The following is a 55,497-nucleotide window of genomic DNA, read 5'->3' on the forward strand; positions in this document are numbered from 1 at the left end:
GCCGTGCCCGGTCGCGCCGTACTCCTCGCCCAACACCGCGTCGCGCGGCCGCGCACGGCCCAGTTGCGCGCGGATCAGCTCCTCGGCGGCTTTGTCCGCGTCGCTGACCGGCGTCATGTCCGGCTTCGTCTCGACCTTCAGGTCCAGCGACTTGAACCGGTCAAGCGTGGTCGCGTCCGCGGCGTCCGCGAGAACGTGGGCAAAACGCAGATCGTCGTCGTAGCCGGGCATGCCGCGAACACTAGCCCCTCGGACACCGCCCCTGCCACGCGACAATCAGCCGACCACCCACTGCGGCCACGTCTTTCCGACAAGTGCAGCGCCGATGTTCCGGCGGTGCCGTGGGGTCGCAGGGGCGGGGCGCGGTGTGGACGCGATGGGCGGGGCCCGGTCGGGGGAGATGGGGTCGGGCGGAGCCGGTCGGTTTCGGCCGCACCGGCATTCAGCGCGCGACCCCGATTGCTTCCCGTTCGCTGCTCAGCGCCGTCCTTCCGGGGGCGCCGTGGGGGTCGCCGGGCGGGTGGGGCGGGGCGGGATCACCGGGGCTGCGGGCGGGGGGCCGACGGAGGGAGGGGGCGTCGGGGGTGGGGCTGTGGGCTTGGGGGGTATGGGCGGGGATGGCTCTTCTGCGGCCGAAGGCTCGTCGCGTGCCGGGAGTTCTGGCTTGGGGGCGACATCTGGTTCCGGGGTGAGGATGCCGCGGGTGAACTCCGGTACCGGTACCGGTACCGGTACCGGTGCGCGTGCCGGTTCGGGGGCGGCGGGGAGGGCCAACTGTTCGCCGGGTGGTTCGAAGTCCGGCGCCGGGGCGTCCGGGGGTGGGGTGCCGAGGCGTTTGCGGAGGCGTTGGCGGCGGCGGCCGAGTGTGCGGGTCTCGGACGGGTTGGCGTCGCGTATATGCGGCGGCAGCGTGAAGTACGCGTCCAGCACCGCGAGTGCCTGCGGGCGTTCGCCGCCCTTTTCGAGCAGGTCGGCGGCCCGCTCGTAGGTGTACGGGGTCTCCATCCCCGCACTCACCCCATGCATGAGCGTCGCGAGCTCGCGCAACTCCTCGCGCCCGAACCGGAACGCGAGCGGCGTCCCGTCGAGCGTCCAGCCGTCCAGGCTCCGGCGCGGTGCGAGCACCACGGGCCCGGGGACCGCCTCCTTGTCGCGCGCTCTGCCCCGCCCGACGCCGAACACTGCCATTCCGGCTCCCGAACCTCCACCAAAACCGGTGGCTCCGTTCCCGCGAACGGCGCGGCCGTAGGCGCGGATACCCCGCGCGACCGGCGCCGCCGTCCCTGTGCACCCGAAGCGTACGAGGCGTGCCGGACGCCGCGAAAGAGAATCACGAATGGGCGCCCGCCGGCCCCGCATACGCCGCCTGCCGCGACGCCCTTGACGGGCCCCGGACACCGGGTGATCCTGATTTGACACAGGAGCCATCGGTGTAAAGCTCGGGACCATCGGGAGCCCCCGTTGTCCGTACGCGAAGCTCTTCTCGACGCCGCCCGCGACGCCGCCGTCGCCGGTGCGTGGGCCACCACGCGCATGGCCGACGTGGCCGCCGCGGCCGGCGTGTCGCGCCAGACCCTCTACAACGAGTTCGGGAACAAGGACGCGCTGGCCCAAGCACTGGCCCACCGCGAGGCCGAGCGCTTCCTGGCCGGGACCGCCGAGGTGTGCCGCAACTCCCCCGGGGACGCCGGGGATTGCGTCCGGGCCGGCACCGTCTGGGCGCTGACCGAGGCACGCCACAACCTGCTGGTGAAGGCCGCGCTCACCGACGAGTCGGCCGGACTGCTGCCCACGCTGACCACCCGCTCGGCCGGGCTCCTCGCGCTGTTCCGCGACAACGCCGCGGCGGTGATCCTCGAACGCTGGCCGCACCTCGACCCCGCCGAGGTGGCCTGGGTGGCCGAACTGGCCGTCCGCCTCACGGTTTCCCACCTGGTCGTGCCCACCGAAGCGGTCGACGTGACCGCCGACCACATAGCGCTGCTGGTCAGACGGCTGCTCGCCACCCCCTCCGACCGCAAGGAGTCCGCTCGTGTCGACCTTTGACCTGTACGCCCTCCCGGCCGAAATGACCGTCTGGGAGGTCCCCGCCTCCGGCGCCGCGCGCTTCAACTGGGAGTACGACGAGGGCCGCGAGCGGCTTCTCGCGCTGTACGCCAAGGGCAAGGACAAGCAGTGGGACGCGGCCAAGCGCATCGACTGGAGCCTCCCCGTCGACCCCGTGAAGCCGCTCGGCCTCCCCGAGGAGACCCACGCGCTCTACGGCACCCCGAGCTGGAACCGCATGTCGCAGAAGGAGCGGGACGAGCTCGGCCGTCACAGCATCGCCTGGCAGTTCAGCCAGTTCCTGCACGGCGAGCAGGGTGCCCTGGTGTGCAGCGCGCGCATCGCGGAGTCGGTGCCCGACCTCGACTCCAAGTTCTACGCCGCGACACAGGTCATGGACGAGGCCCGGCACGCGGAGACGTACGCGCGCTTCCTGAAGGAGAAGGTCGGCCTCTACTACCCGATCAACCCGCAGCTCAAGGAACTTCTGGACGACACCCTCTCGGACTCCCGCTGGGACATGCCCTACCTCGGCATGCAGGTCCTGATCGAGGGCCTGGCCCTGGCGGCGTTCGGCATGCTGCGCGACCTCACGCCGGTCGAACTGCCCAAGCAGATCCTCGCGTATGTCATGCAGGACGAGGCCCGGCACGTCGCCTTCGGTCGTCTCGCGCTGCGCGACTACTACCGCGAGCTGAGCGACGCGGAGCTTGCCGAGCGCGAGGAATTCGTCGTCCACGGCTGCTACCTGATGCGCAACCGGCTGCGCGGCGAAGAGGTCTGGGAGAACTTCGACATCGACAAGGCGGAGGCCACCGAGGCCACCGCCAACTCCGAATACCTGGCCGGTTTCCGCAAGTTGCTCTTCAGCCGTATCGCGCCGACGATCAAGGACATCGGGCTGTGGGGGCCGAAGGTGCGGGCGGCGTTCGAGGACATGGGCGTCCTCGACCTGGCCGGCACGGATGTCGAGGTGCTGATGCGGTCCGACGAGGACACCGCCGAGGAGCTGGACCGCAAGCGCCGGTTCGCCGCCGAGGAGAAGGCCCGGGCGGACGAGATCGACGCGATGGTCCGGCTCGGCGTGGAGCAGTAGCCGCCGCGTGCGCGGGGCATAGATTGGCGGCATGAGCGAGCGAAGCGAGCGAATCAACAGGGGGATGCGTATCGCGAATGCGGCCGCCGAGCGTAGCGAGGTGGCGGCATGAGCGATCTCGTCCGTCCGCCTTCGCCCGCATTTGTCTTCGACCTCGACGGAACCCTCGTCGACAGCGTCTACCAGCACGTCATCTCGTGGCAGGAGGCCCTGGCCGAGGCCGGGATCAAGCTCGCGACCTGGCGGATCCACCGCAAGATCGGCATGAGCGGCGGGTTGTTCGTGCGGGGCGTGCAGCGCGAGACCGGCATCGCGCTCAGCCCGGACGAGGTCGAGCGGCTCCAGGACGCGCACGGGCGGCGTTATGCCGCCCGGGTGGCGGAGGTCCAGCCGCTGCCGGGCGCGCCCGAGCTGCTGCGCTACCTGACCGACGCCGGCATCAAGTGGACGATCGCCACCAGCGGCCGCCGCTCGGGCGCCGAACCCATGCTCGCCAAGCTGGGCGCGCCCGCCGACCTGCCGATGGTCACCCGCGACGAGGTGGCGCGCGCCAAGCCCGACCCCGACCTGTTCCTGGCCGGGGCCGCCAAGCTCGGCGTCGATCCGCGCGACTGCGTCGTGGTCGGCGACAGCATCTGGGACCTGCTGGCCGCACGCCGTGCCGGTTCGCTCGGCGTCGGCCTGCTGTCCGGCGGCTACGGCGAGGAGGAGCTCCAGCGCGCCCAGGCGTTCCGCGTCTACGAGGAGCCCGGGGATCTGCTCACCCATATCGACGAGCTGGGCGTACGCGGGGCCGGGGCCTGACCCCGGCCTGACCCCGACCTGACCCCGACCTGACCGGGGACTCCTTCCGACGTTACGGCGCCGGAACGGCCGCCCCGCCCGCGGGCGGCCACGGGGCCGCTTGGTCCGGGACGATGTAGCCGCGCAGCGAACCGTTGTCGGACGACAGGTTGATCGTGTACGGGGAGTCCGGCACCGCCAATTGGTTCTCGAAGTCCTGGACGTTCTTCGACCCGTTGTCGGAATCGGCCGTCAGCTTGTAGTTGCGGTCGCCGGTCGGCAGCGTCAGGCGCAGGCTCCCGTTGTCCGAGGACGCCTTCACCGCCGACGGCTCGTTCCGCAGCGTCAGCTTCATGCTGCCGTTGTCGGACGAGGCGTCGATGCGGTCCGCGAGCGACCGGTCGACGTTGATCGAGCCGTTGTCGCTGGACATCTTGAGCAGGCCGGTGACCGAGGAGTCGCGGACCTTGATCGAGCCGTTGTCGCTCTCCAGGTCGAACGCGTCCACCTGCATCTCGTCGACGGTCACCGACCCGTTGCTGTTGCGCACCGTCACGCTTTTGACCTCGGCCGGGATGGTGACCTTGTAGTCGCCGTCGCAGTTCACGCTGTACATCACCGGACAGTTGGTGTCGAGCCGCAGCTTGCTCTCGGACTGGTCGAGGTCCCACTCGGGGTCCGCGCCCCAGATGCTCTCCGTGACCGTGCGGTCCACGGCAACCACCCCCGCGGCGCCGGTCCGCAGGTGCACGCCGCCGCCGTCGCTCGTGATGGTGAGGTGGTCGCCCGCGAACTCGAACCGCTCGTTCGCCTTCACGTCGTGGCTCGACAGCAGGACCAGCCCGGTGATCGCCACCGAGCCGACACCGAAGGCCAGCACCGCACCGCCGACGGTGAAGAGGGTGACGCGCGCGGCGCTCGGCATGGGGACTCCTTGGGCAGTGGCGGTGCGTGCGGCCCGGTTCGGCGTGGTTCGAGCCGGTACCCCGACACTAGGAGCCGGCGCGGCCCCGACGGCATCCGGTGCTCTCCCCGAAACGGGGTAGGGACAGCCCTACCCCCGGCCCCACCCGTACGGCTCGCCCGATAGTTCGCGGATCGTCGAACCGGGGAAGTCTCCCGCACGTGCAGATCGGTGCCGGGACCGCCCCGGCCATCCGCCGAAGGAGCGAACACCCATGTTCGACACGGTGTCGGGCCTGCCGGTCCACGTCCTGGTGCTGCACGCGGCCGTGATCGGCGTGCCGGTCGCGGCGCTGGCGACGGTGGCGGTGGCCGTCCGGCCGCAGTGGCTGCCGCGCCTGGGCTGGTGGGTCGTCGGCCTCAACGCGCTGATCCTCGCCGTCGTCTACGTGACCAAGGAGAGCGGCCAGGAGTTCGTCGAGCGCCGCTACCCGGACCCCGCCAACCGGTCGCCCGACCTGCGCACCCACGTCTCGCGCGGCGAGGACATGATCTGGTACGCCGTCGCGCTGTTCGCGGTGTCGCTCATCCTCGTGCTGGTGGCCCGCCGGGTCGCGCAGAGCGCCTCGACGCCGAAGCCGCTGCCGCCGGTGGTCGTGCCGGTCGTCGGGGTCCTCGCGGTCGCGGCGGCCGTCCTTGCGACCGTGCAGGTCGTCCTGGTCGGCCACGCCGGTTCGGAGGCGGTGTGGAAGGGCTCGGTGGACGCCCGGGCCGCGGTGTCGGCTCCGCGCTGACGTCGGGGTCGCGCTGACGTCGGGGTCGCGCTGAGGTCGGACTTGCAGCCCGGCCGGCCCGGTCAGTCGCCCTCGGCCTGCTCCCGGGTCGCTAGAAGACGCCGCAGCGAGGCCAGGCGCGCGGGGTCGGCGTGGCCGTCCGCGACCCACGCGTCCAGCGCGCAGTCCGGCTCGTCGTGCGAGCAGTTGCGCGGGCAGTCCGCGGTGCCCGGCTCCAGGTCGGGGAACGCGTGGATGATGCGGCCCAGGTCGACGTGGTTGAGGCCGAACGAGCGCACGCCCGGGGTGTCCACCACCCATCCGGACTCGCGGTCCTCGCCGTACGGCGGCAGCCGCAGGGTCAGCGCCGACGTGGTGGTGTGCCGTCCGCGGCCGGTCACCACGTTGACGTGGCCGGTGGCCCGCTGCCGCTCCGGCACCAGGGCATTGACGAGCGTGGTCTTGCCGACCCCCGAGTGGCCGACGAAGACGGTGGTGAGCCCGGCGAGTTGGGCGCGGATCGGGTCGAGGTCCCAGTCGTCGTACGCGTCGCCGCCGCGCGTGACGACGTACGGCACGCCGAGCGCCCCGTACAGCTCCAACAACGACTCCGGCGGGACCAGGTCGGCCTTGGTCAGCACCAGCAGCGGCTGCATGCCCGCGTCGTAGGCGGCGACCAGGCAGCGGTCGATGAGCCGGGGGCGCGGCTCGGGGTCGGCCAGGGCGGTCACGATGGCGAGCTGGTCGGCGTTGGCCACGATGATGCGCTCGTACGGGTCGTCGTCGTCCGCGGTCCGGCGCAGCACCGAGCGGCGCTCCTCCACCCGCACGATGCGGGCCAGCGCACCCTTGTCGCCGCTGACGTCGCCGACGATCGCGACCCGGTCGCCGATCACCACGCCCTTGCGGCCCAGTTCGCGGGCCTTCATGGCGGTGACCTCGTGCTCGCGACGCGTGTCCTCGTCGACCAGGCAGGTGTAGCGGCCCCGGTCGACGGTCAGCACCCGGCCGGTCTCGGCGTCCTCGTGCTTGGGCCGAGTGCGGGTCCTCGGCCGCGAGCCGCGTCGGGAGGGACGGATGCGGACGTCGTCCTCGTCGAAGTCGTTGCGGCGCGTCGACCGGGTGTTCGCCATGGCCGCGGTCAGCTCGCCGTCGCCGCGTCCGGGCCGGCGGCCTGGCCCAGAAGGCCGGACCAGAGCAGCGGGAAGTCCGGCAGGGTCTTGGCGGTCGTCGCGATGTTCTCCACCTCGATCCCGGGCACGACGAGCCCGATCACGGCCGCGGCGGTGGCGATGCGGTGGTCGTCGTACGTCTGGAACGCCCCGGCGTGCAGCGGGCGCGGGCGGATCTCCAGGCCGTCGGCGGTGTCCGTGACGTCGCCGCCGAGGCCGTTGACCTCCTTGGCGAGCGCCGCCAACCGGTCGGTCTCGTGCAGGCGCAGGTGTGCGATGCCGGTGAGCGTGGACGGCGAGTCCGCCAGCGCGGCGACTGCCGCGATCGTCGGGGTCAGCTCGCCGACGTCGTGCAGGTCGGCGGTGATGCCGTGCACCTCGCCTGTGCCGGTGAAGCGCAGGCCCTCGTCGGTGAACTCGCACGCGCCGCCCATGCGCGTGAACAGGTCGCGCAGCCAGTCGCCCGGCTGCGTCGTCTCGCGGGGCCAGTCGCGGATGGTCACGGTGCCGCCCACGACGAGCGCGGCGGCGATGAAGGGGGCGGCGTTCGACAAGTCGGGCTCGACCACCATGTCGCGGGCGGCGAGCGGGCCGGGGGCCACGCGCCATACGTCCGGCTCCGAGTCGTCCACGCGGGCGCCCGCGGCGCGCAGCATGGCGACGGTCATCTCGATGTGCGGCATCGAGGGTACCGAGGTGCCGACGTGGCGGACCTCGACCCCGTTCGCGAAGCGCGCGCCGGACAGCAGCAGCGCGCTGACGAACTGCGAGGACGAGGACGCGTCGATCTCAACGATGCCGCCGCGTACCGCGCCGGTGCCGCGCACGGTCATCGGCAGGCGTCCGGCGCCGCCGTCGTCGATGTCCGCGCCGAGCTCGCGCAGCGCGAGGATGACGGCGTCGAGCGGGCGCTCGTACGCGCGCGGGTCGCCCTCGAAACGGATCGGACCCTCGGCCAGTGCGGAGAGCGGCGGCATGAAGCGCATAACCGTTCCGGCATTGCCGACGTCCACACGGGCGGGGCCGCGCAGCGGGGCGGGCACCACGTGCCAGTCGCCTTCGGCGGTGTCCTCGACCGCGACGCCCATCGCCCGCAGCCCGGCCGCCATCAGCGTGGTGTCGCGGCTGCGCAGCGGACGCCGCACATAGCCGGGACCGTCCGCGAGGGCCGCGAGGACGAGCGCGCGGTTGGTCACCGACTTGGAGCCGGGCAGCGCGACGACCGCGTCCACGGGAGCGGACGCGACGGGGGCGGGCCAGAGCGGAGGCGTCATGGGGAACCAGCCTATACGGGGGTCCGCGGCCCACTGCCGGGGATTTCCCCGCTTGTAGGCCGGACGTGCGAGGGTAGAGCGCATGTGCGGTCGGTATGCCTCCACGCAACAGCCCGACGACCTGATCGAGCTGTTCGAGATCGAGAAGATCAAAGACGACGTCCGGGAAGACGCGCTGCCTCCGGACTGGAACATCGCGCCGACCAAACAGGTCTACGCGGTGCTCGAACGCTCGGCGGAACGGGACGGTCCGCCGGTGCGGCAGCTCCGGACGCTGCGGTGGGGCCTCGTACCGTCGTGGGCGAAGTCGCCGGACACGGGCGCGAAGATGATCAACGCGCGGTCCGAGACCGTGTTCGAGAAGCCGGCGTACCGCAAGGCCTTCGCCTCCCGCCGCTGCCTCCTGCCGGCCGACGGCTATTACGAGTGGTACACCCCGGAGACCGCGCCGGACGGCCCCAAGGGCAAGTCCCGCAAGCAGCCGTTCTGGATCCACCCCGCCGACGACTCACCGATCGCCTTCGCGGGCCTCTACGAGTGGTGGCGCGACCGCACCCGCCCGGACGACGACCCCCTCGCGTGGCTGTGGACCTGCACCATCATCACCACCGACGCGGAACCCGAACTGGCCCGCATCCACCCCCGCATGCCCCTGGTCCTCGAAAAGGACCGCTGGGCCGCCTGGCTCGACCCCACCGTCACCAACACCGACGAAACCCGAGCCCTGCTGGCCCCACCCGCCCCCGGCCACATGGTGGCCTACCCGGTCTCCATAGAAGTCAACAGCGTGAAGAACAACGCCCCGCATCTCACCGACCCCCTCCCCCCGGAAGAAGTCCAAGCCGACGCGACGCTGTTCTGACGCTACTCGCCACCCGCCACCCGCCACCCGGACGCCGCACCACGCGTGAGCCGAGCGCACACACCTGCGAACCACCGCAACGGGACGCCGCACCACGGTTCAGCCGAGCGCACACCTGCGAACCACCCCGACGCCCGGCCGCGCCGCCGTCGCACGGTGTGGGTGCGGACCCGCAGGTCCTTCGGAGGGGGTGTGCCGCGTGGCGGGTGGCGGTTGGGGTGGGGGTGGGCAACGATCTTGGGGTGACGATGCTTTCGGCCGAGGCCTCCGGTGTTCCCGCGACGCGGCTCCTTCCCACGCCCTCCGGGGATGCGAGGGCTTCCATCTATCCCGCAGCGGGGGAGGTGCGGGGATGGTGTCTCGCGGGGCACGGGGCCGGAGGTGGGATCGAGGCCAGGGATCTGGTCGCCCTGGCGGCCGCGTTGCCCGCACTCGGGATCACCGTGGCGCTGATCGAGCAGCCGTGGCGGGTGGCCGGCAAGAAGCTCGCGCCGGCGCCGAAGAAGTTGGACGAGGGCTGGGTCCCCGCCGTCGAGGCGTTGGGCGCGGACATGGACGGGCTGCCGTTCGTCGCGTCGGGGCGGAGCGCCGGCGCGCGTGTGGCCTGCCGTACCGCGTCGGCGACCGGCGCCGCCGGGGTGGTGGCCCTCGCATTTCCACTGCATCCGCCCGGCAAGCCGAAGTCGTCGCGGGCCGAGGAGTTGTCGGGCGCGGGTGTGCCGACGCTGGTCCTGCAAGGAGAGCGCGACCCGTTCGGCGGCCCCGCGGAGTTCCCCGAGCCGGGGGAGCACTCGCAGCTCACCCCGGTGCCGTACGCCGACCACGGCTTCTCGGTCGGCAAGACCGCCCCGGTGACGCAGGAGGAGACACTTGCGGTCATCACCGGGACGGTCGGGGACTGGCTGACCTCGTTGTTCGCCTGAGGTGACGCCGCGGCGGCCCCGTCCGGGCCGGGAATGATCTGGTCGCACCCCGTGTTGCAGCCGGTACATCCTCGACCTGCGGGAGGCACTTCATGCTCACTGCCACGCCCTCGGTCGGCCGTACCGAGGCCGGAGCCGACACGTCCATGTTGAAGTGGGCGGAGTGGGTGCCGGGCGGTGATCGCCGTCGACCGATATCGTCGTCGTCGGGCGGGTCCGTTGTGGTCCGCGAGGATCGGCAGGTTGAGGAGGTGGGTCCCGTAGCGGAGACAGAGACCCTGGAGCAGCGGGACGCGCGGTTCGAGCGCGACGCGCTGCCGTTTTTGGATCAGTTGTACTCGGCCGCGCTGCGGATGACGCGCAACCCCGCGGACGCCGAGGACCTCGTCCAGGAGACGTTCGCGAAGGCGTACGGGTCGTTCCACCAGTTCCGCGAGGGCACCAACCTCAAAGCCTGGCTCTACCGGATCCTCACCAACACGTTCATCAACAGCTACCGCAAGAAGCAGCGGGAGCCCCAGCAGAGCGCCACCGAGGAGATCGAGGACTGGCAGCTCGCGCGCGCCGAGTCGCACATGTCGACCGGTCTGCGCTCGGCGGAGGCCCAGGCCCTCGACCGGCTGCCGGACTCCGACGTGAAGGAGGCCCTCCAGGCCATTCCGGAGGAATTCCGCATCGCGGTGTACCTCGCGGACGTGGAGGGATTCCCGTACAAGGAGATCGCGGACATCATGGGGACCCCCATCGGTACGGTGATGTCCCGGCTCCACCGCGGACGCCGCCAGTTGCGCACCCTGCTGGAGGACTACGCCCGTGAGCGCGGGCTGGTTCCGGCCGGTTCGGGTCGGAAGGATTCGGTCTCATGAGCGAGCGCGGCGCGCGAGTCAAACCGCTGGACGCTTTGGGCGAACGCCTTGCCGGGCGAAGCGAGGTACGGGCATGAGCTGCGGCGACCACCACGAAGTGGACTGCTCGGAGATCCTCGGCCGCTTGTACGAGTACATCGACAACGAGCTGGCCGACGCGGACTGCGGGGACATCCGCACGCACCTGGACGAGTGCTCCCCCTGCCTGGAGAAGTACGGGTTGGAGCAGCACGTCAAGGCGCTCGTCCAGCGCTGCTGCGGCTGCGACGACGTGCCCGTGGACCTCCGCAGCAAGGTGCTGGCCCGGATCCGCGAGGTCAAGGTCCAGGTCGACACCGACGCGGACGGCTCGCAGGTCGTCGTCGAGCAGGTGACCGTCGACCAGTTCGTCGTCGACGGGGAGCGCCCCGGCGCGTAGTGCCCGGGTGGGCCGCGCCGGTCCCGGCGCACCTGCGGCGTGTGCGGCGCACAGGGGCGCATGATGCGACGAATGGCCTATTGCGCGCCCCCCGTTCGGGTTAATCCGGCGACTCTGGACGGAGTAAACCGGACAGAAGGCGCTCAGCGCCCTTAGCCCGTCCTATCCTCGGTTGGCGGTTGAATTCGCGACCGGAGCCGAGGAGGCAGTCGCATGGGAACGCTGCCGAATACCCCACCCGGACGGTCCGTCCGGGGCGCGGGGGCCGGCTTCGGGATCGCAGTCCAGGGTGCCGTGGTGGTGTCCGCGGCCTTGTTCTACCTGCGCCGGAACCTGGCGCGGGTGCGCGGCGAGGCCGCCCGCGACGCGTCGGTGCGCAGTCTGCTGCGGGCCGTCGAGGTCAAGGACGGCTACACCCGCGCGCACAGCGAACGCGTGGCGTACGCCGCGGTGTTGATCGCCCGTCAGATGGGCATGCCCAAGCAGCGCGTCACTCTGCTGCGGTACGCGGCGCTGCTGCACGACGTGGGCAAGCTCGGCGTGCCGACCCGGCTGCTCACGAAGTCCGGCCCGCTCGACGCCGACGAGCGCGAGACGATCCAGCGGCACCCGCAGTGCGGCGCCGACCTCGTCCGCGACCTCGACTTCCTGGGCGAGGGCCGGTACGGCATCCTGCACCACCACGAACGCATGGACGGGCGCGGGTATCCGTCGGGCCTCCGGGGCGACGCCATCCCGGAGTTCGCCCGCATCATCGCGGTCGCCGACGCGTTCGACGCCATGACCTCGACGCGGTCGTACCGCAGGTCGCGGCCCATCGAGGCGGCGCTCGCCGAGCTGCACCGGTGCAGCGGCGCGCAGTTCGACCCGCGCATGGTCGCGGCGCTGGAGACCGCGCTGCGGCGGCACGGGTGGCCGCTCGCCGAGCAGCCGACGCCCGTTCCGCACGGGTCGTCGCCGCTGCCGGTGCCGCGCCTGGGGTTCGGGGACACGCACAGCGTCGCCGGGGCGCTGGCCGCGGAGCGCGGGGATCCACGCTGAGCTGCGGTCGATTGCGTTGAGCTTGCGGTGAGCTGAGCCGACCTGGGGTGGCCCGCGTAACCCGATCGGGCGTCTGCCGCCAGGCGGCGGTCAGGCCGCCGTCATGCCGCGGTCAGGCCCTGAACCAGCCGGAGCCGCCGATCAGCTCGGTGAGCTGCGCCGCGGTGATGGGCGGCGCGTCCATCGCCGGCGGGTACGCGTCCGAGCCGGTGACCCCGGCCGCCGCGGTGATCTCCAGGCCGCGCCCGTCCGGGTAGTACAGCAGCGCGTGGTACGAGGGCCCCGACACGTGCCCGGCCCCGGGCTCCTGCTGGTTGCCCGGCCCGCGCCAGGTCTTGAAGATCCCGCCGTCGGTCTCCCCGTTCGAGGCGCAGTTCGTGTTGGGCGCGGTCACGCCGTTGTCGGCGCAGTAGTTGTGCGCGGCCACCTGCTCCACCGTCTGGCGGGGCTGGTCGGGGTTGACCTTCGGGTCGTACACGGTGATGTCGATCCAGCCCATGCGTCCGTTCTTGGTGACCAGGTAGCGCCCGGACAGCGGGTTCCTGGTGTACGACGGCGTGGCGGTGTCCGCCTCCTTGGTGACGGTCCCGATCCCGGACGGCAGCTTGCTCTTCACGAATTCCAGCGCACCCTTGCCCGCTGCGGCCGACATCGTCGGGCCCCCGGACGATTTGGTCGGCGCGCTCGTGCTGGGCGCCCGCGTGGTCGGCGTCGTCGTGGCGGTCCGGGTCGGGCTGGTCGCGGCGGACGAGGACGGTGGGGCCGGGGACGACGGACGCGGCCGGTTGCCGGGTGCGGAGGACGTCGCGGAGCCGGTCGGTTCCGCGGTGGGCGGCGGCGCGGACGTCGCGGGCTCGGTGCCCGGCGGCGTCGCGGGCGCGCTCCCCGCGATGTCGCCGCGCGGCGCGCCCACGCCCGGCTGCGGTAGAAGCGCGGTGCCGACCCCCACGGCGACGACGGCCGCGGCCGATCCCGCGGCCAGCATGATCCTGCGCCGCCGCCGAATGCGGTCGGCCTTCCGCATGATGTCGTCGACCACCGGATCGTCCGGCACTTCGATGCCCTGGGCGGCCAGCCCCAGGAGCTCCCGCACGCGCATGTCCTTCAAAGCCGGGCCTCCTCGGCGTCGGTGAGCCGGTCCGCGGCGTCCGGCAGCGCGTCGCCGAGTGCGGACCGCAGGGTCGCCAGGCCGCGTGCGCTCTGGCTCTTGACCGTCCCCGTGCTGACCCCCAGGATTTGCGCCGTTTCCTCGACGCTCAGGTCTTCCCAGTAGCGCAGTACGAGAACGGCGCGCTGCCGAGGCGGGACCTCGGCGAGAGCCGTGCGTACCGCGAGGCTCATGTCGAGGTCGCCGTGTGCGGCCTCGGTGGTGTCGGGTGGTGCGGCGTGCGGGTGTTCGCGGCGCCACAGGCGCCGTCGCGACGAGATGAACACACTCATCAGGGTCCTGCGCGTGTACGCCTCGATGTTGTCGATCCGGTCCAGGCGGCGTCCCGCCAGCACCACCTTGACCAGGGTCGACTGCACCAGGTCCTCCGCCTCGTGGACATCGCCGCACAGCAGGAACGCGCTCCGCAGGAGCGGGCCGCGCCGGGCCGCGATGAACTCGCGCAGGGCATCGTCGTGTCCCGCCAACGCCACACCCCCTCAGGGGCCCCCGGCCGGAAGGCCCTCATTTCGAAAGAGAGCGGGAACACGGGTTCGGTTGCGTCGCGCGGCAGGTAAGTCGAACGTGTTCGGTCGTGGTGGCGCGGCGGGTTTATTCGCCGGCGGCCGCGAGGGGTTCGGCGGCGGGCTCGGGCGCGGCCGATGACCGGAGCGGCGCGGCGGTCGGCGCGGTGTCCGGTTGCCCGGGGCCGGGTACGCGCCGCCGAGCGCTGTTGCGCAGCCCCGCAAGGGGCGGCGTACCGCGGTCGCGCAGCATGCCGCCGACGACGAGCAGCCCGACGCCGGCCGCCACGAGGATGTCGCCGGGGCTGTCCACCTCGGGAAGTACCGGGAGGGGGACGGGAATCGACTCGCCGAGCGCGTCCAGCCGGGTGTCCGGCCCGGCGACCACGCGCCCGGCCGCCGCGGCCGCGTCCGGCGGCACTCCGGCGCGCGCGGCGGCGTGCTCGGACAGCGGCATGCCGCCGTTGACCACGATCACCAGCGCGTTGAGCAGCAGTCCCGCGGCGGCGAGCGGGATGCCGACCAGGTGCAGGTTCCCGGCCGCGAAACGGGCGGCCAGCGCGGCCGACAGCAGCAGCGCGAGCGGGTGGACGGTGGGGTCCGAGACCAGCACCCCGACCAACTGGGCCGCGAACGCGCAGCCGAGCCACGGGAGATGGCGTACCGGAAGACGGGACAGGCCGGAGACCCGGCCGCCGAGCAGGGCACCGGCGCCGAGAGCGAGGACGAGGACGAGCACGGCCAGACCCACGCGGTCATTGTGGCTCCGGACGTCCGCTCCACAAAGATCCTCGGCGCGTGTTGTCGCGCGCACCACCCGGTGGGACGCGTCCCGCGCGGTTGGATTCCGGCAGGGAGCCTGTGCCGTGACCACAAGCCTTCACCGGTGAACCCGTAGGCCCGCCGGACCGGCCGCACCGCCGGATCGGGTCCCCTCCGACGAGCACGCGAAGGAAGCGCCGGGAGGTCCGAGGAGGTTCACGCGGAGATGGTGGCCATGTCGCGAAGATCGTGGTCGCAGAGGGCGAGGCGGTCGGTGCGGGGGCGACGCTCGTGATCCTGGAGCCCGTGAAGACGGAGAACCCGGTGCCGACCGAGGGCCCGGGCACCGTCGAGGTGATCACGGTCGCGGAGGGCGACCTGATCGCGGTCATCGCCTGACGAAGAACGCCGAACGCGCCCTCACACGCAGGATTCGCAACGCCCGCGGGCCGAACGCGCGACACACGCGCCGCGCGACGCCGAGACGGTCACTGCACCGCCGGTCTGGTCGCGACGATCGTGTGTGCCGCAGCCGCAGCCGCAGCCGCAGCCGCGGCCCCCGCAGGGCCCTGCCCCGTGTCGCGGTGGTTCAGCGACCAGCCTGCGTCAGGCGGTCAGGCGGTCAGGACTCCGTGTTCCACGCACTTTGCCGTCCAACCCCTTGGGGTCACCTGGACGACCATGCGGCGTCGGCAACTGCCGCAGTAGCGGGGCGGTTCCAGTTCGCGGCGGCGTGCGCAGGCTTCGTGTCCGGCTTCCGACGCTGCTTCGCCGCACTGGTCGCAGTAGAGGGACGCCGGAGCGGGGCCCGGCGATGCGTTCACGGTCGTGTTCACGGTCGTAGAGTACGGCTCCATGCCGCAGCAGCCCATTCCGGTGTCGCCCGGAACACACGCCGAACTGACCCACACCGTCACGGAGGCCGACACCGCCGCGGCGGTCGGCAGCGGCGACCTCGCGGTGCTCGGTACGCCCCGCCTCCTGGCCCTCGCCGAGGGGGCGACCGTGCGCGCGCTCGCCGACCTGCTCGGCCCCGACCGCACCTCGGTCGGCACGCGCGTGACCCTCGAACACCTGCTGCCCACCCCGGTCGGCGGAACCGTCACGGTCCGCGCCGAGGTCGTGTACGCCGACGGCCGCCTCGTCCGCTTCTCCGTCGCCGCCGAGGACTCCGCGCGGCGGCTCGTCGGGCAGGGCGAGGTCACGCGCGTGATCGTGGACCGCGAGCGGTTCCTCGCCCGCGTACCGCCCGCGGACGCGTAGCGGCCGTCCGCGCGGCCCGCGCGCACCGTCCGGCTCCCTCACACGCCGTTGGTGCTGCGCGGGTACACCGCCTCCGGATCCGTCAGCACGTTGACCAGGTACGGCACCTCCGACGCGAACGCCCGTCCCAGCGCCGCCCCGATGTCCTCCGCCCGCTCCACCGTCTCCCCGGCGCCCCCGAGTGCCCGCACGACCTCGTCGTACCGCGTCGCCGGGGCGAGGTCGGCCGCGACGTCGTAGCCGTACAGCTTGCGCATCGGGTGCTTCTCCAGGCCCCAGATGCCGTTGTTGCCGACCACCATGACGACCGGCAGCTTGTGGCGCACCAGCGTGTCCACGTCCATCAGCGAGAACCCGGCCGCACCGTCGCCGAGCAGCAGCACGATCTGCGCGTCGGGCCGGGCCAGCCGCGCGCCGATTGCGTAGCCGAGGCCGGTGCCCAGGCAGCCGTACGGGCCGGGGTCCAGCCAGCCCCCGGGACGGGCCGGCTCGACGTACTTCCCGGCGTACGACACGAAGTCGCCGCCGTCGCCGATCACCACGGCGTCGTCGTCGAGTACGCGGAGGAGTTCGCCGTACACCCGCACCGGGTGGATCGTGTCACCCGCGCCGCGCAGCAGCGCCCGGTCCGACTGCGCGGCCGTGCGCACCGCAGCCTGCACGTGTTCGCACCAGCGCTGGTACGCCGACGCCTTGCCCTTGCGCGTCCACGCCTCCACGACGTCGTCCAGCACCAGCGTCAGGTCCCCGCAGACGGACGCGGCCACCGGCGCGTTCCCGCCGAGCCGGCCAGGGGAGTCCACGAGGTGCACGACGCGCGCGGGCGGCGCGCCGTCGCGTCCGCCGAACACGCCGTATCCGAGCCGGAAGTCGAGCGGCGCGCCGATGACGACCACCAGGTCCGCCCCGCCGAGCGCGGTCGACCGGGCGCGGGTGACCAGCAGTTCGTGGCCGTTGGGCAGGATGCCGCGGCCCATGCCGTTGGCGACGACCGGGACGCCCATCGTCTCGGCGGCCCGGCGCGCGGCCTCCTCGGCACCGTCCATCCACACGTCCTGGCCGAACACCAGCACCGGACGCTGCGCCTCGGCCAGCAGGCCCGCGGCGGTGGCGACGGCGACCGGGTCGGGGACGCTCCGCACCGGCTCCTCGGCGACCGGAGCGGGCACCTCGGCGCGGTCGAACAGCACGTCCATGGGCACGTCGAGGAACACCGGTCCGCGGTGCGGCCGGGCGGCCAGGGCCACGGCGTCCGCCACCTCGGCCGCGATGCGGTCCGTCTCGTGCACGGTCGCGGCGCGCTTGGTGACCGGGGCCAGCAGCGGCGGGTGGTCGAGTTCCTGGAGCGCACCGGAGCCCCACCGGAAGGCCGGAGCCCGCCCGCCGATCACCAGCAGCGGGGAGCCGTTCATGTGCGCGGTGGTCACCGCGCTCACGCCGTTGGTCACCCCGGGGCCCGCGGTGAGCACCGCGAGCCCGGGGCGCCGGGTGAGCTTGGCGGTCGCCTCCGCGGCGAAGACGGCGGTCTGCTCGTGGCGGACGTCGACGATGCGCAGCGGCTCGGCCGCCTTGACCGCGCCGTCGTAGACCGGGAACACGTGTCCCCCGGACAGTGTGAACAGGGTGTCGATCCGATGGGCGCGGAGCGCCGCGACCACGAGGTCGCCGCCGTGTCCTTCGATCGTCCCCGGGGCGCGGTGCGGGTCCTGATCCCGCGTCCGGTCCGGGTGCTGGTCCGGGTGCTGGTCCTGGTCCTGCCGCTGGTCCTGGTCGTGCGCGTGCGAGCCCGACATGCCGACACCTCCGACATGAACGGTAGCCGCGCCGACACGTTGCGACACGCTTTCGGACTTTCCCGATCGGCGCGGACCGTGCGGAACGGGCAGGGCGGGTACGAGGGTTGCGCTCGTACCCGCCCCTTGCCTCGCAACGCGGCCTGCCCAGAGGCGCCGCCCCGCCTACAGCGTCTGGTTGAGCGCCTTCACCGGCATCTGGAGGTCGGCCAGCAGCTCCAGGTCGGATTCCGGCTTGCGGCCCAGCGTCGTCAGGTAGTTGCCGACGATGACCGCGTTGATGCCGCCCAGCAGACCCTTCTCGGTGCCCAGGTCGCCGAGGGCGATCTCGCGGCCGCCCGCGTACCGCAGGATCGTGCGCGGGAGCGCCAGCCGGAAGGCCCCGATGATCTTCAGCGCCTCGCGCGGCTCGATGACCGTCTGCTCCTCGAACGGCGTGCCGGGACGCGGGTTCAGGAAGTTGAGCGGCACCTCGTCCGGCTCCAGCTCGGCCAGCTGCCCCGCGAACTCGGCGCGCTGCTCGGCGGTCTCGCCCATCCCGACGATGCCGCCGCAGCACACCTCCATGCCCGCCGCGCGCACCATGCGCAGGGTGTCCCAGCGCTCCTCCCACGAGTGCGTCGTCACGACGTTCGGGAAGTAGGAGCGGGCGGTCTCCAGGTTGTGGTTGTAGCGGTGGATGCCCATCTCGGCGAGCTCGTCGACCTGCTCCTGGGTGAGCATGCCGAGGGACGCGGCGATGTTGATGTCGACGGCCTCGCGGATCGCCTTGACGCCCTCGCGCATCTGGTCCATGAGGCGCTTGTCGGGCCCGCGGACGGCGGCCACGATGCAGAACTCGGTGGCACCCGTGGCCGCGGTCTCCTCGGCGGCCTTGACCAGCGACGGGATGTCGAGCCACGCGGCGCGCACCGGCGACGGGAACAGGCCGGACTGCGAGCAGAAGTGGCAGTCCTCGGGGCAGCCGCCGGTCTTGACCGACACGATGCCCTCGACCTCGACCTCGGGGCCGCAGTGCCGCATGCGGACCTCGTGGGCGAGTTGCAGAAGCTCCTCCAGGCGCTCGTCGGGCAGGCCGAGCACCCGGAGCACCTGGTCCGCGTCGAGCCCGCGCCCCTGCTCCAGGACCTGCTCGCGCGCCACGGCGAGGATGTCGCCGTCCGCCGGGCCGCCGTCCCGGGCGCCCTGGTTCGTCACATCGAGCGTTTCCGTCACCGTTCACCTCGCGCTGGATCGTGGGCGGCGCGGAACGCGCCCGGGTCGAAGGTACCGCCCAGTGCCGGGGCGAGCCCCGCGCGGGCCGCCCCCAGGAACTCGGCGGGGTGCAGCACACCGGCCCCGGCACCGACGGCACCGGCGAGCGGGCGGGCCGCCAGGGTCTCCAGGTCGCGGATGTTGCTGCGCATCGCCAGGTCGGGTGTGTCGGGCCAGGAGCCGATCACCACGCCGGCCAGGTCGATGCCGCGGTGCGCCATCGCCTCCAGGGTCAGTGCGGTGTGGCCGAGCGTCCCGAGGTCGGGGCGGGCCACCACGAGGACCGGGGCGCCGAGCGTGTGCGCGAGATCGGCGATCGTGGTGCCCTCCTCGTCGAACCGGACCAGCAGGCCGCCGGCGCCCTCGACGATCACCAGGCGCCGGGTCTCGGCGAGTTCGCGCACGGTCGCCACGACCTCGTACAGGTTGACCGGCTGGCGGCCGCTCAGACGGGCCGCGGCGGCGGGCGACAGGGCGTCCGGGAAGCGGGCGTACTCGTGCAGGTCGGTGATGCCCGCGAGCCGCCCGACGTCGTCGAGGTCGCCCGGCTCGTCGGGGGCGACGCCGGTCTGCGCGGCCTTGACGACGGCCACCGAGGAGCCGCGCGTCGCGGCCAGCGCGGCGACGGCGGCGGTCACCACGGTCTTGCCCACACCGGTGTCGGTCCCGGAGACGACCAGAATGCTCACGTCGAGAGCCTAAGTCCCGGGCGGGAGTGCCCGGCACCAAGGTCCCGCCCGGGTGCCCCGGAGCCGGTCGGCCCCGCGTCGACCCGCACCGGCGTCGCGAACGACCCCCAGTGATACGCGTCACATGGCTTGATCGTCCCTTAAGCAGGACTTATGTCCGTTTGCGGTGATCGCGTGTCATCCTTGTGGGCGCTGCAAGCGCGCGACGAACTTGTAGCGGTCGCCTCGGTAGACCGAGCGGACCCACTCCACGGGCTCCCCGGACGTGTCGAAGCTGTGCCGCGACAGGAGCAGCAGCGGCATGCCGACGTCGGTGGAGAGCAGCCCCGCCTCACGGGGGTTGGCGAGGGCGGTCTCGATGGTCTCCTCCGCCTCGGCCAGGTGCACGTCGTACGCCTCGCCGAGTGCCGTGTACAGCGACGTGTACCGGTCAAGCGTGCGCCGCAGCGACGGGAAGCGCTTGGTCGACAGGTGCGTCGTCTCGATGGCCATGGGCTCCGCGTTGGCGAGCCGCAGGCGCTCGATGCGCAGCACCCGGTTGCCGGGCTTGATGGCGAGCCGTTCGGCCAACTGGTCGTCGGCCGAGACGTAGCCGACGTCGATCAGACGGGAGGTGGGCTCCAGACCCTGGGCCCGCATGTCCTCGGTGTACGAGGTGAGCTGGAGGCTCTGCGCGACCTTCGGCTTGGCGACGAACGTGCCGCGCCCCTGGACGCGTTCCAGGCGCCCCTCGATCACCAGCTCTTGGAGGGCCTGCCGGACCGTGGTCCGCGAGATGTCGAACTCCCCGGCCAGGGTGCGCTCCGGCGGCACCGGGGTGCCGGGAGGCTGCGTCTGGGTCAGCTCCTGAAGGTGCTTCTTGAGCCGGTAGTACTTCGGCTCGCGCGCGGCCCCCTCGGCTGCCGGGTCCCCGCCCGTCACGCTCTCCGGGTTGCCGGCGTCCTCTTCGTTCGGCGCCGCCGCCATCGCGGTCGCCCCTTGTTCCGCCGTCACCTGTGCCCTCCTGACACGTTCGGTCCCCATCGTGGCACGACCGGCCCGGCCCGGGTGACGGGCCGCACGGATCGGGGCGGACCGCGGCTCAGATGTCGGTCGGGTAACGGCTGCCCGCAGGACTTCTGCGGAACCTTGACACCCCAATTGGTCTATGCCAACCTCCGGAATGGTCTAAACCATTGGTGGTCACCGCGCAACCCTCGTCCCGGTTCGCAAAGCACCTTCCCCCCAGGCGGATCCTGAAGGCCCGGTCCCTCACGACGGGTCTGAAGCGGGGAAACGCGAAACCACGGCAAGCGGTACCAAGCATCCTGAGGAGGATGGTGTGAAGCGTCGTCTCTTCGTCGCGGCGGGTGTCGCGGCGGCGCTCACCGGCGTTGCCGCCTGCGGCAGCTCGGACAGCGGTGACAAGGACAAGCCGGCCGCGTCGGGCAGTGCCCCGGCGGCCGCGGGCAAGACCGGCAAGGTCACCATCTGGGTGATGAAGGGGTCGACGAACGACGAGTTCAACGCCGCCTTCAAGGCCAAGTTCGAGGCCGACCACCCGGGCTCCACCGTGGACATCCAGGTGCAGCAGTGGAACGGCATCGGTGAGAAGATCACCGCCGCCCTCGCGAGCAACGACGCACCGGACATCATCGAGGCCGGCAACACCAACATCGCGGGCTACGCGGCCTCCGGCGGTGTCATGGACCTCAGCGGCAAGGTCGACGAGCTGGGCGGCAAGGACTGGATCCCCGGTCTGGCCGGTCCCGGCAAGCTCGACGGCAAGCAGTACGGCATCCCGTTCTACGCCGCCAACCGCGTCGTGATCTACAACAAGGAGGCGTTCGCCGCCGCCGGCGTCCAGCCGCCGAAGACGCGCGCCGAGTGGCTGGAGATCAGCAAGAAGCTCAACACCGGCGACCAGCAGGGCATCTACCTGCCGGGCCAGAACTGGTACTTCTACGCGGGCCTCCTGAAGGACGAGGGCATCGACCTCACCACCAAGGACGGCGACAAGTGGAAGTCCAACATCGGCACGCCGCAGGGCGCCGCCGCGGTGAACTTCTACAAGGACCTCGCCGCCAACGGCAAGGGCCCGAAGGACGCGGACGAGCAGACGCAGCCCGAGACCGTCGCCAAGGCCGAGGGCAAGATCGCGCAGTTCATCGCGGTCCCCGGTGAGCTCGACACGGTCGTCAAGGCCAACCCGGCGCTGAAGGACAAGTACGACTTCTTCCCGATCCCGGGCAAGGACGCCTCGGCCCCCGGCGCCACCCTGACCGGCGGCTCGGACCTCTTCATCCCCGAGAAGTCCAAGAACAAGGAGCTGGCGTACGACGCCATCAAGCTGTTCAACAGCGACGAGATGCAGGTCAAGCTCGCCAAGGCGCTGACCTACGTGCCGAGCAAGACCACCCAGGTCACCGCGCTCGAGGGCGTCCCGGGTGCGCAGGCACAGGCGCTGGGCGCGCAGAAGGGCTTCGTCATCCCGGCCACCACGACCACCAACTGGGCCGCGGTCGAGGAGTCGAACCCGATCAAGGCGTACCTGACCGCGGTGCTGGTCGGCGGCAACCCGGACTCCGAGGGCAAGAAGGCCGACGAGGCCATCGCGAAGGTGCTCAACACCCCGAGCTGACCCGGTCCGACCGGGTCGCCCGCTGATCCGATCGACTGAACAGCACCATGCGGCCGGTCCCGCCGGGGATATCTCCGGCGGGACCGGCTCAGGCCCGATTACCCGACACCGAACGACGGGAAGGCACCTGTGTCAGCCTCGAAGGCCGACGCGGTGGTCGCGACGCCCACGCAGCCCCCGCGGACCGACGCACCGGCAGGTGGGTCAAGCTCCCACAAGCGCCCGCGCCGCAGACGCGGACCCCTTCAGCTCATCAGCCCGTACCTGATGGTCGCCCCGGCGATCCTCGGTGTCGTCTTCCTGCTCGCCTACCCGGTGGCGAAGAACGCGATCCTGGGCTTCAAGGAGTACGGCCGCCGCGACTTCACACTCGGCCTGTCGGGCAAGTGGATCGGGCTGGACAACTTCAAGGAGATCTTCCAGGACTCGGAGTTCTGGACGGTCACCTGGCGGAGCTTCTGGTTCACCGGCATCAACGTCGTCGCCATCATGGTGGCCGCCACGCTGATCGCCCTCATGCTGACCAAGCTCGGCCGCGTCATGCGCGTCACCGTGCTCATCGGCCTGGTGTGCGCGTGGGCCATGCCGATCATCGCGGCCACCACCGTCTTCAAGTGGATGTTCCGCTCGGACAACGGGGTCGCCAACTACCTGCTGGTCAAGCTCGGCTTCGACTCGTTCGAGGACTACACCTGGTTCGCCGACGGCAAGTCGACGATGACCGTGGTCATCCTGCTGATCGTGTGGCAGTCGATCCCGTTCGCGGCGCTGACCATCTACGCGGGCCTGACCACCGTGCCGGACGAGGTGTACGAGTCGGCGCGCCTGGACGGCGCCGGACCCGTGCGGATCTTCACCTCCATCACCTTCCCGATGCTGCGCCCGATCTTCCTCCTGGTCACCTCCCTGGAGGTGATCTGGATCTTCAAGTGCTTCGCGCAGATCTGGGCCATCGCCGGGCAGAACGGCCCGATCTCGGAGATCGCCACGCTGCCGGTGTACGCGTACCAGACCGGCATGCAGCTCAAGCGCTACGGCGTCGCGGGCGCGATCTCGACCGTCACGGTGCTGATCCTCGCGGCGATGCTCGTCTTCTACTTCCGTCAGTTGTTCAAGCAGGAGCGGGAGGCCGACAAGTGACGCCCCTGAAGTCGCGAGTCCTCAAGCGGGTCCCGCTCAACATCGCCGCGCTGATCGTCTTCGTGGTGATGATCTTCCCGGTCTACTGGATGGTGCTCACCGCCTTCCGGCCGGCCAAGGAGATCGGCGCGGAGACCCCGAAGTTCCTGCCCACCTCGGTGACCTTCGAGAACTTCAAGAACGCCGTCGACATCGACAACTTCTGGGAGTTCTGGCGCAACAGCCTGATGGTCGCCGTCGGCGGCGTCGGCCTGGCGCTGATCGTCGCGTGCTTCTCCGCCTTCGCCGTCGCGCGCATGCAGTGGAAGGGCCGCGCGCCCTTCATCCTCATGGTGTTCATCGCGCAGATGGCGCCGTGGGAGGCGCTGATCATCCCGATGTTCCTGATCGGCCGCGACCAGGAGCTGCTGAACTCGCTGCCCTTCCTGACCGCGATCTACTTCGTGATGACGCTGCCGTTCTCGATCGTGACGCTGCGCGGCTTCCTCGCGAACATCCCGGTCGAGCTGGAGGAGGCCGCGCGCGTCGACGGCTGTACGCGCTTCGGGGCGTTCCGCCGGGTCGTCTTCCCGCTGCTCGCCCCGGGCCTGCTGTCCACCTCGCTGTTCGGCTTCATCACCGCGTGGAACGAGTTCGCGTTCGCCAACACGCTGCTGTTCGCCGACCCCAAGCAGGACACCCTGCCGGCCTGGCTCAACGAGTTCAGCAACGGCCTGACCGTCGACTGGGGCGCCACCATGGCGGCGGCGACGCTGTTCATGCTGCCCGTCCTGCTGATCTTCCTGATCCTGCAAGGCAGAGTCACCGGCGGCCTGACGTCCGGTGCGGTGAAGGGCTGAGCGCACACCATGACTCACCAGTCCACGAGCCGGTCCACCCGCCGGTCCGATGATCTCGGCCGCCTCGCCCTGGCCGTACTGCAACCCGGCTTCGCCGGTCTGACCGCCCCCGACTGGCTGCGCCGCCACGTCGCCGACGGACTCGGCTCCGTCGGGCTGTTCGGCCGCAACGTCCAGTCGCCCGAACAGCTCGCGGCACTCACCGCGACGCTGCGCAAGGAACGCGACGACATCCTGGTCGCCATCGACGAGGAGGGCGGCGACGTCACCCGCCTCGAAGTGCGGCAGGGCAGCTCGTGGCCCGGCAACCTCGCCCTGGGCGCCGTCGACGACACCACCCTCACCAGGGCGGTGGCCACCGGCCTCGGGCGCGACCTGGCCCGCTGCGGCGTCAACTTCGACTGGGCGCCGGACGCGGACGTCAACGCCAACCCCGACAACCCGGTCATCGGCGTGCGCTCGTTCGGCGCCGACCCGGACCTGGTGGCCCGGCACACCGTCGCGTACGTCGAGGGCCTCCAGGCCACCGGTGTCGCCGCGTGCGTCAAGCACTTCCCGGGCCACGGCGACACCGCCGTCGACTCGCACCTCGGCCTTCCGCGCGTCGACGCGTCCCGCGAACTGCTCGCCGCCCGCGACCTGGTGCCGTTCCGCGCCGCGATCGCGGCCGGGGCCAAGGCGGTCATGTCGGCGCACATCGTGCTGCCGGCCTACGACGCCGAGTACCCCGCGACGCTGAGCAGGGCGATCCTGACCGGCCTGCTCCGCGAGGAGATGGGCTACCAGGGCCTGATCGTCACCGACGGCATCGAGATGGGCGCCATCGCCGACACCTACGGCATCGCCGACGGCACCGTGCGGGCGCTCGCCGCCGGGGTCGACGCGGTCTGCGTCGGCGGCGGGCTGTGCGACGAGGGCACCGTGCTGCTGCTGCGGGACGCGATCGTCGCGGCGGTCCGCGAGGGTCGGCTGTCCGAGGAGCGCCTCGCCGACGCCGCCGCGCGCGTCGCGGAACTCGCGGCCTGGACCCGCGAGAACGCCAACCGCGGCGGCGAGCCCGGGGACCACGCGGTCGGCCTGGAGGCCGCCCGGCGCGCGGTCCGGGTCGAGGGCCCGCTGACCCCGGTGACGGCCCCCGCGCACGTGCTGGAGCTGACGTCCCGGACCAACATCGCGGTGGGGGACGAGACGCCGTGGGGCGTCGGCGCGTACCTGGCCCAGGCGGTGCCCGGCACGACCGTGGCGCGGCCGGGCATGACCACGTTCGGCCTGGTCGACGCGCAGCTCGCGGCGGCGGACGGACGGCAGCTCGTGGTCGTCGTACGCGACCTGCACCGCAACGTCGCCGCCGCGGACATGCTGGCCGGAATAGTCGCGGTCCGGCCGGACACCGTCGTGGTGGAGATGGGGCTTCCGTACGGGGACGCGCAGGGACTCACCCGCATCGCCACGCACGGCGCCGCGCGGGTGTGCGGCATCGCCGCCGCGGAGACACTGACCGGGCGGGTCCTTGAGCCCGGCCCAGACCCGGCCGGCACCGCGTAGTCCAGCCGAGCTGTCCCACCGGGAACCAACGGAAGGCACCACACAGATGTCTGCGAGCACCGAAGCCGCGGCGCCGCGCGGCGGGATCATGTCCGCCGAGATGGCCGAGCAGCCGGAGGTACTGCGCCGGATCCTGACCGAGGGCGCGCCGCGCATCCGCGAGGCGGCCGCCGCCATCGCCGCCCGCAGCCCGAGATTCGTGCTGCTCACCGCGCGCGGCACCAGCGACAACGCCGCGCTGTACGCGAAGTACCTGGTCGAGGTGCTGCTCGGCAAGCCGGCCGGGCTCACCTCGATGTCCACCACGACGGCGTACGGCGCGGAGCCGGACCTGTCGGACTGCCTCGTCGTCACCGTCAGCCAGTCGGGCGGGTCGCCGGACCTGGTCGCCTCCACCGAGGCGGCCCGCAAGGCCGGGGCCATCACGCTCGCGGTCACCAACAACGCGGACTCGGCGCTCGCCGCGGTGTCCGAGTTCCACATCGACGTGCTGGCAGGGCCGGAGAAGGCGCTGCCGGCGACGAAGACCTACACCGCGGAACTGCTGGCCCTGTACCTCCTGGTCGAGGGGCTGCGCGGCGGCGACGGAGCGGACGCGGCGCGGCTGCCGGAGTACGCGGCGGAGATCCTCGCCCGCGGGTCGGAGGTCGCGGCGCTCGCCCAGCGCTACCGGTTCGCGCAGCGCCTCGTCATCACCTCGCGCGGCTACGGCTACCCGACCGCGCGCGAGGCGGCCCTGAAGATCATGGAGACGAGCTACATCCCCGCCCAGCCGTTCTCGGGCGCGGACCTCCTGCACGGGCCGCTGGCCATGGTCGACAACGTCAGCCCCGTCATCGCCGTCGTCCCGGACGGCCGCGGCGGCGAGGCCCTCCAACCGGTCCTCGAACGCCTTCGCGGCCGCGGCGCCGACCTCATGGTCGTCGGCACCGCCGACCAGGTCGCCGGCGCCAGCGCCGGCTTCGCCCTCCCGGCCGGGGTCCCGGAGGAGGTCCAGCCGATCCTCGAAATCCTCCCCCTGCAACTCCTGGCCTACGAGATCACCATGGCCCGAGGCCTGGACCCGGACGCCCCCCGAGCTTTGGCCAAGGTCACCGAGACCCACTGAACCCCGGCCGGGGCCCCGAGCCTTGGCCAAGGTCACCGAGACCCACTGAACCCCGGCCGGGGCCCCGAGCCTTGGCCAAGGTCACCGAGACCCAACGACTCCGTCGCCCGAGTGCCTCGCCCCTGACGCCCCCGAGCCATCGCCAGGTCACGAAACCCCGGCCCCGCCCCCGCCTCCCGAGGGCGGGGCCGCGGTGGTTCGACGGGGAGGGCGAGGTAAGGCCCGTGCGGTCGGCGGCGGCACGTTTGGCAGTGGTGAGACCGGGCGGGCGGCGCGGGGAGCGGGTTGTGTGCCTCCCCGGGTCGCCCCCAGGCTGCTCACCCGCTTGGTGCTTGCCTGGTCCCGCATCACCCGCTCCTCGCTCGGCCGCGCTGCCGGGGCCACGTGGCGCCCTTGCGGCTCCGGGGAAATGCCGGCGGTGGTGCGGGAAACCGCTCGCCGTGGATGGTGGGCGGCGTACTGGCTTCCTATATGCGTTCGGGGCTCAGGGACCGGTGTGGGTCAGGGCGTTGATGAAGTCTCGGATCACTGGGCGGTGGTCCTTTTGGGGCCAGGCCAGGGCCAGTTCGCAGGGGGACAGGTCGGTTACCGGGACGGTGGTGACGCCGGGGCGGCGGTAGATGGCGGCGTTGCCCTCGGCGAGGAGGACTATGCCGCTGCCCTCCTCGATGGCCGCGAAGGTCTCCTCCGCGTTGGCCACCGTCGCGCCGATGCGCGGTGGTCGGCCGTCGCGTTCGTCGACGGCGAGCCAGTAGTCGCGTAGCGGGCCCGCGGTGGCCGGGAGCGCGAGGAACGGTTCGTTCAGGAGCTCGCCGAAGGCCACCTTGTCGCGGGTCGCCAGCGGATGGTCGTCGCGCATGGCCACCCAGCGCGGCTCGGTGGCCAGTACGTACACGTTCAGGTCGTCCTGGCCCGGCACCGGCAGCCACAGGAGCGCGACGTCCACCTCGCCCGTGGCGAGGCCCGCGGTCGCGTCGTCCCAGTTGATCTGCCGCAGTTTGACGGTCCACCCCGGCCGCCGCTCCGCGAAGCGCTCGCGCGCCCGTTGCAGCAGGCCGCGGCCGACGCTGGTGGACAGGCCCACGGTGAGCACGGCGGCCTCCGCGGCCGCGGCGTCCGCGACGGTGCGCTGTGCCTCGTCCCAGTCCTGGAGCAGTGCCCGTGCGGCGGGCAGCAGCGCGGCGCCCGGGGCGGTCAGCGAGACGGCCCGCTTGTCGCGTTCGAACAGCCGTACCCGCAAATGGTCTTCGAGTTGGCGTATCTGTTTGCTCAGCGCGGGCTGCGAGACGAACAACCGCTCGGCCGCGCGCGTGAAGTTGAGCTCTTCGGCGGTCGCCACGAAGTAGCGCAGGTCGCGAAGGTGCACATCCATAACCGATGGCTATCACGACCGGTCTTGGACGCGCAGCCGAGATTCCCGCGAGGATCACCGGGACAGGTTCCGCCGCAGACGCGGGCCCGCCGCCCCGTTCGCACGACGCATCCACAGACGCACGGAGGAGTACCGGCTATGCGCTACCGCCTGTTCGGCAACACCGGCCTGCGGGTCTCCGAGCTGTTCCTCGGCGCGATGACCTTCGGCGACCCCGAGACGGTCGGCACGTCGGCCGACGAGAGCCGCCGCATTGTCGACGCTTACGAGGACGCCGGCGGCAACGTCATCGACACCGCGGTCAACTACCGCGACGGGGCCAGCGAGACGATCCTCGGGCCCATACTCCAGGGCCGCCGCGACCGGTTCGTCCTGGCCACGAAGTACACCCTGAGTCGCGACGGCGGCGACCCCAACGCGGCCGGCAACCACCGCAAGAACCTGCGGCTGTCGCTGGAGACCAGCCTGCGGCGCCTGGGCACCGACTACATCGACATCTACTGGGTGCACATCTGGGACCGCGACACGCCGATCGAGGAGACCATGCGCGCCCTCGACGACGCGGTGCGCGCCGGCAAGGTGCTGTACGTCGGCATCTCGGACGCCCCGTCCTGGGTCGTCTCCCGTGCGAACACCCTGGCGGAGTGGCGCGGTTGGACGCCGTTCGCCGGGCTCCAGGTGCCGTACAACCTGCTCAACCGCGACGTCGAGCGCGAACTGCTGCCGATGGCCGACGCCTTCGGCATGAGCGTCGCGGCCTGGGGGCCGTTGGCGAGCGGCGTGCTGTCGGGCAAGTTCACACGCCCGGGCGGCACCGGGGAGGCCGTGACGCGGGTGAACCCGGACTCGCTCGCGGAACGCGACCACGCGGCGGCCGGCGCCGTCCAGGAGGTCGCGGACGACCTCGGTGCGTCGCCTTCGCAGGTGGCCATCGCGTGGACCCGGGCGCGGTCGCGCGCCGTACACCCGATCATCGGCGCGCGGACCGCCGAGCAGCTCAAGGACAATTTGGGCGCTGTGGGCCTCGAACTGCCCGCGGAGGCCGTGGAACGCCTGGATGCCGCGGTGGACTTCGCGCTCGGCTTCCCGCAGGACTTCATCGCGGCGACGCGGTCGTACGTGTACGGCGAGTCGGCGGTCCGCGTCGACGGGCGCGGTTGACGGGGACGGACCGGCCGCGAACGGCACCGGCTGCGGACACGGGGCCGGGGCCGGGCGCGGACGAGGCCGGGCCAGGACGGCGCCGGATCAGGAGGCCCGGTCAGGAGGCCCGGTCAGGAGGTTGGGCCAGGACGACGCTTCGATTCGACAGGAAGGCAAGGAGCGCTCATGGCGGCGGCACCGGTGGCGCTGGTGACGGGGGCGAACCGGGGGATCGGCAACGAGGTGGCGCGGCAGCTCGCCGACCGGGGGCACACGGTGCTGCTGTCCGCGCGGTCCGCGGACGCCGCCCGACAGGCTGCCGCACGGCTCGCGGGCGGCGACGTCCACCCGCTGGTCCTGGACGTGGTCGACGACGACTCGGTCGGCCGGGCCGTCGAGCGGGTGTGCGACCGGCACGGGCGCCTGGACGTGTTGGTCAACAACGCCGCCGTGCACTACGACATCTGTCAGCGGGCCGTGGACGCGGACCTCGCGGTGGTCCGGGAGGCGGCCGAGACGAACCTGTACGGGCCCTGGCGCCTCGTCCAGGCCGCGCTGCCGCTGTTGCGGAGGAGCCGGCACGGGCGTGTCGTCAACGTGTCGAGCGAGGTGGCGTCCCTGACGAACATGGGCGGCGGCACCCCCGCGTACACCGCGTCGAAGGTCGCCCTGAACGCGCTGACCAGGATGCTCGCCGCGGAACTGCGGCCGGACCGGATCCTCGTCAACGCCGTGTGCCCGGGATGGGTCGCGACGGACATGGGCGGCCCGGGCGGGCGCCCGGTGCGCGAGGGGGCCGCGGGGATCGTCTGGGCCGCCACGCTGCCCGACAACGGGCCGACCGGAGGCTTCTTCCGCGACGGGCGGCCGTTGCCCTGGTAGTGCGCGTGGGGGGACGAGCGGACGCCGCGAACCTCCACGGCCGCGGCGTACCGCTCCGCCGCGTCAGCGCCGTTGGCCGAGGATGCAGAACTCGTTGCCCTCGGGGTCCGCCAGCACGACCCACGACGACTGGTCGCTCTGGCCGATGTCGACGTGCCGCGCGCCGTGCGCGACCAGGCGGGCGACCTCGGCGGCCTGGTCGTCGGGACGGAAGTCGAGATGCAGGGGGCTCTTGGACTTCTTGGCCTCGCCCTCCATCCGGACGAAGTCCAGCCCCGGCATGACGTCCGGCGCCGGGCGGATCTCGAACTCGTCCTCGGTGGACTGCACCACGACCCAGCCCAGAGCCTCGGCCCACCACTGCCCCAGGGCCGCGGGATCCGCGCAGTGGACGATCACCTGTTCCCATTGCAAGGTCATTCGCCGAGCTTAGACCGGCTGCCGCGGGGGTCAAGGAGCGGCGGGCGGCACGCGGTGTGTTGGGGGTGCACCCGCGGGGCGGGGCCCGGGAGGGGGCTGTGGAACGGGCTCGGGACGGGCTGCGGAACGGGCTTGGTGCGGGTCCGGGAGGGGCTGCGGATCGGGCTTGGCGCGGGCTCGGGACGGGCTGCGGATCGGACCTCGGATCGGCCGGATCGGGTTGAGCCCAGGGCAGGGGCGCGGGTCTCCGGGCGAGCGTTCATGTGCCGGATGGTTTGTCAGAGTTCGATGGTCTTTTGCGCAAGTTTTCAGCCGTCCCACACTCGTATGCACCACAGCGGCCACGCCGATTCCAGGTGCGCCCGCCATCAAGGGAGTGCGGAGCCGCAACCGCGATCCGCCGACGCCCCGGCCGGCCCGCCGGGTTCGGGAGAATCCCCATGACCGCGCCTGCTCCTGGAACGACGAAGGACCCCGTCACCGACGCGCCCGAACCGCCCGCCGACACCGAGCACCGGACCCGGGCCCTCCCTGGCCCGGCGGGTGCCCCGGCCGCGGCCGCGTACTCGATGCCCGGCACGGCGTACGAACTCCCCGACCACTCCGGAGCAGCCCAGGTCCTCGCCGCCCGCGCGTCGGCGTCGGCGATGGTCTCGGCGGCCGCCGCCCGGGTCGTGCCGGGTGGGGGCTACACGCCGTCCGCGTCCGTGCGTCCGGCCGTACGTCGGGCGCCGTCGCCGGCCCCGGCTCCGACTTCGCGCTACAGCGTCGGCCTGGCCCGCGACGCGGACGAGGTACGGGCCGCGCAGCGGCTGCGGCACCTGGTGTTCGCCGGGGAGATGGGCGCGGACCTGCACAGCCTCGAACCCGGGCTCGACGTCGACGCGTTCGACGCCCACTGCGACCACCTGGTGGTGCGGGAGGACTCCAGCGGTGCGGTCGTCGGGACGTACCGCCTGTTGCCGCCCGACCGCGCCCGCGAGGCCGGAGGGCTGTACGCGGCCGGTGAATTCGCGCTCGGCAGCCACGCCGAACTGCACGCGGACCTCGTCGAGGTCGGCCGGTCCTGCGTGCACCCGGACCACCGCGAGGGCGCGGTGATCGGGCTGATGTGGGCGGGCATAGCGCGCTACCTGGTCGCGAGCGGGCACAACTGGCTCGCCGGGTGCTGCTCGGTGCCTCTCGACGACGGCGGGCTGCTGGCGGCCGACGTGCGGGAGGCCGTACGGCGCAAGTACACGGCGCCGGAGGAGTACCGGGTGCAGCCGTACCGGCCCTGGACCCCGCCCGCCGCCGCGGGTGAGGCGGGGCGTACGCCCCGGGCGCTGCCGCCGCTGCTGCGCGGTTACCTGCGACTGGGCGCGTGGGTGTGCGGCGAGCCCGCGTACGACGAGGACTTCGGGGTCGCGGACTTCTACGTCCTGCTGTCGCTGCGCCGCACCGACCCGCGCTACCTCCGCAGATTCCTCGCCCTGGAATCGGCGTGAACCACCCGGCGGCAAGCCCCTCGTGGGTGCCGGCCTCGCCGTGTACGCCGGAGGTCTGCCTGCGTGACGCGGTGCGTGCCGTGGGCCTCGTACGCCGGGTGCTGCGCTGCCTGGCGTGTGTGGCCGTGGTGGTCGCGGGTGTCGCGCTCTCGTCGGGCGTCGCGCGCATGCGACCGCCGGTGCGGGACGCGCTGGTCCGCGCGTGGGCCCGTACCACCCTCAGGGCGCTGGGGGTGCGCGTGCGGGTCCTGGACGGGGACGAGCCGGGTCTCGGGGTGGGAGCGGGGGACGTGCACCCGGAGACGGGCGCGACTGCGACTCTGTCCGGGACGCCGGCGGCGGCCAAGGCCGCGCGCCCGGCCCTGTTGCGCCACGGGCGGCGCGAAGGGGGCACATGCAACAGCCGCCCGCAGCCCCCGGGCGAACTGCTCGTCGCGAACCACATCTCGTGGCTGGACATCGCCGTACTCGCCATCGTGCGCCCCTCGCGCATGGTCGCGAAGCGCGAGGTGGGGCAATGGCCGGTCCTGGGCCGCTTCGTCGCCCGGGGCGGCACGGTCTTCGTCGCGCGTGACCGGCCGCGTGCGCTGCCCGGCGACGTCGCGGCGATCGCGGCGGCGCTGCGGACGGGGGCCTCGGTCGGGGTGTTCCCCGAGGGCAGCACGTGGTGCGGCGTGCGCCAGGGGACGTTCCGCCGCGCGGTGTTCCAGGCCGCGTTGGACGCCGGAGCCGCCGTGCGACCCGTCCTCCTCGGCTACGTGCGGTCGGACGGTGCCACGGCACGCGAGGCCGCCTTCGTCGGTGAGGACACCTTGGCGTCCTCGATGTGGCGGGTGGCCGGGGTGCGCGGGATCGTCGCCGAGACGCGCGTCCTGCGGGCGATCGCGCCGGGGGAGTGTCGCGATCGGCGCGAACTGGCCACGGCCGCACAGGAGATGCTGGCGACCGCCGGGCGCCCGGAACCCGGGCCTCCCGAACACGGAAATCCGGAACGCGGCAATCCGAGCCACAGCAATCCGAGCCACAGCAATCCGAGCCACAGCAATCCGAAAAGCGGACATTCCGGGGACCGGCTTCCGCGCGTCGGAGCGCCCGGGCATCGGGAACGGACGACGTACCGGGCGGCGCCGGTCCACCAACACGGCGCCGCCCGTGGGGTTCCCTCCTGACGGTGGCAGCCGTCTGCGGAAGGAGGGTGGCGGGCGGTCTCCAGTGCGGCTGACGGCCGCCCGCCACGTCTTCATGCGTACACGGTCTCCCCGGCGACCCAGGTACGCCGCACCGTCAAGTCGTCGTCCCACCACACCAGGTCGGCCAGTGCCCCCGGCGCGATGCGGCCGAGGTCGTCGCGGCCGAGCGCGTTCGCGGGCACGGTGGAGCCGCAGGACACGACCTCGGCGAAGTCGTGTCCCAGCGCGGTGAGGTTGCGCACCGCCTGGTCCATGGTGAGTGCGGAGCCGGCGATCGTCCCATCCGGATTGCGCGGTACGTCGCCTTCCGCGAGCGTCACGTCCACGTCGCCGAGCCGGTAGCGCCCGGGCGGCATGCCCGCGGCGGCCATCGCGTCGGTGACGAGTGCGGTACGCCTCCCCGCGATCCGCAGCACCAGCGAGCAGACCGCGGGCACCACGTGGTGCAGGTCGGCGATCAGGCCGGGGGTGAGCCGCGGGTCGGTGAGCGCCGCACCGACCACGCCCGGTTCGCGGTGGCCGAGGCCGCGCATCGCGTTGAAGAGGTGGGTGACGAGCGTGGCGCCCGCGTCGGCCGCCTCGGCCACCTGGGCGGCGGTGGCGTCGCTGTGGCCGATGGAGACCTTGATGCCGGCCTCGGCGAGGCGCCGGACGGCCTCGATCCCGCCGGGAAGCTCCGGAGCGAGGGTGACGAGCGTCAGGACGTCGCGCACCGCGTCGTCCTCCAGCAGGCGGTCGACCAGCTCCGGCTTCGGCTCGCGCAGGTGCTCCTCGGGGTGCGTGCCGACCTTGGCCGCGGCCAGGAACGGCCCCTCCAGGTGCACGCCGAGTACCCGGGCGACCGGCTCGCGGACCAGCGCCGCCCGGGTCGCGTGCGCTCGCGTGAGGGCGGCGACCAGGGTGTCCATCGCACCCGTGATGAACGTCGGCAGGAACGACGTGACACCGGTCGACGCCAGTCGACCCGCCACGGTCCGCCACTCGTCGGGACCGGCCGCCACGAAGTCCGCACCGAAGGCGCCGTTGACCTGGAGGTCGATCAGCCCCGGGGTGAGGATGCCGTCGGGTAGCGCGAGGTGGTCCGGCCCGGCGGGCGGTACGGAGTCCTCGACGCGCGTCACGCGTCCGTTCTCGACCACGAGCGCGGCGGGACCGACGAGTCGGCCGCCGACGAGCACCCGGGGTGCCGAGATGGTGGCCACGCGCGCGGTCCTTCCCTCAAAGGTGCGCTACCCCGGCGGGTGCGACGTCCGCCGGGGTAGCGCCTGTTCAGAGCAACGCGGACCATTGTGGTTCAGACCAATCACAAATGTCTAGACCAATGTGGGCCGGGTTGCGTCGAAGAGGGATCGTCCCAGGTCAGAGGTGTTGTATCGCCCCCGCGAGGACGTCCAGGGCGCGCGACACATCCGCGTCCGTGAGGTCAGCCCGGGCCGCGAGGCGCAGCCGCGAGACGCCGTCCGGTACCGAGGGCGGCCGGAAGCAGCCGACGCGCACGCCGGCCTCCGCGCACCGCACCGAGGCCGCGTACGCCCGGTCCGGCGCGCCGATCAGCACGGACGCCACGGCTCCCGCGGGATCGGTCGCGTTCAGCCCCAGTGCGCGGGCGCCGTCGGCGAGCTGACGGGCCCGTGTGCGGACGTCCTCGGCGAGCGACGGGCGCTCGCGCAGTATGCGCAGGCTCTCCAGCGCGGCCGCGACGCTGACCGGCGCGAGGCCGGTGTCGAAGATGAAGCTGCGGGCGGTGTCGACAAGGTGGTCGACCACGCGCCGCGGCCCGACCACGGCGCCGCCCTGCGAGCCCATGGCCTTGGACAGCGTCACCGTTTGCAGGACGTCGTCCGCGCCCGCGAGCCCCGCGGCGTGCACCGCGCCGCGCCCGCCCGCGCCCACCACGCCCAGGCCGTGCGCCTCGTCGACGAGCAGCACCGCGCCGTACCGCCGCACGACGGCCGCGAGCTCGGCGAGCGGGGCCAGATCGCCGTCGACCGAGAACACCGCGTCGACCACCACCAACGCGCGTTCCTCCGTGCGGTTGGCCAGAGCCTCGGCGACGGCGTCGACATCGCAGTGCGGCGTGATCGCGACGCGGGCCCGGGACAGGCGGCACGCGTCGACGATCGAGGCGTGGTTGACCGCGTCCGAGACCACCAGGTCGCCGCGTCCCGCGAGGGCCGTGATCGCGCCGAGGTTGGCGAGGTATCCGGACGAGAAGACGAGCGCCGCCCCGCACTCCAGGTGCGCGGCCAACTCCGCCTCCAGCGCGGCGTGCAGCTCGGTGGAGCCGGTGACCAGGCGCGAACCGGTCGACCCCGCACCCCACTCCCGCACGGCCGCGGCGGCCGCCTCCAACACGCGCGGATCCCGCGCGAGGCCGAGGTAGTCGTTGCCGGCGAGGTCGAGGACGCCGGGCTCCTCCGCGGCCCTCGGGCGCAGGCCCCGGCGCAGACCGGCCGCGACCCGCTCCTTCTCGCGGATGTCCAGCCAGTCCAGCGGATGTCCGCCGGACGGCACGGCGGGGTGGTTCTCGGACACATCGACCTCCGAACGGCGATCCCGGCCCGGCAGGGACCGGGGAACCCCGTCGGGGGCGACCGGGGCTCTCGAAGAGCTTCTCACCCCACCCCGTTCCCCCCTCCCGACCCGCCCCCACCCTGTGGAAAACCCACCCCTGTGGAAAACCCCACCCGCAAGCGAGCGAGGCCTCTACCCGGGCATGGCCACCACGGCGTGCTCGTGTCCCCGGGAACCGCCGAATCGCGCCCGCCCGCACTCCGCATGCCCGCCGCGCCCCGGCCGCCCCCGGCCGGAACCTCCCGCACCCCCGGCGCCCCGGCCGCATCCCCGGCTCGTCGGCGGCCCGGCCGCATCCCCAGCCCGCCAGCGCCTCGGCCGCCCCCGGCCCCGTCGGCGCCCCCGGCCGCCTCCGGCCGGACCCCCCGCGCCCGTCGGCACCCCGGCCACCCTCGCCCCGAACCCACCGCGGACGTCCGTCCCGCAGCCCGTTGCGGCGCTCCTTCCACTGCTCCACTCACCGACCCGCCGTCGGCAAACCCCCGCTCGGGGTTACTCTCTCGCTGTGCGCTCCATGAACAACCTTGTCCGCAACTACGGGGACCTCCAGGCGGCCGATCTGGAATGGCTGCATCTGCTGGTCTCCGAGTGGCAACTGCTCGCGGACCTGTCGTTTGCCGATCTGGTGCTCTGGGTGCCGACCAGTGACGGGCGTTATGTCGCGGTCGCCCAGATGCGTCCGAACACCGGCGCGACGTCCCATCAGGACGACCTGGTGGGCGACTTCGTGGTGCGCGGCGACCGTCCGATGCTCGACGCGGCCTACGACGAAGGCCGCATCGTGCGCGAAGGCGACCCCGAGTGGCGCGACGACGTACCCGTGCGCGTCGAGGCCATTCCGGTACGCCGGGACGGCCGCGTGATCGGCGTCATCGCGCGCAACACCAACCTGCTCACCGCCCGCACCCCGAGCCGGCTCGAACTCACCTACCTCCAGAGCGCCGCCGACCTCGCGCAGATGATCGCGTCCGGCTTCTTCCCGTACAAGGGCGAGCAGGTCGACATGGACGCCTCGCCCCGCGTCGGCGACGGCCTCATCCGCCTCGACTCCGAGGGCTTCGTCCAGTACGCCAGCCCCAACGCGCTGTCCGCGTACCACCGCCTCGGCCTGACCAGCGACCTCGTCGGCTGCCACCTCGGCCGCACCACCGCCGAACTCGCCCCGTCCGAAGGCCCCGTCGACGAGTCCATCTCCGCCGTCGCGAGCGGCTGGGCGCCGCGCGAGACCGAGGTCGAGACCAACGCGGCGGTGGTGCAGGTACGCGCCATCCCGCTCAAACCCCGCGGCGCCCGCATCGGCGCGATCGTGCTGTTGCGCGACGTGACCGAACTGCGGCGCCGCGAGCGCGAGCTGATCACCAAGGACGCCACCATCCGGGAGATCCACCACCGGGTGAAGAACAACCTCCAGACCGTCGCCGCACTGCTCCGGCTCCAGGCCAGGCGAATGGATTCTCCACAGGCCCGAGCAGCACTGGAGGAGGCGGTCCGGCGGGTCGGTTCGATCGCGATCGTGCACGAGACGTTGTCCCAAACGCTGGACGAGCGGGTCGACTTCGACGAGATCGCGGACCGCGTGCTCAGCATGGTCACCGAGGTAGCGGCCTCGGCCCCGCGGGTGCGCACCGCACGGCACGGCAGTTTCGGCGTGCTGGTCGCCGAGACCGCGACCCCGCTGGCGATGGTGCTCACCGAGTTGTTGCAGAACGCCCTGGAGCACGCGTTCGACACGCACTCCGGCAGCCTGGAGATCACCGCGACACGTTCCGGTGAACGCCTGGTGATCACGGTCGCTGACGACGGGGCGGGCCTGCCACCGGACTTCGACCCGCAGGTGTCCGGCAATCTCGGCCTGCAAATCGTCCGCACGCTGGTCGGCAGCGAGTTGGGCGGACGCTTCGACATGGGCGCGGGGGAGTCCGGCGGGACCGTGGTCACCCTCGACTTCCCGGTCCGCCGCAAGACCCGCGGCTGACCGCCCCCGACGCGGAAACGGCAACACCCCGGTTGCGGTCTTTCGACCGACCGGGGCGTTGCCGAAGTTCTGTTGGTGCCGTGGAGATCCGGAAGCAGGGGATCAGGCAGAGGCGCGTGCGCGGTTGCGCGCGGCACGGCGCTTGAGCGCGCGGCGCTCGTCTTCGCTCATTCCACCCCAGACGCCCGCGTCCTGACCGGACTCAAGGGCCCACTGGAGGCACGCTTCCATTTCGGGGCAGCGACGGCACACGGCCTTCGCCTCCTCGATTTGCAGCAGCGCCGGACCGGTGTTACCGATCGGGAAGAACAGCTCCGGGTCTTCGTCACGGCAGGCGGCACGGTGGCGCCAGTCCATGCGGTCCAACTCCTCGTAAGCGGGCGGGGCTTGTGGCCTCGCCTAGTGACGGCTTGTGAATGTGAACGCTTTCACGAATCCTCCAACAACGTAAGGGCCGACAAAGTCGGTCCCCAGGTTTGGTGGTGGAGTCGGGCGGAGAGGATTGGCCTTTGGGGCTTGTCCGGCCCGCCACGTAGAGCCTGACAAACCTCAGCCGTAGACACAACCCCTCTGACGAAGGATTTTTTGAATCGTCGGTGTCGGGTAGGTCACACCCCTACTTCTAAGGGGTGAACGGGATTCTACGTTCGACTGAAAGGCGTAGAGGCCCTTCTACTCACACAATCACACGCAGTGCCCGCGGGACGCCCCGAAAGGTCACACTGCGATGTTCCCCCAGGTGGTCTCCGTCCACCTGAAGCGACACAGCCTCCTCAGTCCCAAGAGTGAACGTCGCGCAGTCGTGCAGCGACACCACGTGACGTCCGTGCGGTGCTTTTCCCGACGTGCCCAGCATGCGGCTGAGGTGCCGCAAAGTGGGCAGAGTGGACATCCTGGTCAGACCAAAAAAATCGAGGTCCAGGTCGAACGACGCGTCCGGACACGCGCTCACGGGACGACCGCCCAGATAAGTCCACGGATTCGTGTTCTGGACTATGCCGAGGCACAGTCCCTCCACCGGATCCTGACCCGGTGCCTCCAGTGTGAGGGGACCGGACCGCCTCGTGCCACCGCTTCGGTAAAACCTGCGCAGAGCGGATCGCACATAGAGGCCCGGCGTGGACTTGCTGCCCTCCGCCCGACGGTCCTCGACCCGTGCGACGACGTCGGCGTCGAAGCCGAGGCCCGCGCAGAAGAGGAACCACCGCTCGTCGGCCATGCCGAGCCCGACCTGGCGTGAGCGGCCCGACCGCAACGCGTCGAGCAGGGCTCCCGTCGCCTCGACCGGATCGTTCGGCAGGCCGAGCGCGCGGGCGAAGACGTTGGTGCTGCCGCCGGGGACGACCGCCACCGCCGGCAGTCCGGGGGACGGGCCGTCGGCGAGTATGCCGTTGGCGACCTCGTTCACGGTGCCGTCGCCGCCGAGGGCTATCACCAGGTCGACGCCCTCTTCCGCGGCGGCCTTGGCCAGCTCCGTGGCGTGCCCGCGGTGGGACGTGGTGGCCACGTCGAGCTTGAGGTCACTCGCGAGTGCGTGCGCAAGAACGTCCCGGGTCCGTTCGCTTGTGGTCGTGGCCTTGGGGTTCACGACAAGAAGGGCACGCATGTACGACAGGGTAGCCCCGCCGGCGCGAGGGCGGCCGGGCGGCCGCGCACCGCCGGGACCAGCCGCGTTCCCTCGTGAACCGGGCCCCGGTTTACCCTCATGGGGTGATGACTGACGCCGCTCCCGCGCCCGGCGCGTTCGGGCCCCTCCGGTCTTTGCCCGTGAGCTTCCGGGTCGCGACCGGGATCGTCGCGGTGGAGACCGCGATCGGTCTCGGCTTCGCCCTCTACATACTCATTGCGAGCGTGTTCGGCGAGCCGGTGGACAAGGACAAGGGCATCAGCGAGGGCGTGTACCTGCTGCTGCTCGGCCTCGGCATGCTCGCGACCACGATCGGAATGGTCCGCGGAAGGCGCTGGAGCCGGTCGCCCGCGATCACCATCAACCTCGTCGTGCTCGGCATCGGGTACTGGATGGTCACCGGCAGCGGGCGCACCGCGTTCGGCGTGCTGATCCTCGCCGCGGGCCTCGGGGCCATCGGGATCCTGGTCCGGCCGAGCCTCTACCAGGCGCTGGAGCGCCTGCACGAGGAGCGGGCCGAGCGGGCGCGCGAGGACTGACCGGGCGGCGGCACGACACGACCCGCGAGGGTCGCCAGGCAATGCGAAGGGCCCGGAGGAGCAGTCCCCTCCGGGCCCTTCGCATTGTGGATGGTGTGCGCGCCGCGCTCCGCCCGCGCCGAAGCTCCCCGCCCGCCTACTCCTCGACGAGCAGGCGCTCGCGCAACTGCGCCAGCGTGCGCGCCAGCAGCCGGGAGACGTGCATCTGCGAGATGCCGACCTCCTGCGCGATCTGCGACTGCGTCATGTTCCCGAAGAACCGGAGCAGCAGGATGCGCTTCTCGCGCGGCGGAAGCTGTTCGAGCAGCGGTTTCAGCGACTCGCGGTACTCCACGCCTTCGAGTGCCTCGTCCTCCGACCCGAGCGTGTCCGCGACCGCCGGCGACTCGTCGTCGGTGTCGGGGACGTCGAGCGACAGCGTGCTGTACGCGTTCGCCGACTCCAGGCCCTCCAGCACCTCTTCCTCGGAGATGCCGAGCTGCACCGCCAGTTCGCCGACGGTCGGCGAGCGCCCGTTGCGCTGCGACAGCTCGGCGGTCGCGGCGGTCAGGGCGAGCCGCAGCTCCTGGAGGCGGCGCGGCACCCGGACCGCCCAGCCCTTGTCGCGGAAGTGCCGCTTGATCTCGCCGACGATGGTCGGCGTCGCGTAGGTGGAGAACTCCACGCCCCGGTCCGGGTCGAACCGGTCCACCGACTTGATCAGGCCGATGGTGGCGACCTGCACCAGGTCGTCGAGCGGCTCGCCGCGGTTGCGGAAGCGCCGGGCCAGGTGCTCGACCAGTGGCAGGTGCATCTCGACCAGCCGGTCGCGGATCAGCCGCCGGTCGGGGTCGTCCGCGGGCAGCTTCGCCAACTGGGCGAACATGCCCTTCGCGAGCTCCCGATCGTGGTGCGAGTGGCTCGATCCGGCCTGGCGGCGCCGACCGGGCACCGTGGCCTCGGGAGTGTCCTCGTGCGGGGTGGCGGTCTCGTCCGCCGTCACGCTCGTGTCGCTGACCATGTCCTCGGCCTCCCGGGGCCCGTCCTCCGGGGGGTCCTCGCCCCGGCGGTCACTCGCGTGCTCGGTGCTCACGGCGCCCCCGGCCCGCCACCGCGCTTCTTGTGGAGGCTGATGCTCACGACGTCGTTCTCGTCCACGGTCGCGTCGACCTCGCCCGCGAGGGCGGACAGCACGGTCCACGCGAAGGTGTCGCGCGCGGGGGTGTGGCCGTCGGTGGTCGGTGCGGACACCGTGATCTGGAGGGCGTCGCCGACGAGATGGAAGACGCAGGACAGCACGCTTCCCGGCACCGCCTGGCCGAGGAGCATCGCGCACGCCTCGTCCACGGCGATACGGAGATCCTCGATCTCGTCCAGGGTGAAGTCGAGACGCGCGGCAAGGCCGGCCGTCGCGGTACGAAGAACCGAGAGGTACGCCCCCGCGGCGGGCAACCGGACCTCGACGAAGTCCTGCTGGCCGGCGCCGGCTTCGTCCGCCGTGTGTGCGGATCGCTGGGACACCCTCACCTCCAAGGTGCTGCGTAGGTGGCCACGGCTGTGACCACGACCGATGACGGGGACCCCGTTGACGCTACCGCGCGGACCCCCGACCCGTCTCCGCCACCACTCTTCCAGGGAGCTCGGTCGTGCTCTCCGCTGGCGTCCCGTCTCGACCCCGCAGGCCCATCGTCGCACCGGCCACGCGTACGACAGTACGTCACCGCATGTGATTTGGCGAGTACACAGTGTACCTGGTTCTCGGGAGCCTGCACGGTGGATGGCGCGAACGGGCGAAAGCCCCCCACACGAGAGAAACCAGTCAAGGGCTGTCCATGTCAAGCGTGTTGACTCGATAGAGGGATTCCCACGCGTTGGTCGGCCTCGCGAGAGCCGCGAAACACGGCCGCACCCGGCCCTCGGCGACGGCGCGAAAGCGCGGTCGCGGGAGCCGGGTGCGGTCGTCGTCGGCCCCACGGCGCACCGCGCGCAAGCGCGCCGCGCCGGAGGCCGCCGGAAGTCCGACGGTGCGTCAGGCCTTCTTGGTCTCCCAGAAGATCGAGTCGATCTGGGCGATCAGGTCCAGCAGCTGCTGCCCGGTGGCGGGGTCGTTGGAACCCTTGGTGCCGCCCGCGCCCGCCGCCTTGATGGCGTCGTTGAACAGCGTGTGCAGGTTGGGGTACTTCTCGAAGTGCGGAGCCTTGAAGTAGTCGCTCCACAGCACCGACAGGTGGTGCTTGACGAGCTCGGAGCGCTGCTCCTTGATCTCGATCGCCCGAGCGCGGAACGCCGGGTCCTCGTTCCCCTGGTACTTCTCCTGGATGGCCTTGACCGACTCGGCCTCGATACGGGCCTGCGCCGGGTCGTAGACACCGCAGGGGAGGTCGCAGTGCGCCTCGGCGTTCACCGTACGCGCGAACAGACGAGAGAACATGAGAGTCCTTTCTGTGATCGTCTTCCCACGGGGGACCCTACTCCCGGAGGGGCCGGTTTTCCCGGCCACCCCGGTTGCCGGGAGGGCGTGTTCGGATGAACTCGGATGATCGGTGTCCCGGGGCGTCCCGGGGCGGAGCACGGCGAACCGGTACGGAGAAGCACATGGCGGACATCGCACGGGCGGCCAGGCATCGGTTTCCCTGGGGCACGGTCAACGTGAGCGGCGGGTCGATGCTGCCCAATCTCGCCGACGGGGACCGCGTGTTGGTGCGCCACGGCGCGCGCGTCCGACCGGGTGACGTCGTCCTGGCGGTACGTCCCGACCGCCCCGAGGCCGCCATGGTCAAGCGCGTTCGCGAACGCCGCCACGGCGGCTGGTGGCTGCTCGGCGACAATCCACACCGCAGTACCGACAGCCGGGATTTCGGGCCGGTGCCCGACGAGTTGGTGATGGCCCGGGCCATCGCGGTACGCCGCAAGACGTGGCCGTGGCTGCGCAGGATCGGCAGCGACAACCCGTTCGAGTCATGACGCGGCGTCAGTCCGCGGCGCGCGCCTTGCGGCGGGCCCGGAACTGCGCCACGTTCGCGCGCGTCGAGCAGCGGTCCGAGCAGTAGCGCCGCGACCGGTTGGCCGAGGCGTCCACGAACACGTTGCGGCACGGCGGCGCCTCGCACACCCCAAGGCGGTCCACCCCGAGCGACGTCATCCGCACCGCGAGCCCCATGCCCGCCACCGCCGCGAACGACTCGGCCGCGCCCGACTGGTCGTCGGCGAGGTGAATGTGCCACGGCTTCCCGTCGTGCCCCGTCACGCGCGGGTGCACGGGGTATTCGGCCAGTAGCCCGTTGAGCGTCGCGACCGCGTCCTCGTGCCGCCCGGCGGCCGCGTCGGCGAACACCGCCCGCAGACGAGCCCGGACCGACCGCAGCCGCGGTACGTCCGACTCCGTCACGCGCGAGGGCGCCCGCCCCACGGCGTCCAACAGCATCGCGATGTCCGCTGTGGTCCGCAGGTCGTCGGTGCCCCGGCCGGGCGCCTCGGTGTTGACCAGCCGGACCGCGTAGTCGGCGTACGCGGCGAGTTCCACGGCGGTGCGCCTTCCGGCAGGGGGTCCGCCCGGTAGGCGGACAGCTGGTCGGGGGGCCGCCCGTGCCCCGGGCCCGCGGGGACCCGCGCAAACGCGGATTTTCGCGGCGCCGGGTGTGGCGGCGGTTACACCCACCCTACTGTCCGTGGCAGTACCTTTGGCGGCCAGGGCGGTGCGCGTGCACCCACGGCCAATCCCGCCTTCAGGGCAGCGCCATCGCCCCGGCGTACCGCCGCTCGGGGGTTGTGGAAAGCTTGTGTCACGGGTGACCCCCGTACCCTCGTCGGATTGCGTGCGCGGACAGCAGCGCCGGTCTCGGCGAGGCAGGCAGCATCCAGCCGTGCTCGATGTACGACCACCCCCGGGCGTCTACCCCTGGTCGTGGTGTACGTCGCTTGTGGAGCTGCACCACTTACTCACTGCGTTGACAAAGGGGTCACTGTGGCAGCGGAGATCATCCCGACCGAGAGCACCACACCGGACGACGTCGATCCGGCATTCGCCCTGCACCGGGGCGGCAAACTGGAGATCCGCTCGACCGTTCCGGTCCGCGACAAGGACGACCTGTCCCTTGCGTACACCCCGGGCGTCGCCCGCGTGTGCACCGCGATCGCCGAGAACCCCGATCTGGTGAACGACTACACCTGGGTCTCGAACACCGTCGCGGTCGTCACCGACGGCACCGCCGTCCTGGGCCTGGGCGACATCGGCCCGAAGGCGTCGCTCCCGGTCATGGAGGGCAAGGCACTGCTCTTCAAGCAGTTCGGCGGTGTGGACGCGGTCCCGATCGCGCTCGACTGCACCGACGTGGACGACATCGTCGAGACGGTCGTGCGCCTCGCCCCGTCGTTCGGCGGCATCAACCTGGAGGACATCTCCGCGCCGCGCTGCTTCGAGGTGGAGCGCCGCCTCCAGGAGCGCCTGGACATCCCGGTCTTCCACGACGACCAGCACGGCACCGCGATCGTCGCGCTCGCCGCGCTGCGCAACGCCGCCACCGTCACCGGCCGCGAGCTGAAGGACCTGCGCGCGGTCATCTCCGGCGCGGGCGCGGCCGGCATCGCGATCGCCAAGATCCTCATCGAGGCCGGCATCGGCGACATCCAGGTGGTCGACTCGCGCGGCATCGTGCACGAGGGCCGCGACGACCTGACGCCGATCAAGCGCCTGATCGCCGAGCTGACCAACAAGGCCAAGCTCAAGGGCGGCATCGAGGTCGCGATGCAGGGCGCCGACGTGTTCCTCGGCGTCTCGGCCGGCAAGGTCCCCGAGGAGGTCGTGGCGACCATGGCGCCGAACGCCCTCATCTTCGCGATGGCCAACCCGGACCCGGAGATCATGCCGGAGGTCGCGCGCAAGTACGCCGCGGTCGTGGCGACCGGGCGCAGCGACTACCCGAACCAGATCAACAACGTCCTGGCCTTCCCGGGTGTCTTCGCCGGCGCGCTGTCGGTCCGTGCGACACGCGTCACCGAGGGCATGAAGGTCGCCGCGGCCGAAGCCCTCGCGGCCGTCGTCGCCGACGAGCTCTCCGCCGACAAGGTGATCCCGAGCCCGTTCGACGAGCGCGTCGCGCCCGCGGTGACCCTCGCGGTCGCCGAGGCCGCGCGCCGTGACGGCGTCGCGCGCATCTGACGCTCCGCCCGTACGCCCGCCCCCGCACCGCGCGGGTGGCAGTACGTCCCCCGCTCCTGGCGGTCCAGGCGACGCAACGGGCATGGCCCAAAGCCTCGGCGCCCGGGCCCGGGGCCGCCCCCGCGCCGCGCCCCGCCCCACATCCACGCCCTGCCCCGCCCCACGCCCCACACCTCGTCTCGATAGGGTCGCAGCCATGTTCGCCGTGAGCGCCGTACGCATCAGCCCCGACGACCCGCTGTCCGGTCTGGAACTCGGGGAGCGCCCCGAGCCCGGCACCGAGTCGGCGCTGCCGCCCGGCTGGACGACCGTCACCGTCAAGGCCGCCTCGCTCAACCACCACGACCTGTGGACCCTCAAGGGCGTCGGCATCACGGACAAGCAGCTCCCGATGGTGCTGGGCTGCGACGCCGCCGGTGTCGACGAGGACGGCAACGAGGTCGTCGTCCACTCGGTGATCGGCGGCCTGGGCACCGACGAGCCGCGCTCGATCCTGACCGAGAAGTACGACGGCACCTTCGCGCAGAAGGTCGCCGTGCCGCGCTGGAACCTGCTGCCCAAGCCGAAGGAGCTGTCCTTCGAGGAGGCGAGCTGCCTGCCGACGGCCTGGCTCACCGCGTACCGCATGCTGTTCACCAACTCCGGTGTGCGGCCCGGCGGCACCGTCCTGGTGCAGGGCGCGGGCGGCGGCGTCGCCACCGCGCTGGTGGTGCTGGGCAGGGCGGCCGGCTACCGGATGTGGGTCACCAGCCGCGACGCCGCCAAGGGCGAACGGGCCGTGGCCCTGGGCGCGGACCGCGCGTTCGCGTCCGGCGAGCGCCTGCCGGAGCGCGTGGACGCGGTGATGGAGACCGTCGGCGCGGCCACCTGGAGCCATTCCGTGCGCAGCCTCAAGGCCGGCGGCAGCCTGGTCATCTCGGGCGCCACCAGTGGCTCCGACCCGTCCCGCGGCGAGCTGACCCGGATCTTCTTCCAGGAGATGCGCGTCGTCGGCTCGACCATGGGCGACAAGGACGAACTGGCCGGGCTGCTCGGCCTCTGCGCCAACTCCGGCGTGCGGCCCGTGATCGACACCGTGCTGCCGCTCGACCGGGCGCGCGAGGGTTTCGCCCGCATGGCGGACGGCGAGCAGTTCGGCAAGATCGTCTTCACTGTCTGAACGCGTCCGAGCGTGCTCGAAGTGTGTCCGGGCGCGTCCGAGGGCGGCGTCCGAGCGCGGCGGCAGCACCAGGTGCGCTTACCCTGTCGTCGGCGGACCCGCCCGCCCGGGTCCGACCCGGCGGCGGGCGGGCAGTACGGAAGGACTCTGGATGGAACTGGGCCGACGCCGCTTCCTGGCCCTCGGGGCGGGCACCGGCCTCGCGGTCGCGGCGGGCGGCACGCTGACCGGCTGCGGCAGCGACGCACCCAAACTGCGGTCCGGCGGCACCCTCGTGGTCGCGCTGCCCGAGTACCCCGCGCTGCTCAACCCGGCCCAGGGCGTCTCGGAGGAGGCGCGCTGGATCGCCGACGCGGTCGTCGAACCCCTGTACCGCTACCGCGAGGACACCACCCTCGAACCGGTGCTCGCGGCCGCCGACCCGCAGATCTCGCCGGACGGCCTGGTGTGGACCGTCCGCCTGCGGCAAGGCGTCGTGTACGCGAACGGCGCGCCCTTCACGGCCGAGAGCGTCGCCGCGTGCCTGCGCCGCGTGTCCGCGCGCGAGACGGCCGCGGAGTGGGCGCCCTATCTGGCCGGGCGCATCACGGCCGCCACCGCGGTCGACCCGGCGACCGTACGCATAGAGCTGCCGCGCCCGTACGGCATCCTCCGCCAGTTCCTCGCCTGCCTGCCGATCCCGCACGAGTCTTCGCTCGCCGAACCGCAGACGCTCGTCGGCACCGGGCCGTTCCAGGCCGAGGCGGTCACCCCCGGGCGGTCCGTACGCCTGGTCCGCAACGCCCGCTACCGCGGTCCCAAGGCGCCGTTGGACGCCCTGGAGTTCCGCGTCGCCGCGACCCCCGCGGCCCGCATCGCCGAGCTGAAGGCCCAGCGCGTCGGCATCGACCCGCGCCTGGCCGCCGACCAACTCAAGCCGCTGCAAAAGCTGAAGGACATGCAGGCGCACGCGGTGTCGGCGCCGCTCGACCTGGTGACCGCCTTCAACATGCGCCGTGCGCCGTTCGACGACATCGCGGTACGCCGCGCGCTCGCCGCGGCGACCCCCCGCAAGCTGGTGCGCGACCAGGACTTCAAGGCGTTCGCGGTGCTGGGGCAGGGCCCGATCGGCCCGGCGACCGAGGGCTGGGACCCGACGTACACGCCCTATCCGGAGGCCGTGGACGCGGACCGGGTACGCGTGCTGCTTGGTGAGTCGGGCGGCACGGGCCCGGTGGACTTCACCGTGCTGCTGCGCGTGGGCGACGCGCTGCTCAAGCCCGCCGAGACCATGGCCAAGCAGTGGGGGCAGTTCGGGCTGCGCGCGAAGGTCGAGGAGGTCCCCCCCGACGTGTGGCGGCGGCGGCGCGGCGCAGGGGAGTTCGACCTCGCCATGTCGCTGCGCAGGCCCGCGTACGCGGTCGGCCGCACCGCTTACGACGTGCTCGCCCCGGCCGCGTCCGACCACCCGGACAACACCGGCTACCGCAACCCGGAGATCGACCGGCTGCTCGCCGAGGCGTGGTCGGTCGGCGAGGCGACGCGCCGCGCGAAGCTGTGCGCGCTCGCGAACGAGATCCTGGTGCGCGACGCGGTCATGGTGCCGCCGGTGTACCCGCGTTTCCTGACCGGGCAGGCGCGTTCGGTGGAGTCGATCGACGAGAAGCAGATGGCGCTCGGCAGACTCGAACTCGCCGGGCTGCACCGGCGTTCCTGACCGCCGACCGGGGTGTCGCACGCCGGTGGCAGCCGTGCCGCCGGGATATCTTCTGATCATGTCTGGCCAGGACGTTCCGCCCGCCCGTCAACTCGCCCGGCGCCGCCTGCTTTTCGGTGCGGCGGCGGTCGGCGGCGGGTTCGTGCTGCTCGGGCGCGGTGCCGAGCGCGCGGACGGCGACCCGGTCGGTCCGACCGCCGCCCCCTCCGGTCCCGGCCTCACCCTCCCCGCCCGGCCGGGCCTCATCGAGGCGGAGAACTCCCATGCGGGCAGCGCCGGTTGGCAGCTCGGGGGCAAGACCGCGGGCGACGCCGCCGGGCAGATCAAGGGGTTCGCGACCGAGGCGGGCGTCCCGGCGGGCGGCAGGTTGCGGCTGAAGGTCACGGTCGACCGCGACCAGCCGTTCTCGGTCGAGGTCTACCGGCTGGGCCACTACGGCGGTGCCGGCGGGCGGCTGATGACCCGGGCCGACGGCGTGCCGGGCCGCCGTCAGGAGCCGGCCCGGTTGGACAAGCGCACCGGCACGGTGGTGTGCGACTGGGACGTCGCGTGGGAGACGGCCGTGCCGCCCGAGTGGACCGGCGGCGCGTACGTCGCGGTGCTCACCAATGCCGCCGGGTTCCGCAACCACGTGCAGTTCACCGTCACCGAGCCGGACCGCGCGGCCGACTTCCTGGTCGTCCTGCCCGCGACGACCTACCAGGCGTACAACGAGTACCCGGTGGACGGCAGGACCGGCCGGAGCCTCTACTACGGCCAGGACCCCGCGACACGGAAGCCCAAGGCGAAGCTGCGGGCGCGGATCGTCTCCTTCGACCGGCCCTACGCGGGTGCCGGGCTGCCGCAACTCTTCGACCTGGACCACGGGTTCATCCGCTGGGCGGAGGAGCGCGGCTACGACATGGCCTACGCGACGAGCCTCGACCTGCACGCGGGCCGCATAGACCCCACCCGTTACAAGGCGCTGGTCTTCCCGGGGCACGACGAGTACTGGTCGCAGGAGATGCGGGACGTCCTGGAGACGGCCGTGGAGGCGGGAGTCGGGCTCGCCTTCCTGACCGCGAACAACATCTACTGGCACGTTCGCGTGCACGCGTCGGCCTCGGGCGCCCCCGAGCGGCTTGTGCGCTGTCACAAGAATGCGAACTCGCGGTCCGACCGCGACGCCCCCGGGCCGACCGTCCGCTGGCGCGACCTGCGGCGCCCCGAGCAGGAGCTGCTGGGGGTCCAGTACGTCAGCGTCGTGAAGGGCGCGCACCCCCTCGTGGTGCGCGAATCAGGCCACTGGTTCTGGGAGGGGACCGGCCTGCGCGACGGCGACGCGCTGCCCGGATTGGTGTGGGGCGAGGCCGACCGCAGGTTCGGCGGGACGCCGGGTCCGCGCGGCGAGTCGGTGTTTGTCGCCGAGTCGAAATACACGACGTCGCGGGGGAGTTCAGAGACCCAGCAGAGCGTGCTGCACAGTAATCCGGCGGGCGGCCTGGTGTTCACCGCGGGCACGTTCCGGTGGCCGCAGGCTCTCGGCGACCCGCGTTTTCTGGACTCGCGTGCGAGCCGCGCGACGGAGAATCTCTTCCGCCGGTTCCTGGCCCGCTGACCCCTTCGGGAGGCTCTTCCCGGGCACCCGGCGGATCGTGTGGGGCACGCACGGAATCACCGCCGAACGGGGCCGGGAAGCACTCGATCCGGAGTCGTCCAGTCCGGGCGTCGGCCGAATCGTTACATCATCAACACCTCCATGCCGGTGCCTCCCGATGGCAGGCTAAGGGCGCTGCTCCCTGCACGGCGTCCCGTCCACGATCGGTGGAGGCACGATGCACGTTGCGCGACCCTCCGGAAGCACAGACCACGCGCACGAGACAGAAGACGCGGCCGAACCGCCGGTGCCCACCGCGGAACCGGCCGACGCGGCCGCGTTCGATCCGCGCCTGTCCGATCCCCCGGCGCCGGGGGCGGTGTTCGTGGCGGGCGCGCGTCTGGGCGTGCCCGACGAGCCGTGGCCGCGGCCGGGCGAGGAGGGGCCGCACACCCGCCTGCTGCGGCGCGGCGCCCGGGCGCTGCTGGAGCGGCTGCCGCAGCTCACCGACCGGTTGGCCGCCGCGCTGTACGAGCACGAGGCCTCGTACCGCGAAGGCGTGGTGCCGCAGGACGACGTGTGGCAGGGCTGCCACGAGTCGCTGCGCAGCGCGCTGCTCGCGCTGGCCGCACCGCACGGCGAGGGCAAACCGAGCCCGCACACCTGGCGGCACGGCCGACGGCGCGCCGAGCAGGGCCTGCCGCTGGACGCGCTGCTGCACGCGTACCGCATAGGCGGGGTCATCGTGTGGCAGGCGCTCGTGGAGACCACCATCGAGCGCGAACCGCAGGACGTGCACGAGCTGGTGCACGCCGCGACCGCCGTGTGGACCGTGGTCGACAACCATTCCACCGCGGTCTCCGACGCGTACCGCAGCGTCGCCAACGAGCTGACCAGCCACCACCACGAGCGCACGCGCGCGTTGCTGGACGCCCTGCTCGACGGCCACGCCGAGCCCTCGGACGTGGACGCGGCCTCCGCCGTCCTCGACCTCCCCGAGGACGGCCGCTACGCCGTGGTGATGCTGCGGCACGCGCGTCCGGGCACCGGGCAGCACGACGGACCGCGCCCGTCCGGCGCCGACGGGGCGCATCTGCTGTGGCGGTCGCGCGCGGACGCGGAGTTCGCGGTCGCCCTGCTGTTCAAGGACGCGGCCGACGACAAGGTGCTCGCCGGACTCGCGAAAACGCTGCGCCCGCCCGGGAGTTCACGCGCCGGCATCGGCCTCGTCGTGGAAGGGCTGGCGGAGCTGGGGCGGGCCCGCCGCATGGCCGAAATAGCGCTGCGCACCTGCGCGGCCGACGGCGAGATCGCGCGCCTGGACGAGCGGCTTCCGGCCGCCATGGTGGCCTGCCAGTCGGACCTTTCCGGGGTTCTCGCGTCCCGCACCTTCGGCGCCGTGTTCGCGCTCGACCCGGTCGACCGCGACCTGCTGCTCGGCACCCTCGCGGCGTGGTTCGACGCGGGCGGTTCGGCGGCCCGCGCGGGCGCCCGGCTGTTCTGCCACCGCAACACGGTGCTCAACCGGCTGCGGCGCCTGGAGCAGTTGACCGGCCGGGACCTGGGCCTGCCGCGCGATCTCGTCGAACTGGGCCTGGCGTTGGACGCGTACCGCATCGCCGGTCCGTGAACCCGCCGGTCAACGGCGTTGACGGGGACCGTTGCCGGACCGTGCGGAAGGAGTCGGATTGTGGGCACTCACAAGGTTCGGCCTCGGTCGCCCGTTCGTGCTGTGCGCCTGCACAAGGCGGTGGCGGCGCGGTTGGTCCGGTGCCCTGTTCTGCCTTGTGTGTATGGACCTTGCCCGCCGCCACGTGTTGTGGTGTCGGTCACTTCAAGGCACTGAGGGACAAGTCCGAGGAAGGAGGCAGGATGGCACGGGCGGAGCAGGATCCTCCGCAGGGGACGAACCCCGCGCCCGGGACGCGCGGCGCGGCCCAGGGATCTCCGCAGGAAGGCGCGCTGGTCGTCGACCGGCTGCACGTCGCGTACGGGCGTTCTGTGCAGGCGCTGCGCGGCGTGAGCGTCGAGGTGCCCGCGAGCGGCATCGTCACCGTGCTCGGCGCGAACGGCGCCGGCAAGAGCACCTTGCTGCGGGCGATATCGGGAACACTCTTCCTGCATTCGGGAGCGATCGAGGGGGGCTCGATCTCCTACCGCGGGCTCACCCTGCGGGGCAAGGACTCCGCCGCCGCCGTGCGTGCCGGGATCGTGCAAGTCCCCGAGGGCAGAAGGGTTTTCGCGGGACTGTCGGTCGCCGAGAACCTCCAGGCCGGACTGCTCGGCACCGGCGGGCGCAGGTCCGCGCGGGCCCGCGAGGCGCGCGAACGCGTCCTCGAACTCTTCCCGGTGCTGGCGGAGCGCGAGAGCCAGCAGGCCGGGCTGCTGTCCGGCGGCGAGCAGCAGATGCTCGCGATCGGACGCGCCCTCATGGCCGGTCCCAAGCTGCTCCTCCTCGACGAACCCTCGCTGGGCCTGGCCCCGCAGATGGTCGGCCGCATCGCGAACGTGGTCCGGGACATCGCCCGGCAGGGCACGGCGGTCCTGCTGGTCGAGCAGAACGCCGCCGTCGCCCTCGATCTCGCCGACACCGCCTACGTGTTGGACGTCGGCAAGGTGCGCCTGAGCGGCGCGGCCAAGCAACTCGCGGCGACCGACGAGGTGCGCAGGCTGTACCTCGGCGAGACCGACCACGCCGGGGCCCCCTCGACCGGCGGTGCCGGACCCGGTGCCGCCGGTGAGAGCGCCGAGACCGCCGCCGCGGTCCCGGCCGCGGCTTCGCGCGCACCCCTGCGGAGGTGGCGCGGATGACGACGTCCAAGGGTTCCGCCGCGGTCCACGAGGACGCGGCGGCCGTCGACGAAGCGGTCCCGGAGCTGAACGTCCGTGCCGTGACGGTCCGTTTCGCGGGCCTGGTGGCCCTCGACGCGGTCAGTTTCACGGTGGCGCCCGGCAGCATCCACGCGGTGATCGGCCCGAACGGGGCCGGCAAGTCGACGTGCTTCAACGTGCTGTCCGGCGTCTACCGCGCCGACCGCGGCACCGTGCACCTCGGCGACCACGAGCTGACCGGCCTGCGCCCGGACCGGATCGCCCGGCTCGGCATGGCCCGCACGTTCCAGAACATCGTGCTCACCCAGGGCACCGTCGCCGACAACCTCATGCTCGGCCGACACGTGCTGACCCGCTCCGGCTTCGCGGCTACCGCGCTGCACCTGCCCGGGGCCGTGCGCGAGCAGCGCCGGCACCGCGAACGGGCCCGGGAGATAGCCGAGTTCCTGGACCTCGGCGCGGTCTTCGACGCGCCGGTCATGCTGCTGCCGTACGGCGTGCGCAAGCGCGTCGAGATGGCCCGCGCGCTGTGCATGGAGCCCAAGGTGCTGCTGCTCGACGAGCCGGTGGCGGGGATGAACGGCGGGGAGCGCGTGCGCACCGCCGAGGCCATCGCCGCGGTTCGCGACAGCCTCGGCATCTCGATCGTGATCGTCGAGCACGACATGGGGCTGATCATGCGGCTCGCCGACGAGGTGACCGTGCTCGACTTCGGCCGCCGGATCGCGAGCGGTCCGCCCGAGCAGATCCGCCAGGACCCGGCCGTGATCCGGGCGTACCTCGGCACCGGCAACGAGGACGAGGTCCCCGACCCCCTCGCGCCCGCACCACCTGTACAGGCACAGCGAGAGAACGAGGAGCGGCAATGACCAAGCTCTCCGAGATCGCCCTCAACGGGCTCGCTCTCGGATCGGTGTACGCCCTCATCGCCCTGGGCTTTGTGGTGATCTTCAAAGCCTCCGGGGTGATGAACTTCGCGCACGCGTCGCTGCTGCTGCTCGGCGGCTATGTCATCGCCAAGCTGCACGAGGACCTCGGGTTCGCCCTCGCGGTGCTGGTCGGCGTGGCCGTGACCGCGGCGGGAGCCGGCCTGATCGAAGTGCTGTTCATCAGGGGGCTCGGCAAGGTCGAGCTGCATGTGCTGACGATCCTCACGATCGGCATCGACATCCTGCTGACCACCGAACTGGTGCGCCGCATCGGGTCCGACAAGCTCTCGCTCGGCGACCCCTGGGGCGGCGACGCGGTGACGATCGGCGACGCGACGGTGGCCAAGGCCCGGATCGCGGCCATCATCACCGCGGTCGTACTGATCGGGTTCTTCTTCGCGGCCTTCCGGTTCACCTCGTGGGGCCTGTCGATGCGCGCGGCGTCCGAGGACCGCGAGGCGGCGGCGCTCATGGGTGTGCGCATGAAGCGCGTGCAGTTCATCGCCTGGTGCATCGCCGGTGCGCTGGCGGCCGTCGCCGCGGTCTTCCTGACCGCGTCGCCGACCCCGGGTCTCGACCGCACGACCGGACTGGTGGCGCTCAAAGCGTTCCCCGCCGCGGTGCTCGGAGGCATGGACTCGGCACTCGGCGCGCTCATCGGCGCCATGCTGATCGGGCTGAGCGAGGCCCTCGCGGCCGGCTACCAGAGCGACCTGGACGCGCTCGGAGGCGGCTTCTCGGGCGTAGCGCCGTACATCGTCATGATCCTCATCCTGCTGTGGCGGCCCACCGGGCTGCTCGGGTCGAAGGAACTCAGCCGTGTCTGACCTGCGAACGGCGGATCCGACCGCCGAGCCCCCCGGTCCGAAGCCCGACACCAGGCTGCGACCGGTGATGCGCCTGCCGACCAGGGTCTTCCTGCGGTACCTCGCGATCGCCGCGGTGCTGGTGGTCATGGCCGCGATGCCCTATTACCTCACCGACTTCTGGCTGCTGACCGGCCTGTTCGCGATGGCCGCGGCGCTCGGCGCGATCGGGCTCAACATCCTGTCCGGGACCACCGGGCAACTCTCGCTCGGGCACGCCTTCTTCCTCGCGGTCGGGGCGTACGGCTACATGTACTTCTCCGGCGAGTCCGGCCGCAGCGGCACGCACGACATCAACGGACTCGGCCTGCCGCCCACCGTCGCGCTCGTGCTCGCGGTGCTGCTCGCCGGGGTGGTGGGCGGCATCTTCAGCCCGATCTCCGGGCGGCTGCGCGGCATGTACCTCGGCATCGCGACGCTCGCGCTGGTCTTCATCGGCGAGCACGTCATGATCAACGCGCACAGCGTCACCGGCGGCTACAACGGCCGGGCGGCCGAGCCGATGGAGTTCTTCGGCTTCACCCTCACCGACCGCGACCCCGACAACTGGGAGTTCCTGGGCGTCGAGTTCGGCGCGTACGAACGCCTCTGGTACCTCGCCCTGGTGCTGCTGGTCATCGGCATCCTGCTGGCCCGCAACCTGCTGCGCGGCCGTCCCGGGCGGGCCCTGGGCGCGGTCCGCGACAGCGAGATCGCCGCCGCGGTCATGGGCGTGCCGGTGGCTCGCTACCGATCGATGGCGTTCGTGGTGTCGTCGATGTACGCCGGTCTCGCCGGCGTCCTGCTCGCCCTCATCTTCGGCCGCGTGATCCCGGAGTACTTCGGGCTCGCCCTGTCGATCGACTACCTCGCGATGATCGTCATCGGCGGGCTCGGGTCGGTCGCCGGCGCGGTCGTGGGCGCGGTCTTCGTGACCGTCCTGCCCCAGCTCTTCGCGCACTACGCCGAGTCGCTGCCCCTGGTGGTGGCGTCCGGCGGCGACGGCGTCGGCCCCACGGAGGCGGCGCGATACCTCTACGGCGCGGCGATCGTGCTGGTGCTGCTCTTCGCTCCCGGCGGCCTGGCCGGGTTGACGAGGCGGCGCCCGCGAGCACCGAAACCCTCAGCGCGTGTCCCGGCCCGTTCATGGTCCCGGTTCCGTTCCCGTTCCCAGGAGCCCCAAGGAGCAGTCTCGTGAAGTCACGCAAGGGCACCAGAACCGCGGCAGCGGTCCTCGCCATCCTGGCGTTGACCGCAACCGCGTGCAGCAGCA

56 protein-coding genes (1 of these 56 cut by a window edge) are annotated in these 55,497 nt (G+C 72.2%); 33 read left to right on the forward strand and 23 right to left on the reverse strand.

Going from position 1 to position 55,497, the window contains the following annotated elements:
- Positions 1–231, reverse strand: a 231-nt coding sequence (locus ACRX5S_RS15850) for an inositol monophosphatase family protein (protein WP_436773552.1), incomplete at its 3' end; no start/stop codon positions are given.
- Between the two features lie 246 nt (positions 232–477).
- Entirely contained in the window at positions 478–1,188 is a 711-nt protein-coding gene (locus ACRX5S_RS15855) for a hypothetical protein (protein ID WP_436773553.1), read from the reverse strand.
- 273 nt (positions 1,189–1,461) lie between these two features.
- Between ACRX5S_RS15855 and ACRX5S_RS15860 the strand changes: the two genes are divergently transcribed.
- The 3 genes from ACRX5S_RS15860 to ACRX5S_RS15870 all read left to right on the forward strand — a co-directional run bounded on the left by ACRX5S_RS15860 (position 1,462) and on the right by ACRX5S_RS15870 (position 3,946).
- Complete coding sequence (locus ACRX5S_RS15860; RefSeq protein WP_436773554.1) at positions 1,462–2,046, forward strand: TetR family transcriptional regulator; 585 nt, start codon at positions 1,462–1,464, stop codon at positions 2,044–2,046.
- The gene (locus tag ACRX5S_RS15865; protein WP_436773555.1) at positions 2,033–3,142 is read left to right on the forward strand and encodes a ferritin-like domain-containing protein; all 1,110 of its coding nucleotides are present in this window, start codon (positions 2,033–2,035) and stop codon (positions 3,140–3,142) included. The genes ACRX5S_RS15860 and ACRX5S_RS15865 overlap by 14 nt, the downstream gene beginning before the upstream one ends.
- A gap of 108 nt (positions 3,143–3,250) precedes the next feature.
- Positions 3,251–3,946 carry an HAD family hydrolase gene (locus tag ACRX5S_RS15870; protein ID WP_436773556.1) on the forward strand — a complete coding sequence of 232 codons (696 nt, stop codon included), beginning with the start codon at positions 3,251–3,253 and terminating at the stop codon, positions 3,944–3,946.
- Positions 3,947–3,998: 52 nt separating this feature from the next.
- On the opposite strand, the gene ACRX5S_RS15875 is transcribed toward ACRX5S_RS15870, so the two are convergent.
- Positions 3,999–4,850 carry a DUF4097 family beta strand repeat-containing protein gene (locus ACRX5S_RS15875; protein WP_436773557.1) on the reverse strand — a complete coding sequence of 284 codons (852 nt, stop codon included), beginning with the start codon at positions 4,848–4,850 and terminating at the stop codon, positions 3,999–4,001.
- A 253-nt stretch (positions 4,851–5,103) separates the two neighbouring features.
- On the opposite strand from ACRX5S_RS15875, the gene ACRX5S_RS15880 reads away from it, so the two are divergent.
- Positions 5,104–5,622 (forward strand): DUF2231 domain-containing protein, encoded by a 519-nt coding sequence (locus tag ACRX5S_RS15880; RefSeq protein ID WP_436773558.1) that lies wholly within the window; start codon positions 5,104–5,106, stop codon positions 5,620–5,622.
- Positions 5,623–5,684: 62 nt separating this feature from the next.
- Here the strand turns inward: ACRX5S_RS15880 and rsgA are convergent, their stop codons facing one another.
- A complete protein-coding gene (rsgA, locus tag ACRX5S_RS15885; RefSeq protein ID WP_436773559.1) occupies positions 5,685–6,734 on the reverse strand; it encodes a ribosome small subunit-dependent GTPase A in 1,050 nt (349 codons plus the stop codon).
- A gap of 8 nt (positions 6,735–6,742) precedes the next feature.
- The gene (aroA, locus tag ACRX5S_RS15890) at positions 6,743–8,047 is read right to left on the reverse strand and encodes a 3-phosphoshikimate 1-carboxyvinyltransferase (RefSeq protein ID WP_436773560.1); all 1,305 of its coding nucleotides are present in this window, start codon (positions 8,045–8,047) and stop codon (positions 6,743–6,745) included.
- 82 nt (positions 8,048–8,129) lie between these two features.
- Here aroA and ACRX5S_RS15895 point away from each other — a divergent pair, with 82 nt between their 5' ends.
- The 5 genes from ACRX5S_RS15895 to ACRX5S_RS15915 all read left to right on the forward strand — a co-directional run bounded on the left by ACRX5S_RS15895 (position 8,130) and on the right by ACRX5S_RS15915 (position 12,157).
- Positions 8,130–8,909: an SOS response-associated peptidase gene (locus ACRX5S_RS15895; protein ID WP_436773561.1), complete on the forward strand. Its 780-nt coding sequence runs from the start codon at positions 8,130–8,132 to the stop codon at positions 8,907–8,909.
- A gap of 248 nt (positions 8,910–9,157) precedes the next feature.
- A complete protein-coding gene (locus ACRX5S_RS15900; protein ID WP_436773648.1) occupies positions 9,158–9,832 on the forward strand; it encodes an alpha/beta hydrolase family protein in 675 nt (224 codons plus the stop codon).
- A gap of 146 nt (positions 9,833–9,978) precedes the next feature.
- On the forward strand, positions 9,979–10,698 hold the full coding sequence (locus ACRX5S_RS15905) for a sigma-70 family RNA polymerase sigma factor (RefSeq protein ID WP_436773649.1): 720 nt from the start codon (positions 9,979–9,981) through the stop codon (positions 10,696–10,698).
- 73 nt (positions 10,699–10,771) lie between these two features.
- Entirely contained in the window at positions 10,772–11,116 is a 345-nt protein-coding gene (gene rsrA, locus ACRX5S_RS15910; RefSeq protein WP_436773562.1) for a mycothiol system anti-sigma-R factor, read from the forward strand.
- Between the two features lie 300 nt (positions 11,117–11,416).
- A complete protein-coding gene (locus ACRX5S_RS15915; RefSeq protein ID WP_436773563.1) occupies positions 11,417–12,157 on the forward strand; it encodes an HD-GYP domain-containing protein in 741 nt (246 codons plus the stop codon).
- 112 nt (positions 12,158–12,269) lie between these two features.
- On the opposite strand, the gene ACRX5S_RS15920 is transcribed toward ACRX5S_RS15915, so the two are convergent.
- From ACRX5S_RS15920 to ACRX5S_RS15930, 3 genes are all read right to left on the reverse strand, one after another.
- Positions 12,270–13,250 carry a hypothetical protein gene (locus tag ACRX5S_RS15920; RefSeq protein WP_436773564.1) on the reverse strand — a complete coding sequence of 327 codons (981 nt, stop codon included), beginning with the start codon at positions 13,248–13,250 and terminating at the stop codon, positions 12,270–12,272.
- Positions 13,251–13,261: 11 nt separating this feature from the next.
- On the reverse strand, positions 13,262–13,792 hold the full coding sequence (locus tag ACRX5S_RS15925) for a SigE family RNA polymerase sigma factor (RefSeq protein ID WP_436773565.1): 531 nt from the start codon (positions 13,790–13,792) through the stop codon (positions 13,262–13,264).
- Between the two features lie 124 nt (positions 13,793–13,916).
- The gene (locus tag ACRX5S_RS15930; RefSeq protein ID WP_436773566.1) at positions 13,917–14,579 is read right to left on the reverse strand and encodes a DUF5317 family protein; all 663 of its coding nucleotides are present in this window, start codon (positions 14,577–14,579) and stop codon (positions 13,917–13,919) included.
- A 260-nt stretch (positions 14,580–14,839) separates the two neighbouring features.
- Here ACRX5S_RS15930 and ACRX5S_RS15935 point away from each other — a divergent pair, with 260 nt between their 5' ends.
- Positions 14,840–14,989 (forward strand): biotin/lipoyl-containing protein, encoded by a 150-nt coding sequence (locus ACRX5S_RS15935; protein WP_436773567.1) that lies wholly within the window; start codon positions 14,840–14,842, stop codon positions 14,987–14,989.
- A 215-nt stretch (positions 14,990–15,204) separates the two neighbouring features.
- Here the strand turns inward: ACRX5S_RS15935 and ACRX5S_RS15940 are convergent, their stop codons facing one another.
- Complete coding sequence (locus ACRX5S_RS15940) at positions 15,205–15,426, reverse strand: hypothetical protein (RefSeq protein WP_436773568.1); 222 nt, start codon at positions 15,424–15,426, stop codon at positions 15,205–15,207.
- A 19-nt stretch (positions 15,427–15,445) separates the two neighbouring features.
- Between ACRX5S_RS15940 and ACRX5S_RS15945 the strand changes: the two genes are divergently transcribed.
- Positions 15,446–15,853 carry a thioesterase family protein gene (locus ACRX5S_RS15945; protein WP_436773569.1) on the forward strand — a complete coding sequence of 136 codons (408 nt, stop codon included), beginning with the start codon at positions 15,446–15,448 and terminating at the stop codon, positions 15,851–15,853.
- Between the two features lie 38 nt (positions 15,854–15,891).
- Here the strand turns inward: ACRX5S_RS15945 and ACRX5S_RS15950 are convergent, their stop codons facing one another.
- The 4 genes from ACRX5S_RS15950 to ACRX5S_RS15965 form a co-directional block, all read right to left on the reverse strand.
- Entirely contained in the window at positions 15,892–17,646 is a 1,755-nt protein-coding gene (locus tag ACRX5S_RS15950) for an acetolactate synthase (protein ID WP_436773570.1), read from the reverse strand.
- Between the two features lie 165 nt (positions 17,647–17,811).
- Positions 17,812–18,861, reverse strand: coding sequence for a biotin synthase BioB (gene bioB / locus ACRX5S_RS15955; protein ID WP_436773571.1), 1,050 nt, complete (start codon positions 18,859–18,861; stop codon positions 17,812–17,814).
- Complete coding sequence (gene bioD / locus ACRX5S_RS15960; protein ID WP_436773572.1) at positions 18,858–19,589, reverse strand: dethiobiotin synthase; 732 nt, start codon at positions 19,587–19,589, stop codon at positions 18,858–18,860. The genes bioB and bioD overlap by 4 nt, the downstream gene beginning before the upstream one ends.
- 177 nt (positions 19,590–19,766) lie before the next feature.
- The gene (locus ACRX5S_RS15965) at positions 19,767–20,555 is read right to left on the reverse strand and encodes a GntR family transcriptional regulator (protein WP_436773650.1); all 789 of its coding nucleotides are present in this window, start codon (positions 20,553–20,555) and stop codon (positions 19,767–19,769) included.
- Positions 20,556–20,910: 355 nt separating this feature from the next.
- Between ACRX5S_RS15965 and ACRX5S_RS15970 the strand changes: the two genes are divergently transcribed.
- The 5 genes from ACRX5S_RS15970 (at position 20,911) to ACRX5S_RS15990 (ending at position 26,841) form a co-directional block, all read left to right on the forward strand.
- Entirely contained in the window at positions 20,911–22,209 is a 1,299-nt protein-coding gene (locus ACRX5S_RS15970; protein WP_436773573.1) for an extracellular solute-binding protein, read from the forward strand.
- 129 nt (positions 22,210–22,338) lie between these two features.
- Entirely contained in the window at positions 22,339–23,349 is a 1,011-nt protein-coding gene (locus tag ACRX5S_RS15975) for a carbohydrate ABC transporter permease (RefSeq protein WP_436773574.1), read from the forward strand.
- 5 nt (positions 23,350–23,354) lie between these two features.
- Positions 23,355–24,188, forward strand: coding sequence for a carbohydrate ABC transporter permease (locus ACRX5S_RS15980; RefSeq protein WP_436773651.1), 834 nt, complete (start codon positions 23,355–23,357; stop codon positions 24,186–24,188).
- A 9-nt stretch (positions 24,189–24,197) separates the two neighbouring features.
- A complete protein-coding gene (locus tag ACRX5S_RS15985) occupies positions 24,198–25,733 on the forward strand; it encodes a glycoside hydrolase family 3 protein (protein WP_436773575.1) in 1,536 nt (511 codons plus the stop codon).
- Between the two features lie 46 nt (positions 25,734–25,779).
- Complete coding sequence (locus tag ACRX5S_RS15990; protein ID WP_436773576.1) at positions 25,780–26,841, forward strand: SIS domain-containing protein; 1,062 nt, start codon at positions 25,780–25,782, stop codon at positions 26,839–26,841.
- A gap of 484 nt (positions 26,842–27,325) precedes the next feature.
- On the opposite strand, the gene ACRX5S_RS15995 is transcribed toward ACRX5S_RS15990, so the two are convergent.
- Positions 27,326–28,213 carry a LysR family transcriptional regulator gene (locus ACRX5S_RS15995; protein ID WP_436773577.1) on the reverse strand — a complete coding sequence of 296 codons (888 nt, stop codon included), beginning with the start codon at positions 28,211–28,213 and terminating at the stop codon, positions 27,326–27,328.
- A gap of 138 nt (positions 28,214–28,351) precedes the next feature.
- Between ACRX5S_RS15995 and ACRX5S_RS16000 the strand changes: the two genes are divergently transcribed.
- Together ACRX5S_RS16000 and ACRX5S_RS16005 are read left to right on the forward strand one after the other, a co-directional pair.
- The gene (locus ACRX5S_RS16000; protein WP_436773578.1) at positions 28,352–29,374 is read left to right on the forward strand and encodes an aldo/keto reductase; all 1,023 of its coding nucleotides are present in this window, start codon (positions 28,352–28,354) and stop codon (positions 29,372–29,374) included.
- A 168-nt stretch (positions 29,375–29,542) separates the two neighbouring features.
- Positions 29,543–30,238, forward strand: a complete 696-nt coding sequence (locus ACRX5S_RS16005; protein WP_436773579.1) for an SDR family NAD(P)-dependent oxidoreductase — start codon at positions 29,543–29,545, stop codon at positions 30,236–30,238.
- 63 nt (positions 30,239–30,301) lie between these two features.
- Here ACRX5S_RS16005 and ACRX5S_RS16010 read toward each other — a convergent pair whose 3' ends face one another.
- Positions 30,302–30,658, reverse strand: a complete 357-nt coding sequence (locus ACRX5S_RS16010; protein ID WP_436773580.1) for a VOC family protein — start codon at positions 30,656–30,658, stop codon at positions 30,302–30,304.
- A gap of 647 nt (positions 30,659–31,305) precedes the next feature.
- Here ACRX5S_RS16010 and ACRX5S_RS16015 point away from each other — a divergent pair.
- Entirely contained in the window at positions 31,306–32,145 is an 840-nt protein-coding gene (locus tag ACRX5S_RS16015) for a GNAT family N-acetyltransferase (protein ID WP_436773652.1), read from the forward strand.
- Entirely contained in the window at positions 32,142–33,314 is a 1,173-nt protein-coding gene (locus tag ACRX5S_RS16020; protein ID WP_436773581.1) for a lysophospholipid acyltransferase family protein, read from the forward strand. Before ACRX5S_RS16015 ends, ACRX5S_RS16020 begins: the two co-directional genes overlap by 4 nt.
- A gap of 71 nt (positions 33,315–33,385) precedes the next feature.
- Here ACRX5S_RS16020 and nagA read toward each other — a convergent pair whose 3' ends face one another.
- Together nagA and ACRX5S_RS16030 are read right to left on the reverse strand one after the other, a co-directional pair.
- Positions 33,386–34,537: an N-acetylglucosamine-6-phosphate deacetylase gene (nagA, locus tag ACRX5S_RS16025; RefSeq protein WP_436773582.1), complete on the reverse strand. Its 1,152-nt coding sequence runs from the start codon at positions 34,535–34,537 to the stop codon at positions 33,386–33,388.
- Positions 34,538–34,694: 157 nt separating this feature from the next.
- Entirely contained in the window at positions 34,695–35,870 is a 1,176-nt protein-coding gene (locus ACRX5S_RS16030; protein ID WP_436773583.1) for an 8-amino-7-oxononanoate synthase, read from the reverse strand.
- 553 nt (positions 35,871–36,423) lie between these two features.
- Here ACRX5S_RS16030 and ACRX5S_RS16035 point away from each other — a divergent pair.
- Positions 36,424–37,884 carry a sensor histidine kinase gene (locus ACRX5S_RS16035; RefSeq protein WP_436773584.1) on the forward strand — a complete coding sequence of 487 codons (1,461 nt, stop codon included), beginning with the start codon at positions 36,424–36,426 and terminating at the stop codon, positions 37,882–37,884.
- A 102-nt stretch (positions 37,885–37,986) separates the two neighbouring features.
- Here ACRX5S_RS16035 and ACRX5S_RS16040 read toward each other — a convergent pair whose 3' ends face one another.
- The gene (locus ACRX5S_RS16040; protein WP_231778498.1) at positions 37,987–38,241 is read right to left on the reverse strand and encodes a WhiB family transcriptional regulator; all 255 of its coding nucleotides are present in this window, start codon (positions 38,239–38,241) and stop codon (positions 37,987–37,989) included.
- Positions 38,242–38,560: 319 nt separating this feature from the next.
- A complete protein-coding gene (locus tag ACRX5S_RS16045) occupies positions 38,561–39,490 on the reverse strand; it encodes a diacylglycerol/lipid kinase family protein (RefSeq protein ID WP_436773585.1) in 930 nt (309 codons plus the stop codon).
- A gap of 161 nt (positions 39,491–39,651) precedes the next feature.
- On the opposite strand from ACRX5S_RS16045, the gene ACRX5S_RS16050 reads away from it, so the two are divergent.
- A complete protein-coding gene (locus tag ACRX5S_RS16050; RefSeq protein WP_436773586.1) occupies positions 39,652–40,050 on the forward strand; it encodes a hypothetical protein in 399 nt (132 codons plus the stop codon).
- A 136-nt stretch (positions 40,051–40,186) separates the two neighbouring features.
- On the opposite strand, the gene ACRX5S_RS16055 is transcribed toward ACRX5S_RS16050, so the two are convergent.
- The 3 genes from ACRX5S_RS16055 to sodN form a co-directional block, all read right to left on the reverse strand.
- On the reverse strand, positions 40,187–41,122 hold the full coding sequence (locus tag ACRX5S_RS16055; protein WP_436773587.1) for an RNA polymerase sigma factor SigF: 936 nt from the start codon (positions 41,120–41,122) through the stop codon (positions 40,187–40,189).
- Entirely contained in the window at positions 41,119–41,562 is a 444-nt protein-coding gene (locus tag ACRX5S_RS16060; protein ID WP_425528006.1) for an anti-sigma regulatory factor, read from the reverse strand. Before ACRX5S_RS16060 ends, ACRX5S_RS16055 begins: the two co-directional genes overlap by 4 nt.
- 496 nt (positions 41,563–42,058) lie before the next feature.
- Positions 42,059–42,460 carry a superoxide dismutase, Ni gene (gene sodN / locus ACRX5S_RS16065; protein ID WP_436773588.1) on the reverse strand — a complete coding sequence of 134 codons (402 nt, stop codon included), beginning with the start codon at positions 42,458–42,460 and terminating at the stop codon, positions 42,059–42,061.
- 164 nt (positions 42,461–42,624) lie between these two features.
- On the opposite strand from sodN, the gene sodX reads away from it, so the two are divergent.
- Positions 42,625–42,993 (forward strand): nickel-type superoxide dismutase maturation protease, encoded by a 369-nt coding sequence (sodX, locus tag ACRX5S_RS16070; protein ID WP_436773589.1) that lies wholly within the window; start codon positions 42,625–42,627, stop codon positions 42,991–42,993.
- A gap of 7 nt (positions 42,994–43,000) precedes the next feature.
- Here sodX and ACRX5S_RS16075 read toward each other — a convergent pair whose 3' ends face one another.
- The gene (locus tag ACRX5S_RS16075; protein ID WP_436773590.1) at positions 43,001–43,552 is read right to left on the reverse strand and encodes a CGNR zinc finger domain-containing protein; all 552 of its coding nucleotides are present in this window, start codon (positions 43,550–43,552) and stop codon (positions 43,001–43,003) included.
- 441 nt (positions 43,553–43,993) lie between these two features.
- Here ACRX5S_RS16075 and ACRX5S_RS16080 point away from each other — a divergent pair, with 441 nt between their 5' ends.
- The 10 genes from ACRX5S_RS16080 to ACRX5S_RS16125 form a co-directional block, all read left to right on the forward strand.
- The gene (locus tag ACRX5S_RS16080) at positions 43,994–45,187 is read left to right on the forward strand and encodes an NAD(P)-dependent malic enzyme (protein WP_436773591.1); all 1,194 of its coding nucleotides are present in this window, start codon (positions 43,994–43,996) and stop codon (positions 45,185–45,187) included.
- A 196-nt stretch (positions 45,188–45,383) separates the two neighbouring features.
- Positions 45,384–46,346, forward strand: coding sequence for a zinc-binding dehydrogenase (locus ACRX5S_RS16085; RefSeq protein ID WP_436773592.1), 963 nt, complete (start codon positions 45,384–45,386; stop codon positions 46,344–46,346).
- Between the two features lie 151 nt (positions 46,347–46,497).
- On the forward strand, positions 46,498–48,042 hold the full coding sequence (locus tag ACRX5S_RS16090) for an ABC transporter substrate-binding protein (protein WP_436773593.1): 1,545 nt from the start codon (positions 46,498–46,500) through the stop codon (positions 48,040–48,042).
- 58 nt (positions 48,043–48,100) lie between these two features.
- Positions 48,101–49,639: a N,N-dimethylformamidase beta subunit family domain-containing protein gene (locus tag ACRX5S_RS16095; RefSeq protein ID WP_436773594.1), complete on the forward strand. Its 1,539-nt coding sequence runs from the start codon at positions 48,101–48,103 to the stop codon at positions 49,637–49,639.
- A gap of 217 nt (positions 49,640–49,856) precedes the next feature.
- The gene (locus ACRX5S_RS16100) at positions 49,857–51,248 is read left to right on the forward strand and encodes a PucR family transcriptional regulator (protein WP_436773595.1); all 1,392 of its coding nucleotides are present in this window, start codon (positions 49,857–49,859) and stop codon (positions 51,246–51,248) included.
- A gap of 242 nt (positions 51,249–51,490) precedes the next feature.
- Positions 51,491–52,429, forward strand: coding sequence for an ABC transporter ATP-binding protein (locus ACRX5S_RS16105; protein WP_436773596.1), 939 nt, complete (start codon positions 51,491–51,493; stop codon positions 52,427–52,429).
- On the forward strand, positions 52,426–53,319 hold the full coding sequence (locus ACRX5S_RS16110; RefSeq protein WP_436773597.1) for an ABC transporter ATP-binding protein: 894 nt from the start codon (positions 52,426–52,428) through the stop codon (positions 53,317–53,319). Before ACRX5S_RS16105 ends, ACRX5S_RS16110 begins: the two co-directional genes overlap by 4 nt.
- Positions 53,316–54,206 carry a branched-chain amino acid ABC transporter permease gene (locus tag ACRX5S_RS16115; protein WP_436773598.1) on the forward strand — a complete coding sequence of 297 codons (891 nt, stop codon included), beginning with the start codon at positions 53,316–53,318 and terminating at the stop codon, positions 54,204–54,206. The genes ACRX5S_RS16110 and ACRX5S_RS16115 overlap by 4 nt, the downstream gene beginning before the upstream one ends.
- Before the next feature lie 67 nt (positions 54,207–54,273).
- The gene (locus ACRX5S_RS16120) at positions 54,274–55,422 is read left to right on the forward strand and encodes a branched-chain amino acid ABC transporter permease (protein ID WP_436773653.1); all 1,149 of its coding nucleotides are present in this window, start codon (positions 54,274–54,276) and stop codon (positions 55,420–55,422) included.
- Positions 55,419–55,497, forward strand: the beginning of a protein-coding gene (locus ACRX5S_RS16125) for an ABC transporter substrate-binding protein (protein ID WP_436773599.1). It continues 1,211 nt past the right edge of the window; only the first 79 of its 1,290 coding nucleotides appear in the window; the start codon lies at positions 55,419–55,421; its stop codon lies beyond the right edge, outside the window. Before ACRX5S_RS16120 ends, ACRX5S_RS16125 begins: the two co-directional genes overlap by 4 nt.

This window comes from Yinghuangia sp. YIM S09857 (assembly GCF_051388915.1).
Lineage (GTDB): Bacteria > Actinomycetota > Actinomycetes > Streptomycetales > Streptomycetaceae > Yinghuangia.

Excerpts from the sequence above, each read along its gene's own strand:
- ACRX5S_RS15855 (WP_436773553.1), bottom strand. The coding sequence starts at position 1,188 with ATGGCAGTGTTCGGCGTCGGGCGGGGCAGAGCGCGCGACAAGGAGGCG.
- ACRX5S_RS15870 (WP_436773556.1), top strand. The coding sequence starts at position 3,251 with ATGAGCGATCTCGTCCGTCCGCCTTCGCCCGCATTTGTCTTCGACCTC.
- ACRX5S_RS15875 (WP_436773557.1), bottom strand. The coding sequence starts at position 4,850 with ATGCCGAGCGCCGCGCGCGTCACCCTCTTCACCGTCGGCGGTGCGGTG.
- ACRX5S_RS15880 (WP_436773558.1), top strand. The coding sequence starts at position 5,104 with ATGTTCGACACGGTGTCGGGCCTGCCGGTCCACGTCCTGGTGCTGCAC.
- rsgA (WP_436773559.1), bottom strand. The coding sequence starts at position 6,734 with ATGGCGAACACCCGGTCGACGCGCCGCAACGACTTCGACGAGGACGAC.
- aroA (WP_436773560.1), bottom strand. The coding sequence starts at position 8,047 with ATGACGCCTCCGCTCTGGCCCGCCCCCGTCGCGTCCGCTCCCGTGGAC.
- ACRX5S_RS15895 (WP_436773561.1), top strand. The coding sequence starts at position 8,130 with ATGTGCGGTCGGTATGCCTCCACGCAACAGCCCGACGACCTGATCGAG.
- ACRX5S_RS15900 (WP_436773648.1), top strand. The coding sequence starts at position 9,158 with ATGCTTTCGGCCGAGGCCTCCGGTGTTCCCGCGACGCGGCTCCTTCCC.
- ACRX5S_RS15905 (WP_436773649.1), top strand. The coding sequence starts at position 9,979 with ATGTTGAAGTGGGCGGAGTGGGTGCCGGGCGGTGATCGCCGTCGACCG.
- rsrA (WP_436773562.1), top strand. The coding sequence starts at position 10,772 with ATGAGCTGCGGCGACCACCACGAAGTGGACTGCTCGGAGATCCTCGGC.
- ACRX5S_RS15945 (WP_436773569.1), top strand. The coding sequence starts at position 15,446 with ATGCCGCAGCAGCCCATTCCGGTGTCGCCCGGAACACACGCCGAACTG.
- ACRX5S_RS15950 (WP_436773570.1), bottom strand. The coding sequence starts at position 17,646 with ATGTCGGGCTCGCACGCGCACGACCAGGACCAGCGGCAGGACCAGGAC.
- ACRX5S_RS15965 (WP_436773650.1), bottom strand. The coding sequence starts at position 20,555 with ATGGCGGCGGCGCCGAACGAAGAGGACGCCGGCAACCCGGAGAGCGTG.
- ACRX5S_RS15985 (WP_436773575.1), top strand. The coding sequence starts at position 24,198 with ATGACTCACCAGTCCACGAGCCGGTCCACCCGCCGGTCCGATGATCTC.
- ACRX5S_RS15990 (WP_436773576.1), top strand. The coding sequence starts at position 25,780 with ATGTCTGCGAGCACCGAAGCCGCGGCGCCGCGCGGCGGGATCATGTCC.
- ACRX5S_RS15995 (WP_436773577.1), bottom strand. The coding sequence starts at position 28,213 with ATGGATGTGCACCTTCGCGACCTGCGCTACTTCGTGGCGACCGCCGAA.
- ACRX5S_RS16000 (WP_436773578.1), top strand. The coding sequence starts at position 28,352 with ATGCGCTACCGCCTGTTCGGCAACACCGGCCTGCGGGTCTCCGAGCTG.
- ACRX5S_RS16005 (WP_436773579.1), top strand. The coding sequence starts at position 29,543 with ATGGCGGCGGCACCGGTGGCGCTGGTGACGGGGGCGAACCGGGGGATC.
- ACRX5S_RS16010 (WP_436773580.1), bottom strand. The coding sequence starts at position 30,658 with ATGACCTTGCAATGGGAACAGGTGATCGTCCACTGCGCGGATCCCGCG.
- ACRX5S_RS16015 (WP_436773652.1), top strand. The coding sequence starts at position 31,306 with ATGGTCTCGGCGGCCGCCGCCCGGGTCGTGCCGGGTGGGGGCTACACG.
- ACRX5S_RS16035 (WP_436773584.1), top strand. The coding sequence starts at position 36,424 with ATGAACAACCTTGTCCGCAACTACGGGGACCTCCAGGCGGCCGATCTG.
- ACRX5S_RS16040 (WP_231778498.1), bottom strand. The coding sequence starts at position 38,241 with ATGGACTGGCGCCACCGTGCCGCCTGCCGTGACGAAGACCCGGAGCTG.
- ACRX5S_RS16045 (WP_436773585.1), bottom strand. The coding sequence starts at position 39,490 with ATGCGTGCCCTTCTTGTCGTGAACCCCAAGGCCACGACCACAAGCGAA.
- sodN (WP_436773588.1), bottom strand. The coding sequence starts at position 42,460 with ATGTTCTCTCGTCTGTTCGCGCGTACGGTGAACGCCGAGGCGCACTGC.
- sodX (WP_436773589.1), top strand. The coding sequence starts at position 42,625 with ATGGCGGACATCGCACGGGCGGCCAGGCATCGGTTTCCCTGGGGCACG.
- ACRX5S_RS16085 (WP_436773592.1), top strand. The coding sequence starts at position 45,384 with ATGTTCGCCGTGAGCGCCGTACGCATCAGCCCCGACGACCCGCTGTCC.
- ACRX5S_RS16090 (WP_436773593.1), top strand. The coding sequence starts at position 46,498 with ATGGAACTGGGCCGACGCCGCTTCCTGGCCCTCGGGGCGGGCACCGGC.
- ACRX5S_RS16095 (WP_436773594.1), top strand. The coding sequence starts at position 48,101 with ATGTCTGGCCAGGACGTTCCGCCCGCCCGTCAACTCGCCCGGCGCCGC.
- ACRX5S_RS16100 (WP_436773595.1), top strand. The coding sequence starts at position 49,857 with ATGCACGTTGCGCGACCCTCCGGAAGCACAGACCACGCGCACGAGACA.
- ACRX5S_RS16105 (WP_436773596.1), top strand. The coding sequence starts at position 51,491 with ATGGCACGGGCGGAGCAGGATCCTCCGCAGGGGACGAACCCCGCGCCC.
- ACRX5S_RS16110 (WP_436773597.1), top strand. The coding sequence starts at position 52,426 with ATGACGACGTCCAAGGGTTCCGCCGCGGTCCACGAGGACGCGGCGGCC.
- ACRX5S_RS16115 (WP_436773598.1), top strand. The coding sequence starts at position 53,316 with ATGACCAAGCTCTCCGAGATCGCCCTCAACGGGCTCGCTCTCGGATCG.
- ACRX5S_RS16120 (WP_436773653.1), top strand. The coding sequence starts at position 54,274 with ATGCGCCTGCCGACCAGGGTCTTCCTGCGGTACCTCGCGATCGCCGCG.